Here is a 57,507-nt window from a genome sequence, read left to right as displayed (position 1 = left end):
CGTTCGTCCACGCCGATGGCTTCCAGGAATTGCAGCACGATGCGGTGGCGGTGGCGGGCCATGCTGGCCATCTGCTGGCCGGTCTCGGTCAGGAAGATCGAGCGGTAGGGACGGTTCTGCACCAGCCCCTCGCGGCGCAGGCGCTGCACCACCTTGGCGGCGGTGGCATGGGTCACGCCCATATGCTCGGCCACATCGACCAGACGCGCCTCGCCCAGATCGCCGATGAGATCCTCGATCAGTTCCACATAATCCTCGGCCACCTCGGTCTGGTGGGCGTCCCGGATCCGCTGGAACACCGCCGCCCGTCGGGCCGCACCGTTTTCGTCCGCCACCACGCCTGAATCCCGCTCTTTTCACGCCCCGCCGCACATTGGCGGAACCACCGCCCCTTGACAACTGTTTACCCAGACCCAAGAGTTTAGCCATGGCATGATTTTCGGGAGCTGGGAGCAGATGGATCGTCACCGCCGGACCGGACGCCGTCCCGTGCTGCAGGGCCTGGCCCTGCTGGCGGGGCTGTCGCTGTTGCCGCTGCGGCGGGCGGGGGCGGCGGAGCGCTTCACCGCGCTGGCCACCACGGGCATGGTGGGCGACATCGTCCGTGCCCTGGCCGGCGATGCCGCCAGGGTGGAGGTGCTGCTGGGCTCCGGCGTCGATCCCCACACCTACAAGCTGACGCGGGCCGATGTGGCCCGGCTGATGGCGGCGGATATCGTCTTCTACAACGGGCTGCTGCTCGAAGGGAAAATGACCGACGCGCTGGTGCGGGTGGCCGGCAGCGGCCGGCCAGTGCTGGCGGTGACGGAGGGGCTGGGCGACGATTACCTGCTGGCGCCGGACGCCTTCGCCGGCCAGTACGATCCCCATGTCTGGATGGATGTGGGCGGCTGGCTGCGCGCCACCGGGCAGGTGCAGGCCAGGCTGGCGGCCTACCGCCCCGATCTGGCCGATGCCGTGGCCCAGCGGGCCGCCGACTACAGCGCCGGTCTCCACACGCTCGACGCCTATGCCCGCACGGTGCTGGGGTCGGTGCCGGCGGAACGGCGGGTGCTGGTCACGGCCCACGACGCCTTCAACTATTTCGGCCGCGCCTATGGCTTCGAGGTGCAGGGCATCCAGGGCATCAGCACGGAAAGCGAGGCCGGGCTGCGCCGGGTGCAGGAACTGGTCGATCTGCTGGTCCAGCGCCGCATCCCCGCCGTCTTCGTCGAGACCACCGTGTCCGACCGCAATGTGCGGGCACTGGTGGAGGGGGCGGCGGCCCGTGGCCACAGCGTCCGCATCGGCACGCCGCTGTTTTCCGACGCCATGGGCGCCCCCGGCAGCTACGAGGGCACCTATGTCGGCATGATCGACCACAATGTCAGCGCCATTGCCCGCGCCCTGGGCGGGCAGGTGCCGGCCGGTGGCATGAACGGCCGGCTGGCCGCCGTGAAGGAGTAGCCCATGGTCATCTGGCACAGCCACGCCGCCGCCTGGGTCCAGGGCGCCACGGCCCTGACACCGCCGCACACGGTGCCCGTGACCGCCCTGGCGCCGCCGCTGGCCGTGCGCGGCCTGTCGGTGGCCTATCACCAGAAGCCGGTGCTGTGGAGCGTGGATTTCACGGCGCCGGCGCGCGGACTGGTGGCGGTGGTCGGCCCCAACGGCGCCGGTAAATCCACCTTCATCAAGGCCTGTCTGGGGCTGGTGCCGCTGCTGTCGGGGGAGGTGACGGTGTTCGGTGCGCCGCTGTCCCGCCGGCGGCGCGAGGTGGGCTATGTCCCCCAGCGCGGCAGCGTCGATTGGGATTTCCCCGTTTCCGCGCTGGAGGTGGTGGCCATGGGCCGCTATGGCCGCATCGGCCTGCTGGGGCGGATCGGCCGTGCCGACCGCGACGCCGCCCTGGCCTGCCTGGACAAGGTGGGTATGGCCGATTATGCCGGCCGCCAGATCGGCCAGCTCTCCGGCGGCCAGCAGCAGCGCGTGTTCCTGGCCCGTGCTCTGGCGCAGGAGGCCCGGCTCTATTTCATGGACGAACCCTTCGCCGGGGTGGACGCGGCCACCGAGCAGGCCATCCTCGATGTGCTGCAGGATCTCGACCGCCAGGGCCGCAGCGTCATCTGCGTCCACCATGATCTGCAGACCGTGGCCCAGCGCTTCCAGCATGTGCTGCTGCTGAATGTGGAGAAGATCGCCGACGGCCCGGTGTCCGACATGCTGACACCGTCGCTGCTGCGCCGGACCTATGGCGGTGCGGCCCTGGACGGGCCGGTGCCGGCGGATGCGGCGCTTGTCCCCCTGCGGAGCGCCGAATGAGCATGGAGGTCTGGCCGTTGGATGTCTGGCTGCGCGTGGCGGAGATCCTGACCTTCCGGGCCGGGCACAATGCCGCCGTGGTTCTGGCCGGGGCCACGCTGCTGGGCATCGCCGCCGGCGTTGTCGGCACCTTCACCTTCCTGCGCGGACGCGCCCTGGTCAGCGATGCGCTGGGCCATGCCACCCTGCCCGGGGTGGTGCTGGCCTTCCTGCTGGGGTCGGCCCTGGGCCTGACCACGCGCAATCTGCCGCTGCTGCTGGCCGGGGCGGCGCTGACCGGCAGTCTGGCCGTCTGGCTGGTGCAGCAGGTGTCGCGCCACACCCGTCTGGCCGAGGATGCCGTCATCGCCGGGGTGCTGGGCGGTTTCTTCGGTCTGGGCGTGGTGCTGCTGTCCCTGGTCCAGAGCCTGCCCACCGGCGGGCAGGCGGGCCTGGGCACCTTCATCCTGGGCCAGACCGCCGGCATGACCCGGGGCGAGGCCTGGACCATGGCGGTGCTGGCCGGGGGGGCCGCCCTGGCGGCCCTGGCCCTTTACAAGGAATTCCGGCTGGTCTGCTTCGACCCGGATTTCGCCCGCGGCCTGGGCTGGCCGGTGGCGCTGCTGGATCTGGGCATGCTGGCGCTGGCCGTGGTGGTCACCGTGGCCGGGTTGCAGACGGTGGGGCTGGTGCTGGTGGTGGCCTTCCTGGTCATCCCGCCGGTGGCCGCCCGCTTCTGGAGCGACCGGCTCGACCGCATGCTCTGGCTGGCCGCCTGCTTCGGCGGGGCCAGCGGCGCCCTGGGCACGGCCCTGTCCGGTGCCGTGCCGGACCTGCCGACCGGCGCCGTCATCGTGCTGGTGGCCGGCGTCTTCTTCCTGGTCAGCCTGCTGCTGGCGCCCGGGCGCGGCGTGCTGGCGGCGCTGGCACGCCAGCTTGGCCTGCGGCTGCGCCTGACCCGTGTCACGCTGCTGGCCGGCGCCGTGCGTGGGCGGCCGCTGCCGCCGCGCGGCGTCGTGGGCCATTGGCTGCGCCTGCGCGGCCTGTTGGACGCCTCTGGCCGCCTGACGCCGCATGGCCGGGCCGTGGCCGAGCCGCTGGAACGCAATCTCCGCCGCTGGGAACTGGCCCTGCGCCTCGACCCCCATGCCGTGCCCGATGGAACCCGCTGGGGCGTGGACCCGGCGGAGCGGGTGCTGCCGGCCGGCCTGCTGGCCCGGCTGGACGCGGTGGGGGACAGCGCGGAGGCGGCACGATGACGGCGGCCACCTTCCTGCAACTGGACTTTCCCGCCGGGCTGACGGCGGTGCTGGCGTGCAGCCTGTGCGCCATGCTGGGCAACTTCCTGGTGCTGCGGCGGCAGACCCTGGTGGGGGATGCCATCTCCCATGCCGTGCTGCCCGGCATCGTGCTGGCCTTCCTGCTGTCCGGCACGCGCGCCACCGGCCCCATGCTGCTGGGGGCCATGGCGGCCGGCGGCATCGCCGCCATCCTGATCGAGACGGTGCGCCGCCTGGGCCGGATCGAGGCCGGAGCCAGCATGGGTGTGGTTTTCACCCTGATGTTCGCCCTGGGCGTGGTGCTGCTGGAGCAGGGGGCGGCCCGTGGTGTCGATCTCGATGCCGACTGCGTGCTCTATGGCCAGCTGGAGGATGTGCTGTGGCTGGCCCCGGCGGGCTGGTCGGCGCTGCTGGACCCGGCGGCCCTGGCCGACCTGCCGCGGGAGCTGCTGACCCTGGCCGCCCTCAATCTGGGCATCGGCCTGCTGATCGCCGCCTTCTGGTCGCCGTTGAAGCTGACCTGCTTCGACCCGGCCCTGGCCACGGCCATGGGCCTGCCGGCCGGGGTGATCCAGTACGGGTTGGTCCTGGCCCTGGCCCTCGCCGCCGTGGCCTCGTTCGAGGCGGTGGGGTCGATCCTGGTGGTGGCCATGCTGGCCTGCCCGGCGGCCACGGCGCGGCTGCTGACCGACCGCTATGACCGGCAATTCTGGCTCAGCCTGGGGCTGGGGGCGGGCTGTGGCGCCCTGGGCTATGCCCTGGCCGGGCCGCTGCCGCTGCTGCTGGGACTGGGCTGGTCGCTGAACGCTGCCGGCATGATCGCCAGCCTGTCCGGGCTGATGCTGGGGCTGGCGGTGCTGCTGGCCCCGCGCTACGGCATGCTGGCACGGCGGCGCGGCCACCCGGCCTGAACCGGCTGGTCCTGAACCGCCGGCTCAGGTCAGCTTGAATTCGACCGGGACCACCCGTTCCAGCGCGCTGCCCTCGATCTCGTCGGGCACGGCGGGGAAGGGGGCGGCGCGCGCCATCAGCTCCAGTGCCTCGTCGTCCAGGATACCGCGGCCGGAGCTGTGCTCCAGCGTGGCCGACAGCACGCGGCCCTGGCGGTCGAAACGGACCCGGACCCAGGCCACGCCCTGCAGCTTGGTCTTCACCGCGGCCCGGGGATAGCGCTTGTACTGCAGCAGATGCGCCAGCAGCCGGGACTCGTAGCTGGCCGAGGCCGCGGCGGAGGATGTGGAGCCGCCGGTCGGTCCGGCTGCCGTCTGGCCTGTCGAGCCGGGGCTGGCCACGGCCGCGCTGGCGGCGGCCACGGGCGTTGACGGCGGCAGGGAGAAATGTGTCGGTGGCGGTGGCCGGTCGATGGTGACCTTGGGCACCGGCAGCAGCATGGGCGGCGGCGGCGGTGTCGTCAGATTGGGTGCCGCCACCGGCATCGGCGCCGGCATGTCGATCGGCGCCGGCGGTGCATTCAGCACCACCGTGGTCAGGGGCTCCGGCGCCTTGTCCACCACCAGGCCGCCGGCGGTCAGAACCAGGGCGAAGGCACCGAGATGGGCGCCGATGGTCAGGACCAGGGCCGGCATCCGGCCCCGCTGTCCTGTTGTGGCCAGATGCGTCCGGTGCCAGCGGGACAGGGGGCGCGGGTCCGCGTCCGGGACGACAGCGGTCGGCTCCGTTGTCACCATGGCTGACGCCGGACCCGCATGGGCCATGACGGCCCCGGCCGATGCGGTATCTTCCGACATGCCATCGGTTGGAACCAGGGTGACGGCCGGCCGGCGTGACGCCGGTTGCGTCCGCTGCTGTGCGGCCCCTGGCCGTGCCATCTGTGCGCTGAGCCCCATGGCCTCTGTCCTTCGCCCACACCGAGGTCCTTGATAGCGCGAATGAAAATGCTTCGCAATTCCCTTCGCTGCCGCACCCCCGGCCGCGGCGGCCCGGCAGCGTCTGGAAGCCGGGCCATACGCGCAGTCCGGCGGCATGGCGTTGTGGCCGATGCCGCCATCGGCATCAGGCGTCGGCCCAGCGCCGGATCAGATTGTGATAGACGCCGGTCAGGGCGATGACTTCGGCATCCTTGTGGCCGCGCTCGGCGGCCAGCCGCTGGATGCTGCTGTCCAGCTGGAACAGCAGGGTGCGCTCGCCCACATCGCGGACCATGCTCTGCATCCAGAAGAAGGAGCAGACGCGGGCGCCGCGGGTGACCGGGGTCACCTCGTGCAGGCTGGTGGACGGGTACAGTACCATGTGCCCCGCCGGCAGCTTCACCTGATGGGTGCCGTAGGTGTCCTGGATGCGCAGTTCGCCGCCGTCATACTCGTCGGGTTCGGCGAAGAACAGGGTGGCCGACAGATCGCTGCGGATGCGGAAATCGGTGCCGCGCAGCGGGCGGATGGCATTATCCACATGGATACCGAAGGACTGGCCGCCGGCATAGCGGTTGAACAGCGGCGGGAACACCTTCAGCGGCAGTGCCGCGGAAATGAACAGCGGATTGTTGGCCAGGGCGTCCAGGATCGCCGTGCCGACGCTGCGGGCGGCGGGCGACCCTTCGGGCAGCTGCATGTTGTTCTTGGCCATGGCCGACTGCACGCCGGCGGTGACGTTGCCGTCCACCCATTCGGCCGCGTCCATCATGGCCCGGCAGCGCGCGACCTCGTCCTTGGACAGGACCTCGGGAATCTCGATCAGCATGGGTGCGCCTCCTGAAACGGAAAACAGGCGGCGGACCGGCCCACCGGGACCGTCCGCCGCCTGCGGGGACTGTCGGGTGCGGTTGGGTCCGCACCCGTATCAGACCGGTACTGACTTAGAAATTGAAGCTGGCGGTCAATGTGGCGGAGCGTCCCGGTGCCACCGTGGCGAAGTGCGTGGTGTAGGGCTTGTCGTAATAGCGCTCGTTGGTCAGGTTCAGCACGTTGAGACGCAGCCCCACATTCTCCGCCACCTGATAGCTGGCCATGGCGTCGAAACGCCAGAAGGACGGCACATACAGGGTGTTGGCAGGATTGCCGTACCGCCGGGAGAAATAGGTGGCCCCGCCGCCCAGCGTGACGTCCTTGGTCACGTCATAGGTGCTCCACAGGTTGAAGCTGTGGCGGGGGGTGTTGGGGAAGCGCTTTCCGTCATTGCTGGCGGTCGGCCCGTCATCGACGATCTCGGCGTCCAGGTAGGTGTAGCCGCCGAACACGTGCCATTGTTCGGTGATGGAGCCGGAGGCGCTGAGTTCCACGCCATCCACCCGCTGCTCGCCGATCAGTTCCTGCGACAGGGTGCTGTCGGTGCTGGTGCTGACGCGGGCATTGGTCTTCTCGTTGCGGAAGATGGCCGCGGTCAGCATCAGCTTGTTCTGGAACAGCTCCCACTTGGTGCCCAGTTCGTAGGACTTGATGTCCTCGGGATCCAGGTCCTTGTTGTTCAGGGCCACGCTCTGCGTGCCCTCGCCCGCATCGGTGCCCGACGGGTTGGATGAGGTGCCGTAATTGACGTAGATGCTGCCGTTGGACACCGGCTTGTAGACGATGCCCGTCTGATAGTTCCAGAAATTGGACTTGTTGCGCAGCGGATTGTTGCCCGTGGCCTGGGTCTCGGCCTTGACGTCGTAATCGTCATAGCGCACGCCGAGATTGATCGACCATTGCGGCGTGATGGTCACCGTGTCGAAGACATAGGCCGAGGCGCTCTCCACCCGCGTGCGGGTGAAGTTCGGGGACTTGGAAATCGTGCCGTTCCACGGGTCGTCCGGGTTCGGATTGGCCAGCGTGGTGCAGTTGTAGTTCGACGCGGCGCCGGCGGTCACGTTGCAGTTGGTGGCACGCGTGATGGCCGGGGTGAAGGCATAGGGGTTGTTGTAGGTCTTCTCGCGGCTGAACTCGGCGCCGGCGGAGAAGCTGTGCGCCAGGAACCCGGTGTTGGTCGTTCCGTACAGGTCGGTCTGGTTGACCAGCGTGCGGTTGATGCTGTCGCGGGTCTTGGGCGAGCGCCAGACATAGCCCTTGGCCACGTTGCCGGCGCTGTCATCCGGGTTGGTGACGATATAGTCGTTGGTCGAACGGCTGTAGCGCGTGGTGTTGCGGACCGTCAGATTCTGCAGGATGTCGTATTCGAACTGGGCCGTGCCGGTGTCGGCCGTGGTCTCGCGGAAATCGCGGGTGGTCAGGCCATAGAAGGTGTCCCGGTCCACATCCACGGGCTTGCCGGTCGCCTGGTTGTAGGGCAGGCCGTAATCCGGCATGTCGTCGGTCGACAGATGGTAATAGCTCAAGGTGGCGCGCAGCGGCCGGCCCAGGCCGAAGGTGATGGACGGTGCCAGGCCCCAGCGGCTGACCGTCACCTCGTCGCGCCCGGCCACGTCGGCATCGTGCGCCATGGCGTTCAGGCGGACGGCGATGGTGTCCGTCACCGTCTTGTTCAGGTCGGTGGTCAGGCGCTTGGTGTCGTCGGTGCCGAAGGTGACCGAGGCGCCGCCGAAATCATTGGCCTTCGGAGTCTTGCTGACCAGGTTCAGGCTGCCGCCGGCCGAGCCGCGGCCGGTGTAGGACGAGCCCGGTCCCTTGCTGACCTCGACGGACTCCAGGTTGAACACCTCACGGGACTGGGAGCCGGTGTCGCGCACGCCGTCGACGAAGGTGTCGGTCATGGCGTCGAAGCCGCGGATGAACGGGCGGTCGCCCACCGGGTTGCCGCCCTCACCGGAGCCCAGGGTGATGCCCGGCGTGGTCCGCAGCACGTCCGTCAGCGAGGTGGCGCCGGACTGCTGGATGACGATTTCGGGGATGATGGTGACGCTGCGCGGCGTATCCAGCAGCGGCGCGGTGAACTTCGGGGAGGATGCCGTCTTCTGCTTGTAGCTGTCCTCTGCGGACTTCTCCTGCACGGACACCGGCGGCAGCACCACCGTGGCCTCCTCCGCGGCAGCCGTCGCCACCGGCGCCGACACCATCATCGTGGCCAGGGCGGAACCGGCGAAGAACGCCTCGGCGACCGAACCCCGGCCAGCACGGCGAACCAAAACCCCCATCTCTTGAAACCCTTCTGATTAGGAATGCTAATCGTTCTTAGTTGGCACTGCTGCGCCGCGCAATCGTGTTTTTGATACTTACTCTCAATTTTTTGCAGAAGAGGCGTGCCGCCTGCGTATTCCTCGGGGGCTGGCCTTACAAAGTCATATGCGCTTTAAAGGGTGGGGAACCTTGTCCTATTGAAATAAAGGCGGGGATCGTCATTGTGACGCCGGAGGAAACGTCAAGGCGGCGGTTAACGTCGGATGCGTATCACTGGCGGGATCAGCCGGGAGTGCTGGCGTGCGGCATTTTGCATCGCACAAAAATGCTTTGCGTGTGCGGAATATTATTTGACGAAAGTATTTGTCTTGCGGTTTTTTGCTCTGAATTTTCCGTTCGTTGTTCGCGGCGGCGGCGCTTTTGGACATGAAATTTTCCGGCGGCTGGGGCTGGGCGCCTGCCTTCTCGCCCTGCTGCCGCTGCCTGCGCTTGCCACCAATGGCACGGCCGGTGGCCTTGTGCGGACGGAGCCGGTGCAGCCGCTGGCGCAGTACCGGGCCTATTGCGGTGCCTATGGCGACCGCGATCCGGGCTGCGCCCCCGATCTGGGCGGCCGGGACGAACTGACGGGACCCGAGCGGATCGAGGGCAATCAGGCCGAACTGGGCATGGCCCGCCTCATCCACCGCCAGGTGGTGCAGGCCCTGGTCCGGCGGCCGGACCGCCAGGATGTCTGGTCCATTGTCGGGACCGGCGGGCAGGGGCTGGCCGGTGACTGTGATGATGTGGTGATGACCGCCATCCACCGGCTGGTCCGGCGTGGCTTTCCCCGCGGGGCCCTGCGGGCGACGGTGGTCGAACTGCCCGGCCGTGACGGCCACCACCTGCTGCTGGGGCTGCATACAAGTCAGGGCGATGTTTTCCTTGATGACCGCGTGTCCCGGCTGCTGACGGTGTCGGATGCGTTGGCACTGGGCTACCGTTTCGTCGCCCAGGAAATGCCGGGCCAGCCCATCTGGTGGCGGATCGATCCCGGTCCGCCGTCCCAGTTGGCCGAGCGGCCGTCGGATCTGCCCGGGCCGGTCGGCCGTCAGCAATAAACTGAGCCTGCTTACGTATGGCTGTTGCAGTTATTCCCTGATCGCCCGCGATTTGGGCGGTTTGTGTGCGTCGCCGCATAATTGTGCAATGCAAAGGGGCGGTGGCTGAACTGTGCGACAGCGAACGCCAGCATCCGTGCGACATCGTCGATGGCACGGAACTTGCCTATACCCCGGTCGAGGGATGGGCGGGCGCCGGCGGCTGCCGCAGCCCGGACAGGAGAAGGGGGCGGCATGGCCAAGCACGGTGTCACCGTTGTCGTGAAACGCATCGTCCGGGTGGTGGAGGTGCCGGGAGGCGCTGTCCGATCGGCCCGGACAGGCGGTGGACGGCCTGGAGCAGGCGGGTCGCCGCTGTCCCGGTCCGGTCCGACCCATCCGGTGGTGACCAGCGGCGGTCGGCCCCTGGTGACCCTGGCCCCAGAGTGCAGGGGCCTGCGGCTTCAGATGCCGCCGCGGGTGGGCTAACCCGGTCTTGGGGCCGCCCCTCAGCAGAATCCTCCACAAGCGAAAGAGAGCGGGGAGAGTGATGGTGAAAGCAATGCGTCCCGTCCTGGGCCTGATGCTGGCGGCCGTGGCCGGTCTGGCCCAGGCGGCGGAGATCAAGCGGGTGGATGTGCCTAATTTCCCGATCGCCCAGGCGGTCCTGGTGCCGGGCGGGTCGGATCTGGTCTTCCTCAGCGGCACGGTGCCGTCCGTGACCGATCCCGCCGCGCCCAAGGGCAGCGTGCAGTCCTTCGGCAACACCGAAGCGCAGACCCTGGATGTGCTGACCAAGATCCAGGCCACGCTGAAGGCCCAGGGCCTGACCATGGGCGATGTCGTGCTGATGCATGTCTATCTGGTCGGCGACCCGGACAAGGGCGGCCAGATGGATTTCGGCGGGATGATGAACAGCTACCGCAAATTCTTCGGCACAGCCGACCAGCCCAACAAGCCGGCGCGCTCCACCGTGCAGGTGGCCGCCCTGGCCAGCCCCGGCATGCTGGTGGAAATCGAGGTCGTCGCCGCCAAGGCGAAGTAATGGGACCGGGTTCGGCCGGGGGGCATCCCCGGCCCTTGGAATAAAATCGATGCGCGACAGGCGCACGGATCACCCAGGGGAAAACGTCAACCAGACGGGCGGAGAAAAATGCAAAAAATACTGAACAGGGGAAATCATGATGCAATCAACGGGGAAGCTTCATAAGAAAAATCGGCGTGTAAATACCTTCGGTTTTGGTCTTTTGTGTAGCACCTGTCTGGTGGGTCTGATCCCCTCGGCTGCACTGGCCCAGGCCGCCCTGGACGAGGTCATCGTCACCGGTACCCGTGTCGCCAACCGTACAGCCACGGAATCCCTGTCACCGATCGATGTGTTCGGCGCTGCCGATCTGGAGAAGCAGGGTTTCACCGATACCAACGATATTCTGCGCACGCTGGTGCCGTCCTTCAATGTGGGCCGCAACGCCATTTCCGACGGTTCCACCTTCGTCCGGCCGCCGACGCTCCGCGGCCTGCCGCCCGATCAGACCCTGGTGCTGGTGAACGGCAAGCGCCGGCACCGCTCGGCCCTGGTCCAGCTCGGCGGCGGTGCCCTGGCCGCGGGCGCCCAGGCCCCGGATCTGGCGCAGATCCCGGCCATCGCCATCAAGCAGGTGGAGGTGCTGCGCGATGGTGCCTCGGCTCAGTACGGCTCCGACGCCATCGCCGGGGTGATGAATTTCCAGCTGAAGGACGCGGCCGACGGGGGCAGCGCCACGGTCCAGTACGGCTCCACCTACGAGGGCGACGGCGACAGCATCCAGGCCGCCGCCAATGTCGGTCTGCCATTGGGACCCAACGGCTTCTTCAACGTGTCGGGCGAGTACAGCAAGTCCGACCCCACCAACCGCGGTGTGCAGGACCCGCGGGCGCCGGCCTCGCTGACCAAGCTGGCCATGAATTGGGGTGATCCCGATGCCGAGGCCGGGCGCCTGTTCGTCAATTCGGGCATCGACCTGGATGACAGCAAGTCGATCTACCTGTTCGGCAATTATGGCGCGTCCAAGTCGAACGGCAGCTTCTATTACCGGCCGCCTTCGGCGGATCACGCCGTCAACGGCCCGACTCTGCCGGTGGCGGGCGATCCCGACGGCTTCCGCTTCACCGAATGGTTCCCCGACGGCTTCACGCCCCGTTTCTATGGCGATGTCAAGGACGCGTCCCTGACCGGCGGCTTCAAGCATGAACTGGCCATGGGGCTGACCTATAACCTCAGCGCCTCCTTCGGCCGCAGCCAGATCGACTACGAGCTGAAGAACACGGTCAACCCGTCGCTGGGGCCGGATTCGCCCCGCTCCTTCCATGTGGGGCGGCTGGTACAGGAGGAGACGGGACTCAATGCCGACTTCGCCTATCCCATCGAGGTCGGGCTGGCCAGCCCGCTGAACTTCGCCTTCGGCACCGAATGGCGGCAGGAACTGTACGAGATCAGCCCTGGCGATACCGCCTCCTACACGGTGGGGCCGTATGCCACCTTCACCGATGTGGTGACGGGACTGCCTTCGGCCATGCCCATTGGCTCCAACGGCTATCCCGGTTTCCGGCCCGAGGATTCCGGCGAGTTCACCCGCGACAATTACGCGGTCTATGTCGATACGGAAACGGATGTGTTCGAGGGCTTCACCCTGGGCGTCGCCGCCCGCTACGAGGATTTCGAGACCTTCGGCGACACCTTCAACTGGAAGGTCAGCGGCCGCTATGAGCTGACCGACAATCTGGCCATCCGCTCCAGCGTCAATACGGGCTTCCGCACGCCGACGCCGGGCCAGTCCCAGACCTCGTCGATCCAGACCTATTTCCCGGCCGGCAGTTCCAGCCCGGTGGCGCGCGGCACCTACCCGGCCGCCAGCGTCGTCGCCCGCTATTTCGGGGCCAAGGCCTTGAAGGCGGAGGAGAGCTTCAACGTGGCCGGCGGTCTGGTCGCCACACTGCCCGCTGGCATCACCGCCACGCTGGACTATTACAACATCAAGGTGGAGGACCGCATCGCCCTGTCCGGCGACTTCACGCCGACCGCGGCCGACCGCACGGCCCTGGCGGCGCTGGGGGTGCCGGGAGCCGAAACGCTGGGCGCCGTCAACTACTTCACCAACGCCTTCGACACCCGCACCCAGGGCGTGGATCTGGTGCTGCGCACCGATTTCGACGTGGCGGACGGCACCTTGGACCTGACCCTGGCCGGCAACTACAACCGCACCAAGGTCATCAAGCGTGACGAAAGCGTGATCGGCGATGACCGCAAGGCCGATCTGGAAAAGCAGCTGCCGCGCTGGCGCGGCAACCTGACGGCCACCTACACGCTGGGGCCGGTGTCCGTCCTGGGACGTGGCAGCTATTACGGCAAGTGGACCGATACAGCCAACTACGCCAAGACATTCGGATCGGAAATCATCTTCGATCTGGAGGCGTCATACACGTTCGCTGAAATGTACACGCTGACGCTCGGTGCCCAGAATCTGTTCGATACTTACCCTGATAAGGTAAATAAGGCGACAGATGGCACGTATTCAGTTGGACAGGTTTATCCGGACACGTCCCCGTTCGGCTATAACGGCGGCATGTACTACGTAAAGCTCGGCGTGAGCTTCTGATCGTCCGCGACAGGACGCACCCTGGCGGGGCGGTCCGTGCCGCCCTGCCGACGGGTCCCCGCGGGACCCGCAGGACACGAAGGTTCAAGAGCATGGTCGAGCAATCCAATCCCATGAGCCGCCGCCGGCTGCTGTCGCTGATCGGCATGACGGCCGGGACGTCGGTGATGTATCAGGCGGCCACAAGCCTGGGCTTCGCGGCGGAGTCCACCTATTCCGGCCCGCCCAAGCTGGAAGGGACGCCCAAGGGCGCCTCCGTGCTGATCCTGGGCGCCGGCGTCGCCGGCCTGTCCGCCGCCATCGAGCTGCGCAAGGCCGGGTACAAGGTCCAGATCCTGGAGTACCGGGAAAAGGCCGGTGGCCGGTCCTGGACGCTGCGTGGCGGCGACAGCTACACCGAACTGGGCGGCTTCACCCAGACGGTTGGATTCGACGCGGGCAACTACATCAATCCCGGCCCGTGGCGCATCCCCTACCATCATTATGCCGTGCTGGATTACTGCAAGCGCCTGGGTGTGGCGCTGGAGCCCTTCGTCCAGGTCAACTACAACGCCTTCGTCCATTCGACCAAGGCCTTCGGCGGCACGCCCCAGCGCTACCGCACGGTGGAGGCGGACTTCCACGGCCAGGTGGCCGAGCTGCTGGCCAAGGCCACCAACCAGGGGGCGCTGGATCAGGCCGTCAGCAAGCAGGACCAGGAAATCCTGCTGGAGGCGCTGCGCGACTGGGGCGCTCTGGAACAGGACCTCAGCTTCAAGCCGGGGGAGATCAGCAGCACCCGCCGCGGCTTCGAGAAGGACCCCGGCGGCGGTCTGGACGGTGCGCCGGTGCCGTCCAAGCCCGTTGCCTTGTCGGAACTGCTGCGGTCCGGCCTCTGGCGCGCCATCGGCATCGGCCACGGCTACGAGTTCCAGACCACGCTGTTCCAGCCGGTGGGCGGCATGGACATGATCCCGCAGGCCATGGCCCGCGAGGTCAAGGATGTCATCCGCTACAACGCCAAGGTCACCGCCATCCGCCAGACCGGCAGCGGCGTCACCGTCAGCTATGTGGATGCCCGCACGGGCGGCACGCCGCAGACGGCCAGTGCCGACTGGTGCCTCTGCACCATTCCGGCATCGGTGCTGAGCCAGATCGACAAGGATGTCAGCCCGGCCATGAACGCCGCCATCAACGCCATCCCCTATGAGGCGTCGGTGAAGGTGGGGCTGCAATTCAAACGCCGCTTCTGGGAACAGGACGAATCCATCTATGGCGGCATCAGCTACACCGACCTGCCGATCTCGGTCATCGGCTATCCCGCCACCAACTATGGCAGCACGGGCAAGGGCGTGCTGCTGGGCGCCTATTGCTGGGGCCCCTATGCCTATAAGCTGACGGCCATGTCGCCGGAGGAGCGGGTGCGCGAGGTGGTCGGCTACGGCGCCAGGATCCACCCGCAATATACGGCGGAATTCGATACCGGCGTGGCCGTGGGCTGGCACCGCGTGCCCTGGACCCTGGGCTGCTTCGGCCATTGGACCGAGGAGACGCGGGCGGCGCATTACAAGGATCTCTGCGCCATCGACGGGCGCCTGCTGCTGGCCGGCGAGCATGTCTCCTACCTGCCGGCCTGGCAGGAGGGGGCGATCCTGTCGGCGATGGATGCCGTGACACGGCTGCACCAGCGGGTCATGGCGCTGTGATGGCCATCCGCTGCCTCCCGCCCGCAAAGGAGAAGACGATGAAGACGCGCATTGCCCTGCCGGGTGCCATGCTGACCGTGGCTTCCCTGCTGTTGGCCGGCCTGCTCCCCCTGACCGGCGCACAGGCCCAGAACACCGACGTGCAGTCGGCCAAGCCGGCCACGGCCCTGGCCAAGCCCACGCCCGACGATGGTGAAGCCATCTACACATCCATCTGCCAGGGCTGCCATATGCCCGACGCCAAGGGCGCCAAGGGGGCGGGCACCTATCCGGCCCTGGCCGCCAATCATAATCTCGAGACGGCGGGCTATCCCATCACGGTGGTGTTGCAGGGACAGAAGGCCATGCCGTCCTTCGGCCCCTATCTGTCCGATGAACAGGTGGCGGCGGTGGTCAACTATGTCCGCAGCCACTTCAGCAACAGCTATACGGATAAGGTGACGGTGGCGGACGTGAAGATCGCCCGCCCGGCTGCGCCGCACTGATGCGGCCCGGACCGTCAGGGGGAGCGGGGAGCATGCCACAGATCCGGCTGCGCAAGGCCTTGCTGGACGATGTCCCGGTGCTGGACAATCTCATCGCCGCTTCGGCCCGCGGTCTCAGCGCCGGCTTCTATGCGCCGGAGCAGGTGGAGTTGGCCCTGACCGGCGCCTTCGGCGTGGATCGGGATCTGATCCGCGACCAGACCTACCTCGTTGCCGAGCAGGACGGGCGTCCGGTCGCCTGCGGTGGCTGGAGCCGCCGCCGCGTCCTGTTCGGCAGCGATGCCGGTGGTCCCTGCCGCAGTGGCGGGGACCTTACGCCCGGACGGGACCCGGCCTATATCCGGGCCCTGTTCGTGCATCCCGACGTGGCGCGCCGGGGCATTGGCCGCGCCATCATGGCCGTCAGCGAGGCGGAGGCCCGCCTCAACGGCTTCCTGGCGCTGGAACTGATGGCCACCCTGCCGGGCGTGCCGCTCTATGACGCTCTGGGCTACAGCCCGGTGGAGCGCCACACCCACCCGTTCCCGCAGGGCGGCAGCATCGATTTCGTGCGCATGCGCAAGGACTTGGCGGGATGAGCACGGCTAGAGCCGGTCGCCCCAGGGGCGGCGGGCATTGCCGGCCATGGGGACGCTGCCCCGGCGCAGCACCGGCCGGGGCACGGTGGTGAAGGCGCGGCTGTGCGCAGGCTGCAGCAGGCGCACGCCGCGGTGGCGGAAAAAGGGGATCAGCAGGGCTCCGGCCAGGAATCCGCCCACATGGGCCCAGAAGGCGACGCCACCGCCGCTGGTGGGGGTGGAGACGCCGCTCAGCACCTGCCCCGCAAACCAGAGGCCCAGCACCAGCACCGCCGGCACATTGACGATGCGGACGATGATGATGATCCAGGCGAAGACCCGCACATTGGCCAGCGGGTGCAGCAGCATGTACGCCCCCAGCACGCCGCCGATGGCGCCGCTGGCCCCGACCATGGGCACGCTGGAGCCGGGGGCGGAGATCGCCTGGGCCAGGGCGGCGGCCACACCGCACAGCAGATAGAACAGCAGGAAGCGGCCCCGGCCCATGCTGTCCTCCACATTGTTCCCGAAGATCCACAGGAACAGCATGTTGCCGGCCAGGTGCAGCCAGCCGCCATGCAGGAACATCGAGGTGAAGATGGTGGCCAGGGCCGGTACCGCCGGCCAGTCCGGCGGCAGGCTGGCCTGCCCGAACAGCACGGCGGGAATGACCCCCAGCACATAGATTGCCGTCTGTCCGCCAGCCTCTCCCAGGGAACGCTGCCACAGATGCACCAGGATGCAGGCGACGATCAGCCCGATGGTGACAATGGGGCGGCGCAGCGTCGGATTGTCATCGGCGATGGGCAGGAACAGCATCACGCAATCCCGTAGGGAGCCTGATCGGGCATGCGCGGACCTGACCCGGGCGCAGCCGCCCATCCTTTCCGATCATGCCCACAGTCGGACACTCTTGCACAGGCCGCCCTCGCATGGCGATGCCCGGCCTGTAACCCGGGGCCGGCCCACCCGTTCCAGCCTGCTCCTTATCGGCGGTCAGGACAGGCTGTCATCCTCCACCGCCTGCGCCTGCTGGTGGGCGATGCAGCGCAGCAGGATCATCGCCCCGGCGATGGTGCCGGCCATGGCGGCCGTGGTCGCCCCGGCCTCCACAGCCAACAGCACCAGCAGCGACAGGCCGGCGGCCAGTGTCACGGCGGCCAGCATGCCGACACTGACCAGCAATTGCGCCAGCAGACGGGCGCCAAGCGTCTCGAAGTCCTCGCGCCCCGGCCCATGGCGCAGGGAGCCGCTGCGGGCCATGGGTTTCCACAGGCCGGCGAAGCTGAAGGTTTCGCAGAAGGACATCACCATGCTGTCCAGCAGCAGACGGTCTTCCTCGGATCGGGTATGGGCCATGATGCTGTCTTCCTGTTGCCAGACTGCTGCCAGAACGCGGCCGGTGTCAGGCACAAGCCTGGCACGGCCGGCTTACGCCGGGGTTCACGCCCCCGGCCTCCTCCGGCAGACGCGCACGACTGCATTTCTTTGTATGCAGGCAGGATAGCGGGGGCTACCGCATCCGGCCAATGCGGCTTTTGAGCCTCTGCTGCGAAGGAAGTGAAATCCAGGACCGGGCATGGCCGCTGGACACACGGCATTGCGGCGGGGGTGTACCGCCGCGGATGCGGACCCGGGTCTTTTCATCCGCCCGGCCATGGAAAACGGATGGTTGTCGGACGGCAGTGGGCAGATGCCTTTGCTCCATCTGCGGTCGCGGATGGGCGTGATAGCCTCGTCCTGTTGCAAAGCGGCAGAACGCATGGCGCGTGGGGGTTGCAGTGCAGGTTCACCGCATTCTTGATCGCATTCCCCGGTTCGCCCACCTGCTGCGGCGGCGCCCGACTTTGCCGCTGCTGCTGATGGGGGCCCGCATCACCGCCGTCCGCTACGGTTTGTGGCGCTATGCCGCTACGCGCGCGCCACGGCCAAAGGCCGGCCCATCGCCTCTGTTCCGGGATCTGGATGTGACGGCGGCCTGTGCCGTCCTGGATGCCCACGGCTTCTGCGGCGGGCTGGACCTTCCGCCCGCCCTGGTGCGGGAAATCCGCGATTTCGCCGAGCAGACGCCGTGTTATGGCAATTTCGACCGCGGCCTGGCCTTTCTGCCGGCGGCGCAGCCGGATTGGGAACGGCGCAGTGGCCGCCCCATCATCATCGGTCATTATTTCGAACAGATCAGCCGCTGTGGCGCCATCGGCGCACTCTGTGCCGATCCCGCCCTGCGGGGATTGGCGGCGGCCTATCTCCATGCCCGGCCACGGCTGATCCGGGCACGGCTCTGGTGGAGTTTCCCTTCGGCCGATGCCCATCTGCGCCTGATGCATCTGGCCTCGCAGAGCTATTTCCATGCCGACATCGATGACTGGCGCTCGCTGAAATTCTTCTTCTACCTCACCGATGTGGACGGGGAGGCGGGGCCGCATCGCTATATCCGTGGCAGCCATCGGCGCAAATCCCTGGCCCATCAATTGTCGCTGACGGCGGGGAAGTCGCCGCAGCAGATCGCCCGGGTCTATCGCCCGGACGATATCATCACCGTTCATGGGGCGGCGGGAACGGGGTTTGCCGAAGATCCCTTCGTCTTCCATACCGGCACCCGGGCCGGCAGCCGCCGTCGCCTGATGCTGGAAATCCATTACGGCATCAGCGCCCCGGTTTCCGACCATTTCTTCGGCGAGCCGATCCCGCGGGGCAATGCCGATCTGGCGGCGCAGATCGCCTGCCTGGATCGCGGCGTGGCCTGGCAGCCGGCCTGATGCCCGGATGAACGTGTCACGTCCGTCCGGTTGTTGCCGGTCCCGGTGCCATTTCGCATCTGCACAAGAGAGGGTAGCCGTGTGGCCAACGCGGCCGGCGGCTGTACCAATTCCGCGCTCCGGGGCGAGTGTGGCCGGTGATCCGGCCCGTCCGGGGCTAATTCCCATGCATGATTGGAGGAAGAGCGCGTCTCTGGCCAGTATATCGGCGCCGCCTTGAAGGACCATCCGCTCCAGGCGACGTGGGCCCCAAACGGCCGATATCCGCAGAGGAGGACCTGACCGTGGCGAAGGTAGCACTCATCACCGGCATTACAGGACAGGACGGTGCCTATCTTGCCGAGTTCCTGTTGCAGCGCGGCTATCAGGTCCACGGCGTCAAACGACGTTCGTCATCCTTCAATACCATGCGGATCGAGCATCTCTACCAGGACCCGCATGAGCAGGACATCAATCTCCGTCTGCATTACGGCGACCTGACCGATGCGACGAACCTGATCCGCCTGGTGCAGCAGGTGCAGCCGGACGAGATCTACAATCTGGCGGCACAGAGCCATGTGCAGGTGAGTTTCGAGACGCCGGAATACACGGCCAATGCCGACGGTCTGGGGACGCTGCGGCTGCTGGAGGCGATCCGCATCCTGGGGCTGGAGCGGCGCACCCGCTTCTACCAGGCCAGCACCTCGGAGCTGTACGGGCTGGTGCAGGAGACGCCGCAGCGCGAGACCACGCCCTTCTATCCCCGCAGCCCCTATGCCGCGGCCAAGCTCTATGCCTACTGGATCACGGTGAACTACCGCGAGGCCTATGGCATGCATGCCTCCAACGGCATCCTGTTCAACCATGAAAGCCCGATCCGCGGCGAGACCTTCGTCACCCGCAAGATCACCCGCGCCGTCGCCGCCATCGCCCTGGGCCTGCAGGACTGCCTCTATCTCGGCAATCTCGACGCCAGGCGCGACTGGGGCCATGCCCGCGACTATGTCGAGGGCATGTGGCGCATGCTGCAGCAGGATCAGCCCGGCGACTATGTGCTCGCCACCGGCGAGACGCACACCGTCCGCGACTTCGTCGAGCACGCCTTCGCCGAGGTCGGCCGGACCATCGTCTGGCAGGGCTACGGCGTCGAGGAGCAGGGGCTGGATGCCCGCTCCGGGCAGGCGCTGGTCAGGATCGACCCGGCCTATTTCCGCCCGACGGAAGTGGAACTGCTGCTGGGCGATCCCTCCAGGGCACGCACTGTGCTGGGCTGGCAGCACCGCACCAGCTTTACGGAACTGGTGCAGGACATGGTGGCGTCCGACCTGCAGGTGGTGGCGGCGGAACATGGGCTGGAGCCGCAGCCGGTGGTACAGCGGTCGGCCCCCAGCCGCCGTCTGGCCGTGGCGCTGTCCTGACCGCACGACCAGACCGGAGCGATGCCGCCATGCGTTTGTTGCCCGTGCTTCTGCTTGCCCTGTCCCTGTCCCTGGCCGGCTGCCGCAGCGGCGGACTCGACCCGCTGCCGGAGGCACCGCCCGGCGACTACCGGCTGGACAGCGGCGATGCCATCCGCCTGATCGTGCTGGAAGATCCCCAGATCAACGGCGATTACGTGGTGTCCGACCGCGGTGAGCTGGCCATTCCCCGCCTCGGCGCCGTGCCGGCCCGCGGCCTGACCCTGACCGGCCTGAAGACAGAGTTGGACGGACGGCTGCGGCGGTTGCTGACCGACCCCAGCGCCAGCCTGGAGATCAAGACTTTCCGGCCGTTCTTCGTGCTGGGGCAGGTGGCGCGGCCGGGACAGTATCCCTACCAACCCGGCATGACCGTGCTGACGGCCGTGGCCGTGGCCGGGGGCTTCACCGTCCGGGCGCGCACGGACGAGATGTCCATCGTCCGCACCCTGGACGACAAACCGATGGAGGGGCTTGCGGGGCGCAGCACCCGGGTCCTGCCCGGGGACGTGGTCTATGTCTTCGACCGGGTCTTCTAGGCCATGCCGCCGCGTTGGCAGTCCTCCCGGCCGCCGCCCTTCCGCCTGGCTCCCGACCGTCCGGGCGCGTCGGGCTGGGGACGGTGCCGGCGGATCGCCGCCGGCTGCCTGCTGCCACTCGGGATGACGGCCGGCGGCATGGTTGCCGGCGCCCGGGGGCAGACGCTGCCGGACCCCGGCCCCTACGAGGCGCTGGGGATACAGGCCGGCATGGTGCTGCTGTTCCCGTCGGTGGAGATGCAGACCCGCCACAGCGACAATGTGCGGGCCAGCGCGACGGGTGAGCAGTCCGATCTGGTGCTTGAGGCCGCGGCCGGTCTGTCCTTCCGCACGCTCTGGACCCTGCACGACCTGTCCGGCGACATCCGCGTCCGGCACCGCACCTACACGCGCGACACCGCCTCCGACGCCACCACCGTTCAGGCCCAGCTCGGCGGGGCGCTGGCGGTGACGGCGGATGACCGCATCAGCCTGGATGCCACGCTGCGCCGTCAGGCGGATGTCGCCATCGACAGCGATGTCGACCCCGGTTTGGACCCCGACGAACGGGTACGGTTCGATGATTGGTCGGTCACCGGCAGCTGGCAGCGGCAGGTCAACCGCATCGCCTTTCAGCTCAGCGCCGCCACGCATCGCCTGAACTATGCGGCGCTGACGACCCGGCGCGACCGCCAGGACTACCGCATGGGTCTGCGGCTGGCCTATGCGCTGTCACCCAGCCTGTCCGCCTATGTGGAGCCGAGCCTGTCCTGGATCGATTTCGATATCGGCAGCGCCTTCAATTCGCGCACGACCAGCGCCCTGGTCGGCGCGCGCTTCGACCTGTCCACCATCTTCCAGGGCGATGTGGGCATCGGCGGCTTCCGCCAGACCTTCAATGACGAAACCATCGAAACCCGCAGCGGGATCGCCACCAACGCGCGGGTGACATGGAATCCGACGCAGCTGACGGCCGTCACCCTGCGCGTCTCGCGCCGTCAGGCGCCCAGCACCCGCATCGATGGCGGCCGGCTGGTCAGTTCCGACATCGGCCTGCGGCTGGAGCACGCCCTGGCCGACAATCTGGACGCCAGCCTGGGCGGGGTCTACCGCATCAACGCCTACGGCGGTGAGCGCGGCACCGACCACCGCACCGATCTGGAGGCGGACCTGCGCTACCGCCTGAACCGGAATTTCGGGCTGACGCTGGGCGTCCAGCACCGCCGTCAGGACGGCAGTACCGATGCGCGCGACTTCACCCAGACGGTGATGCGCCTGGCGCTCACCGCCCGGATCTGACGGGGAGGGCGGTCATGTCCAGCACCGGCCTGCTGCTGATCCCCCTGGGCCTGCTGCTGATGCTGGCGCCGTGGCGCTGGTCGCTGCTGCTGATGCCGACCTTCTGCCTGCTGCATGCCGCCGCCGTGGTGCAGATCGGCTCCTTCGGGCTTCAGCCCGGCTATTTTCTGGGCCTGCTGATGGTGGGCCGCACCCTGGTCGAGCTGACCCTGGGCGGCCAGTCCCTCAATCGCCGGGTGCTGCTGTCCATGGTTCCGCTGTTCGTGCTGCTGGTGTCGGCGGTCGCCACCCTGTGGCTGGCGCTCTATTTCTTCCAGGGCGAGGTGGAGGTCATCGGCGGTTCCGCCGGATTCAACCTGGACCGGGCAGCCCCGTTCAGCTTCCAGCGGGAGAACATCACCCAGCTCTCCTACCTGCTGATCAATCTGCTGATCGTCTATGCCGTGGCGCACCAGCTGGCGCGGCTGCCGCGGGAGGAGATCCCCGCCCTGACGGGACAGGCCATGGCGCTGGCCCTGCTGATCGCCTCGGGCCTGTGTCTATGGCATTACGCCAGCAGCCAGACCGGGCTGCCCTGGCCCGACAGCTTCTTCCAGTCCAACACCTCCTACCGCGCCGCCCATGGCCAGCGCATGCTGGGCGAATTGCGGGTCAACGGACCCTTTTCCGAGCCGTCGGCCCTGTCCTATTTCTATTGCGGCTTCCTGCTGTTCGCCTGGTTCCGCTTCCGTGAGCGGCCGACCATGCTGTCCGCGTCCCTGATCCTGCTCTGCCTGGTCTGCCTGTTCCTGGCCAAGGCCACCACCGGCTTCTTCGCCATGGCCGCCTTCGCCGCCGTGGCCGGAGGCGACATGGCCCTGTCCCTGCTGCGGGGCCGCATCCGGCTGCCGCGGGTGTCCATCGCCAGCGTGCTCGGGGTCGTCATCATGCTGGGCGGGGTGGCGGCGGGCGCCGCCTATCTGGCCGCGCATCAGGAGTTCGTCGGCGACCTGATCGAGAAGGTGGTGGTGCAGAAGCAGGAAAGCTCCTCCTACGAGGAGCGCGCGGCCGTCAATCTCATGGCGATCTCCATCGCCATGGAGACCTATGGCATCGGCCTCGGCCTGGGCAGCCACAAGCCCAGCAGCCTGCCGCTGACGCTGCTGTGCAATGTGGGCGTGGTCGGGACCGCCGCCTATCTGCTGTTCATGCTCGATCTGCTGCGGCCGCGCCGCGGTCATGGCCCGGCGCCGGACGGGCTCAGCCTGCGTCCGCTGAAATGGCATCTGCTGGGGCTGCTGCTGATCCATGCCTTCTCCAACCCCAATCTCAGCATGGTCATGGTCTGGCTGGATTGCGGACTGCTGTGCGGGGCGCTGGCCGCCCGGTCCGGTGTCGTCCGTCCTGGGGTGGTGGAGGCCGTCGAGCCGGGGCGGGCCGGGATGCGGCCGGAGGGAGCCGGCGGCCTTCGGGGGTATGGGCTCCTGGTCCGGCGGGTGCCGTGCTCCGGTCCTGTAGACTGATGGCGGGCGTCTTTCCCGCCGGGAACAGAGGAGAGGTGCGCATGTCCCTTCTGCAGACTGAAACGGCGACGGCTCTCCTGGATGCCGGCGCCTGCCCCCGTCTGGTGCCGGTGATCCTGTCCGGCGGCTCCGGCTCCCGGCTCTGGCCGCTGTCGCGGGAACGCTATCCCAAGCAGCTGCTGCGCCTGGTGGGGGAGAACACGCTGATCCAGGATACGGCCCTGCGCGTGGCCGATCCGGCCCTGTTCGAGGCGCCGCTGGTGCTGTGCCACAGCGAACACCGCTTCACCATCGCCGAGCAGGTGCAGGCCGTCGGCATCCGGCCCCGTTCCATCATTCTTGAACCCTGCGCCCGCAATACGGCTGCCGCCGTGGCCGTGGCGGCCCTGGCCGCCGGTCAGACCGATCCCGGCGCCGTGCTGGCCGTGCTGCCGGCCGACCATGTGGTGCTCGACCGCGCCGCCTTCCACGACGCCATGCGCCGGGCGGCACGGGCGGCGTCGCTGGGCTACCTGACCATGCTCGGCATCACGCCCGCCCGGGCGGAATGCGGCTATGGCTATCTGGAGCAGGGGGAGCCGATCCCGGACGCCGGGGGCGCCTGCCAGGTCCGCCGCTTCACGGAAAAGCCGTCGCGCGCCGTGGCCGAGGACTATGTCGGCAGCGGCCGCCATTTCTGGAACAGCGGCATGGTCGTGGCCCCGGCGGCGGTGCTGCTGGAGGAGCTGCGCCGGCACGCCCCGGCCGTGCTGGCGGCGGCACAGGCGGCGCTGGAGGCGGCCTGCCGCGACCTGGATTTCACCCGTCTCGATCCCGTCACCTTCGCCACCGCCCCGCAGGTCAGCCTCGATTACGCCGTGCTGGAGAAGACCGACCGCACCGCCATGGTGCCGGCGGCCATGGGCTGGACCGATGTGGGCGCCTGGTCGGCCCTGTGGGACATCGGAGCGCAGGATGCCGACGGCAATGTGGCGCTGGGCGATGTCCAGCTTGTCGATACACGGGACAGCTATATCCGCAGCGACGACGTGCTGACGGCCGTGGTCGGGCTGGACAACATCGTGGTCGTGGTGACCGAGGACGCCGTGCTGGTGGCGGACAAGGGGCGGGTGCAGGAGGTCAAGCAGGTCACCGAACGGCTGCGGGCGCTGGGCCGCGGCGAGGCCATGGAGCACCGTCGCGTCTACCGGCCCTGGGGCTTCTACCAGTCGGTCCATCTGGGCGAGCGCTTCCAGGTCAAGCGCCTCACGGTCAAGCCGGGCTGCAAGCTGTCGCTGCAGAAGCACTATCACCGGGCGGAACATTGGATCGTCGTCAACGGCACCGCCCTGGTCACCCGCGACGGCGAACAGATCCTGGTGCGCGAGAACGAGTCCGTCTATCTGCCGCTGGGCACCGTCCACCGGCTGGAGAATCCCGGACGGCTGCCGCTGAACCTCATCGAGGTCCAGACCGGCTCCTATCTGGGCGAGGATGACATCGTCCGGCTGGAGGACAGCTACAACCGGGTCTGATGCCCGGTCCCGGGCGTGCCGGCCGGCAGGGACCGGCGGGGAAGAGGGCCCCGCCGGTGCCCCCTCAGGCCACCTGACGACCGGCCTGAAGCGGCTCCACGCGGTGCAGCGGCGGCGCCTGTCCGATGGCGGCGGCGGCGATCTCCAGCAGCCGCAGCGTGAAGCTGTCCCAGTTCAGCCGGGTCCGATAGGCATCGGCGCTGCGCCGGGCCAGGGCCAGATAATCCGGCCAGGCGGTGAAGCTGCGTTCGATGGCGTCGGCGTAATCGTCCGGCCCGCAGGCCGGGTCCAGGCAGATCCCCGTCTCCCCGTGGCGGACGATGGCGGGGATGCCGCCGGCCCGGGTGGCGACGCTGGGCACGCCATGGGCCGCCGCCTCGCAGAAGACCATGCCATAGGCCTCGGCCCGCGACGGCACGAACAGGAAATGCGCCTCGGCCAGCAACCGCTCCAGCATGGCCGCCTGCGCCGGAACCCGCTTGTTCAGCAGCCCGTGGTTCACGGCGAAGGGGGGCAGGGGCACCGGCGGTGCCGCGATCCCCACCAGATCCAGCTGCAGATCCAGGCCGCGCCGGCGCAGGATCTCGCCGGCGGCCAGAACGATGCCGCCGCCCTTGCGCACCCAGTCACGGCCGATGAACAGCAGCCGCAGGCGCTGTGGCGAGCGGCCGGCGATGCGGGCTTCGACCTGGTCCGGGTCGGGCGGCGTGATGTTGGCGCCGAAGGGCACCACATGCACCTTGGCCGGGTCGGTGCCGTAATCCTCGATGGCGCTGCGGGCGGCCCAGTCCGACGGATAGAGGGCGGCGGCGCAGGCGTCCAGGGCCGCCTTCTCCTGCCGGTAGCCCTGTTTCAGATAGCCACGGGAACAGCGGGAGAACTCGTCGTAGCAGTCCAGCATGTTCTGGAAGGTGGCATCGGCGCAGAAGATCATCGGCACGGAGGCGCGCACGGCGGTGATGGCCCGCGATCCCGGCGAGAAGATCCAGTCCGCCCCGTGCGCCCTGTGTTCGATCTGCCGGGCCCAGGCCCGCAGCAGCGCCGGCTCCCGGTCCGGCCGGTAGGTGCGGCCGCGCAGCCGGTTGGCGGCATAGTGCGCACTGTAAAGGTATTTCAGCCCGTCCTTCAGCGGAAAGGCCGGGATGACGCCGTCCGTGCGGCGCTCCAGCTGGCGCAGGATCGACAGCGGGCGTCCCGACTGCACCATGGGGTCGGCCGCATCGCTCTCATAGGCGTAGAGAACCGTCATCGCCATTCCCCTCCCCGTCCGGACCCGGCGCGGCACCCGTGTGGCCGTCCCCGTGACCGCTGCCATGACTGCCGCCAGGACCGCCTCAATTGCTGGTGCTGACGGAGTGGCCGCCCAGCTTCACGAACTGCTTGCGCACCTTGGTGACGAAATCCTCCTTGGCCCGCATCTCGCAGGCCTCGATATAGGCCCGGACCGGCGGGGACAGGTGGTAGGGGCCGCGGCCGCGGCGGCGGAAGCCATGGCGCAGGCTCATGCGCAGCGCATCCAGCACGGCCCGGACCGGGGCGATGCCAAGCCCGTTGAAGCCGCCCTTCACCATCCAGGCCAGGGCCGACAGGGCCAGCCGGGGCAGGGGCGTGCCGAATTTGAACTGGAAATACAGGCTGTTGCGGACGATGTAGTAATAGCGCCGGCCCTTCCAGGTCACGCGCATCTCCGGCGAGGATTTGTGCAGCACCACCACGTCGGGGACATAAAGGATGGTCGCCCCGGTGGCCAGCATGCGGTAGGCGAGGTCGATCTCCTCCACGCCGAAGAAGAAATCCGCGTCATAGCCGCCGACCTGCTCGTGCAGGGCGCGGCGCATGGCATAGCCGCAGGCCGAGAAGCGGGCCGCGGCGAAGCTCGTGTCCGCCTGGGCCAGCAGGGCGCGGGGATGGTCCCAGGTGGTCAGGTCGTCACGGCCGCTGGCCTTGTTGAGGATGCGGAAGGACAGGGCGCCGACACCGGGATTGCGCTCGAAATGGTCGCAGATGCGGGCCAGGGCATCGGGGTCGCGCAGTTCCGCGTCGTTGTCGATGCAGACGAGATAGGGGGCATCGCCCAGCGCCGCCGCCATGTTGCGCCCGGCCGCCGCCCCCACATTCGCGGACAGGTACTTGATGCGGATGCGCCCGTCCTGCGCGGCGCGCCGGTTCAGTTCGGCCAGCCGCGGGTCACGGCTGCCCTGGTCCAGGATACAGATGCGGACCGCCACCCGCTGCTGCCGCAGCACGCTGTCGATGGCGGCCAGCGTGTCCTCCACCCGGTTCAGCGACAGCAGCACCACATCGACACACTGTTCTGGGACACACTGTTCTGGGACACGCCGTTCTGGCCCAGGCCGCTCGGGCACGCGCCGCTCGTGGACGGGCCGCTGGGGGGCGGGGCTGCCGGCCATCTCTTCCCCCCCGGTGCCGGCGTCGCCGGTGCCCCGGCGGCCCCTGTTGCTGCTGTCGGCGGTCATGCGGGCGATCCTCATGCGGCCTGCGCCTTCATCTGGCGCATCATCTCGGCAAATCCCTGCTGCAGCCGCTCCGTGGTCCGGCGCAGGCTGGTGTCCGGGCTGAGGAAGCCCGGCATGCGCGCCGCCTGTGCCAGGGCGGCGGCCACATGATCGACGGCGCGGCGCCGGGCATCGGCCATGGCCGGGGAATCGGCCAGCGCCTGCAGCCGCGGCATCACCACATCGTCGCCGATACGCCGCGCCAGATGCTGCAGGCGTCCGCGCAGGCGCGACGGCGGCCGGGCATAGCGGTCCATGGTCCGCCGCAGCACCATCTCGGCATCGGCGGTCGCGGCGTCCCGCCCGCCAGCCGTGGCGTAGCGCTTGCCCTGAAGGCCCAGCAGGATTTCCCGGACCCGGGAGTCCAGCGCCGGATTGACGATGTGCAGGGGCCGGAAGGGGGCATCCACCGACAGCGCCCAGTCCAGCCATTTGAAGGTGTTGATCTCGCCCGAGGTGAAGACTGGCACCCAGGGCACGCGGAAGGCGTCGGCGATGATGGCGGCGTGCATGGACTCCGCCAGGACCAGCCGGGCGGTGACGATGCGGCGGATGACGGCCTTGCACGCGTCGGTCGGGCTGACATGGTCGATGCCGGCCTGGGCGCAGGCGCGCTCATAAAGGCGGGATCCGCTGGCCCAGTGCGGGACGAAGACGGTGCGGTCGCCGCGGGGCAGACGGAACTCCGGCAGGGTCTGCAACAGCAGCGCGCCATCGCCGGTGATGATGCCGCCGCCGGCTCTGGCGGCCGCATCATCGTCCAGCCCCAGGGCCCGCACGGTCAGCGGTCCCCGCAGCGCATGGATATGCCAGGCGGGCGAGCGCACATCCTCGGGCAGCGTGTCGTAGCCGGCGCCGCTGGAAAAGACGATGCGTGTCCGGCCCTGCGGCAGCCCGGCGCGCAGGATGGTGCCGACCCCCAGGAACACCACATCGGTGGCGACCAGCGGGAAGGCGGGGTCCAGCGCATCCCACAGCCATTCGTTCAGGTCGTCGCCGAAGTTCGGCAGCTTGGATTTCCAGTAATAGGCCTTCACGGGCGGCACCTTTCACCTTGGCGCGGGTCACCTTGGCGCGGGGTCAGGACCTGCGGACGCGGGGGGAGAAATAGACGGCGGCATATTTCTCGGGCTGATGGACCCGGGAATAGCGTCCGACCCGGCGCGTGTTGACCTGGGTCATCACCACGCCGGCGATCCGGGTCCGGGCTCCGGCCAGCCGGCCGACCGCGGCCTGGACCAGATGGCGCGGGGTCTTGCCCCAGCGCACCGCCAGCACGGTGCAGTCGGCCATGCCCGCCACCACCACCGGGTCGAGCACGACGCCGATGGGCGGCGTGTCCAGCAGCACCATGTCGTAGCGGCTGGCCAGATCCTGGACCAGGGCCTGCATCTGCGGTGTGCTGATCAGTTCGACCGCGTGCTGCACACGGCTGCCGGCGGTCAGGTAATGCATGCCCGAGACGCCATCCTCCTGGATGGCGGTCTCCAGCGGATGGTCGCCGCGCACCACCTCGGCGACGCCGGCCTGCTTGCCGACGCCGAGATAGCGGCGCAGGCCCGGACGGCGCAGATCGCACTCCACCAGGATCACGCGCTTGCCGGCTGCCGCGGTCAGCCGTCCCAGGCTCAGGGCCAGCGAGGTCTTGCCCTCCCCCGGCAGCGAGGAAGTCACGGCGATGATCTGGGGCTTGCGCCCGCCCGGATTCAGCAGCGCCGCCGTGCGGACCGAACTGATGGCGTCGGCGAACTGCCCGGCCGGGTCGCGCAGCGCCGTCAGCGAGGCATGTTCGCGGCCGCGGACGAAGGGCACCATGCTCAGCACCGGCAGCCCCAGCATCTGCTCCACCTGCTCGGGCGCGCGGAACCCGGTATCCATCATCTCCAGCACCGCCACCAGGGCCAGGGCGGCGGCCAGGGCGCCCAGGATGGTCAGGCCCTGCAGCACGGTGCGCTGGGGATAGGATGGTCCCAGGGGGCGCTCGGCCCGCGACAGGATGGTGGCGTCCGATCCCGGTGCGTCCAGCTGCACCGAGATGCGCCCCGCCCCTTCCAGGAAGGTCTTGTAGAGCGACCGGGCCGCATCGGCCTCGTTCATCAGCTGGCGCAGCACGATGCTGGCGCGGCTGCCCGCCGTATCGGCTTCGGCGGCCTCGTTGACCTTGGCGTTGAGGTCGCGCTCCTCGGCCCGGGCGATCTCCACCTCCTTGCTCAGCCGCAGCACCACGGCGCGCTGTTCGCGCTCGATGCTCTGGCGCAGCTGGGCCTGGCGGGCCAGGGCGTTGACCACCACGGGATGTTCGGGCCGGTGTGTCGTGCCCAGTTCCGCCAGTTCGGTGGCGACCTGCCGTTCCTGCTGGCGCAGCGACTGCAGCAGCGGCGACCCGCGCACATCGGCACCGGTATCCAGGGCCGGATCGGCGCCGGCCGCGTCGGCCCCGGCCAGGGTGGCCCCGCCATCCTGCCGGGCCTCGCGCAGGGCCGCCTCCAGCTGGGCCCGCTTGGTGCGGGCGGCGATCAGCATGCCGCTGAGCCGGGCCAGCTGCTCGTTGGTCAGGGAGTTCTGGCCCAGATTGACGATCTGGTTCTGCTCCCGGTACTCCTGCACGGCGCGGTCGGCCACGACCATGCGCTGGCGCAGTTCCTCGCTCTTGCGGTCGAACCAGGCGGAGGCCCGTTCCACCGCCTGGTATTTGTTCTCGAACTGGCTGGTCAGGTACATCTCGGCGAAGGCGTTGGCGATGCGGGCAGCCTTTTCCGCATCCTCCGAGGTGAAGGACAGCAGCACCGTGTAGGATTTGCCGTCGTTCATGGCGCTGAGCCGGGACAGCACGGCGCTGATGACGCGGGATTCCACCAGGGCCGGCGCATAGCGCGACGGATCGGGCGGGATCTCCTCCCAGCGCGCCCGCAGCGGGTCCGGCAGCAGCTGGACCAGCCCGCTGCGCGTCAGGAAGCCCGGATCGAACGGGCGCAGCAGCACGTTGAATTCGGGGTCCTGCGTCAGGGCCAGTTCCGTCACCACGCGCCGTGCCAGCGCCCGCGACCGCAGGATGTCCATCTGGCTGCGGATCAGGGCACTGTCCTTGCTGAGGCCGGTCTCATAGGCCTCGAACGCCACGACACTGTTGGTTTTCACTTCCAGCAGCAGGGCCGTCGTCGCGGTATAGCGGGGGATGATGCCGTTGATGGCCATCTGGCCCAGCCCGATCAGCAGGACGAAGGTCAGGGCCAGGATGATCCGCCGCCGCCAGAGGATGCGGCCGATCTGTCCCAGGGTGACATCGTCGCCGGCGCCGTCCTGAAGCCGGTTCACGGCGGCGACATGAACCCCCATCTTCCCCATGCTCCGTCCTTTCTCGACTGCCAGGTTCCGATGCTCACCCATCCGCGGAAATACCCATGGCGTGGCTTTGATGTGGTCTGAAGATTTCTTGCGTGTGCCTGGAAATCAAACTTGCGGATTTTTCCAATCAAAATGCGGATATACTTTAAAATATCCGCTATATTTGGCTGCATATGTTTTTCATTGCCGCCATGAAAACATTCATTGCGTCGCAACACAAAGACGAAAACGGATAATCCAAAATGTAAAATCTAACTCCTTTTCGGCTGATTGGCCGAAAGCGGGATCGGTCCTGCATTCCGTCGGGTTCTGGCGCCGGCAGCGCCAAAGGGGGACATGCAAAGGGTTGTTTCTCTTTGCCTGAATGGTCCTCAAATTGTGGTTAGAGCGATGGAATTTGCCTGCTGCCGTCGTGCTCTGACGGATCGGACGACTTCAGCCGGTCGGTTTCCAGACCTGGATCAGCCTTTATTTCACGAAATCCCGGCATGCCACCTTGGCGGGTGGGTAGGTGTTGGCTGCCGCGGGGTACGTCCATCGCGGCGAGATATGGCGCAGTCGCATTGTTGATTTTGCCGTAAACATGCCGTATTCGATATGGAGCGACCTGTGGTGCAATGCAACAAAAGAAAAACACGAAAAATAAAGCAAAAAATACAGGGAAGCGCCCGCCATAAGACTATGTGTAGCTATAAAAATATTTGTGCTTATGGATGAATTCATATCGCGTGAATTCATCATTTGCACAATGATCTTATGTTTGTCTCCGCAATCGCAGGAATGCTGTTGCGCCTGTACCTTGGCGGCTGCTCTGGCCTCTCCGGTACGGCATCGGCATCAGCGCGGGCGGGAAACCGTATCCACTGCCCGTTTGGGGCCATTGGGGGGTGATGCCATGACCGAGCCGATCAGTGCTGTCGCGGTTGACCTCGACGGATTTTCACCGGTTCGCCTGTCCGGGGCGGAGGATGAGGCGTCAGCGGATGACCGTCCCCTGCATCGCCAGCGGACGAAGCGGGTCTTCGACCTGATCGGTGCGGTGCTGCTGCTGCTGCTGTTCGCGCCGGTCATGCTGGTGGTGGCGGCGCTGGTCGGCCGTGACGGCGGACCGATCCTGTTCCGGCAGACGCGCATCGGTGCCGGTGGCCGGTCCTTCACCTGCCTGAAGTTCCGCACCATGGTGGTGGATGCCGAAGCCCGGCTGCAGGCGCTGCTGGCGGCCGATCCCGCCGCGCGTGAGGAATGGCAACGCATCCAGAAGCTGAAAAGCGACCCGCGGATCACCCCGGTCGGCCGCTTCCTGCGCCGCAGCAGCCTCGATGAGCTGCCGCAGCTGTTCAACGTGCTGCGAGGCGACATGAGCCTGGTCGGTCCACGGCCCATCGTGGCGGCGGAGGTTGTCCGCTATGCCGACTGGTTCGAGCAGTACATGGCCTGTCGTCCCGGCCTGACCGGGCTGTGGCAGATCAGCAGCCGCAACGACACCGATTACGACCGCCGGGTCGAGCTGGACAATCTCTACCGCGCCCATTGGTCGGTCTGGACCGACGTCATCATCGCCGTGCGCACAGCCAAGGTCCTGGTCGCCCCCCGCGGCGCCTATTGACCCTGGGTCGGGGCAGAGGGGCGGACGCCGCCGTGACGGAAGGAGGGGGCATGCGCATCTGCTACATTGCGGAGGCCATGAGTGCCGGTGTCGGCCGGCATGTGGTCGACCTGTCCCGCGGCATGGTCCGCCGCGGCCATCATGTGCATCTGATCTATGCTCCGAACCGGGCCGATCCCGCCCTTCTTGCCGAACTGGAGGAGGAGCCGGGCCTGCACAGCGTCAGCCTGCCGATGGAGCGTTCGCCCACCTGGCGCGACGGGCTGGTGCTGCTGAAGCTGTCGGCGCATCTGCGCCGGTATGGCCCCTTCGACATCCTGCACGGGCACAGCTCGAAGGCCGGGCTCTATTCCCGGCTGCTGGGCCTGCTCAGCACGGCCGGCAGCATCTACACGCCTCATGCCTTCATCACCATGTCGCCCGGCCTGTCGCCGGCCGCGGCCCTGGTCTACCGCATGGCCGAGCTGGGCCTCAGTCTGGCCAGCAGCCGCGTGGTCTGCACCTCCGGCCTGGAACGCACCCACGCCCACCGTCTCGGCATCTCCGCCCGCCGGCTGGCCGTCATCCACAACGGCATCCAGGATCGCGGTTTCGAGCCAAGGGAAGATCTGCGCCAGCGGCTGGGGCTGCCGTCCCGCACGCTGCTGGTCGGCTTCGTCGGCCGGCTGGAATACCAGAAGGGCATCGATGTGCTGCTGGCGGCCATGCCGCTGGTGCAGCAGCAGCGCGCCGACGTGCATCTGGTCATGATCGGGAGCGGCAGCCTCCAGGACGGGCTGCGCCGTCAGGCCACGGCCGCCGGGCTGGAGGGATGCTGCACCTGGCTGGGGGAACAGCCGGCCCGGGCCTATCTGCCCGGTTTCGATCTGCTGGTCATGCCCAGCCGCTATGAGGGTCTGTCCTACAGCCTGATGGAAGCGCTGCATTGCGGCCTGCCGGTGATCTGTACCCCCGTGGGCGGCGCCGCCGAGGCCATCCAGCATGGGGTTTCCGGCCTGATCATCCCGCGTGAGGACAGTGCCGCCCTGGCCGAGGCCATCCTGCGTCTGGCCCGCGACCCGGCGTTGCGGTCCCGCATGGGCGTGGCGGCGCGGGCCTTGTCCGACCGGTTCACCATCGATCGCATGTGCGCCGAAACCGAGGCGCTCTACTACGGGCGCCCGCTGCGCAAGGCACAGATCACGGCGGTCCGCGACCAGCCGGTGCCCGCGCCCGGCTATGCCGCCGGCGACCGCGCGATGGCCGCGGTGCCCGAGCCATGAGGGCCGCCGTCCGTATCGCCGCAGGGAAAGGGGTCGTCTTGAACCTCCGCAGCCGTCTGCCCTCCGCCCTGGCCTGGTCCGCTGTTGGGACCTGGCTGCGCGAGGGCATGAACTTCGTCGTCTTCGGCCTGCTGGCCCGCATCCTGGGGCCGGAGGCCTATGGCCTGGTCGCCATGGCCATGGTCGTGGCGGCGCTGGCCCAGATCAGCCTGGTGGACGGCATCGGCACCGTGCTGGTGCAGCGGCGCGATCTGGAGCCCGGCCATGTGGACACCGTCTTCTGGCTGCTGATCGGAACCGGCGGTGCCATCGCCCTGGCCATGTGGCTGCTGGCCGCCCCCCTGGCCCGCTTCTATGGCGAACCCGCGGTGACGCCGCTGATGCACCTGCTGTCGGCGCTGCCGCTGCTCTATGCCCTGGCCGGGGTGCAGGTGGCGCAGCTGAAGCGCGAGCTGCTGTTCGGGGCGCTGGCCCTGCGCGGCATCCTGGCTGCGCTGGTCGGCGGGGCGGTCGGCGTGGGGCTGGCCTTGCAGGGATACGGGGTCTGGAGCCTGGCCTGGATGTTCCTGGCGCAGTGGACCGTGCAGGTCCTGGTGCTGTGGACGGCGTCGCCCTGGCGGCCGGGTCTGGCCGCCAGCCGCCGCCATCTCGCCGACATCGCCGCCTACTGCACCCACACCGTCAGCACCCGCGGGGTGCAGTATGCCGAGCAGCAGATCCCGCGTCTGGTCATCGGTGCCACCCTGGGGCCGGCGGCGGTGGGGCTGTTCACCATGGGCTGGCGCCTGCTGGAGATGCTCAGCGTCCTGCTGCTGATGCCCATCAACCAGGTGGCGCTGCCGCTGTTCTCCCGCGTGCAGGACCAGCGGGAGCGGCTGGAGCGGGCCCTGGCCTCGCTGGTGCAGCTGTCGGCCCTGCTGGCCTTCCCCGCCTATCTCGGCCTCGCCGCCGTGGCGCCGGATCTGGTGCCGGTGCTGTTCGGGGCGCGCTGGGCCGCGGCCGTTCCCGTGGTCCAGATCATGGCGCTGATGGGGCTGCAATGGGCTCTGACCTACGGGCTGGGCGCGTTGATGGCGGGAACCGGGGAGACGCGCTGGCGCCTCTGGCTCAACCTCGTCAATCTGGCGGCCCTGGCGCCTGTGCTGCTGCTGTCGCTGCCCCACGGCACCACGGCGGTGGCGGCGGCCATGGTGCTGCGCGGGCTGCTGCTGCTGCCGCTGAACCTGCATGTGCTGCGCCGGCAGCTGAAGGTGCGGCTGCGCCCGCTGCTGTCCGGGGTCTGGCCCATCGCCCTGGCGTCTCTGGTGATGCTGGTGGCCGTGCTGGGCTGGCGCCATCTGACTGCGGCCGAACCCGCGCCGCTGCGGCTGGCCGGTGCCGTCCTGGTCGGCGCCCTGGCCTATGGGTTGGCCCTGCTGCTGCTGGCCCGGCCGATGCTGCTGTCCTTCGCCGGTGTCGCCCTGGCCGGCCGCCATCCCGACCGGCCCTTGCGGCGGGCCGGCCCATGACCCGCGTCCTTTCCCCCACGGACGCCGCCCCAGACCTGGAGACCGCCATGGCCCCCCGGACCCGCACGGGCACGCATGACGACACCGGCTTCGACCGGCCCGTCGTGCTGATCCTGTTCAACCGGCCGGCGGTGACGCGCCGCATCCTGGACGCCATCGCCCAGGTCCGGCCCCGGCATCTGCTGGTCATCGCCGACGGGCCGCGCCCCGGCCATCCCACTGATGCGGAGCGCTGCCACGCGGCGCGGGCCGTCATCGACCGGGTGGACTGGCCCTGCCGGGTGGAGACGAACTTCGCCGCCGCCAACATGGGCACGCGCCATCGCATCGCCTCCGGGCTGGACTGGGTGTTCGAGCGGGTGGAGGAGGCGCTGGTGCTGGAGGATGACTGCCTGCCGGACCCGACCTTCTTCCCGTTCTGTGCCGAGCTGCTGGACCGCTTCCGCGACGATGCCCGCGTCTTCGCCGTCTGCGGCCGCAGTTCCATGCCCGCCGGCCGCCGCAACCAGCCCTACAGCTATTACTACTCCACCCTGTTCGCCAGCTGGGGCTGGGCCACCTGGCGGCGGGCCTGGCGCCAGTTCGACATGGACATGCGGCTCTGGCCGCAGATGCGCCGGGAAGACCGGCTGCTGGACCTGTTCAACGACCGTGCCGCCGCCCGTTTCTGGACCTCCACCTTCGATCTGCTCCAGGCCGACCGTCTCAATTCCTGGGCCTACCGCTTCCAGCTGGCCTGCTGGGTCAACAACGGGCTGGTGGTGAAGCCGACGCGGCACCTGATCCGCAACATCGGCTTCGGGGAGGATGCGACCCTGACCAAGGACGTCATTCCCGGCGTCAACGATCAGGCGGGGCCGGTCGCCTTTCCCTTGCGGCATTTCCCGCTGATGCTCCCGGACCGGCAGAGCGATCTCGACGATCTCCGCCGCCGCTATTTCCGCCCATTGCACCGGCGGGCACTGTTCAAACTGCGGCGGCTGGCCCGCCGCCTTCCCCTGCTGCCGCAGCGTGCCCTGCAGCCGGCGGCCGAGGGCTGACGCCATGGACGCGGCAAGGACGGACAGCGCGATGCGCATCATCATGGTCAGCGATTTCGCCCACGTCACCGGCGGCGCGGCGCGGGTGGCGATCACGGCAGCTGCGGCCCTGGCCCGCAGCGGTGTGGAGGTCGATTACGTCACCGCCCTGGGGCCGCTCGATCCGGCCCTGGACCAGGCGCCGGTGCGCGTCCACCGGCTGCAGGCGGAGCATGTCTGGGACCGGCGCAATCCGGTGACCGCGGTGGCGGCCGCCATCTGGGACGGGAACACGCAGCGGCAGTTCGGCCGTCTGCTGGCCGGCTGCGATCCGGCGCGGACGATCGTCCATTTCCAGCAATGGACCAAGGCGATGACGCCCAGCGTCATCGCCGAGGCCAGCCGGCGGGGGTTCGCCCATGCCGTCACCCTGCACGATTATTTCATCGCCTGCCCCAACGGGAACTATTACAGCTTTCCCAAGGCCCGTCCCTGTCAGGCCAGACCCATGTCGCCGGGCTGCATCTTCAGCCGCTGCGACAGCCGCTCCAGCCTGCACAAGGCTGTCCGTCTGGCCCGCCATCTGGCCTTGCAGCAGGCCCTGGCCCGCAGCGGCCATCTGCCCGACTTCATCCATGTCAGTGCCGCGGCCCAGGCGGTGATCGGCCGCTTCCTGCCGCCGGCGGCGGTGCAGCATGTGGTGCCCAATCCGGTCCAGGTGGTCGATCATGGACCGGCGCCGGTGGACGACAATACCCGCTTCCTGTTCGTCGGACGGCTGACGCCGGAAAAGGGCTGCCTGCAGGTGGCGGAGGCGGCGCGCCTGGCCGGCGTCCCCGTCACCTTCGTCGGCGAGGGACCCTGCGATCCGCAGATCCGCCGGCTCAATCCCGCCGCCGAGATCATCTCCTGGATGCCGCCGGAGTCTGTTCTCGCCATGATGCGGCGTTCCCGCGCCCTGGTCTTCGCCTCGACCTGGCAGGAAACCGCGGGCCTCGTCTGTATCGAGGCGCTGGCCAACGGGCTGCCGGTCATTGTCACCGCCGGGTCGGCCGCCACCGGGCTGGTCGAGTCCGGAGAAACCGGGATCGTCATCCCGCCGGCGGATGTGCCGGCCCTGGTCACGGCCATGCGTGCCCTGGCCGGCCCGCATCAGGCGGCCCGTCTGGGGGCTGCCGCCCATTGGCGCTATTGGCGGAACCCACTCGACGAGGAACGGCATGTGCGTGAGTTGACGGGGGTCTATCGGGATATGCTGGCCCGGCGCCACAGTCCCGTCCCCGTGCCCTTCTCCGTCATGGCAACGCCGGAGGCGGTATGAGCGTCCCCAGCTTCCAGGCCTACGCATCCCTGGCCGCGCGCCGGCCGCCGGGGCCGGCCCCCCGCGTCAGCATCATCACCGTCTGCCTGGATGCGGCGGCCACGCTGGAGCGCTGCATTGCCAGCGTCCAGGCCCAGACCTTCGCCGATCTGGAGCATGTGGTGGTCGATGGTGGCAGCCGCGACGGCACGGTCGATCTGGTGCGCCGGCGGCTGCGGCCGCGCGACTACTGGATCAGCGAGCGCGATGCCGGCATCAGCGACGCCTTCAACAAGGGGCTGGCGCTGGCCCGGGGTGCCTATGTCCAGTTCCTCAATGCCGACGACTGGATGGAGCCGGACCAGGTGGCCAGGGCCGTATCCGCGCTGGAGCGGACGGGCGCCGACTACGTCTTCGGCGATCTGCTGTTCTATCAGGACGACCGCCCGACCTTCCGCCTGTGCGGGGATGGGCGGTATGCGCGCTGCATCGACCGCCGCATGCCGAACCTCAACCATCCCACGCTGCTGGCCCGCCGCGACTGTTTCGCCCGCATCGGCCTGTTCGATCCGGACTGGCGCTGCGCCATGGACTATGACTGGCTGCTGCGTCTGCACCGGGCCGGCGGGCGCGGCTGGTACGAACCCGGCCTCCTCGGGCACATGACCCATGACGGCGTGTCGAACCGCCAGTTCCGCCGCACCATCGACGAGGTCTGCCGCATCGCCATCCGGCATGGGCGGCCGCCGCTGCTGGCACGGGCCGAGGCGGGCTGCCGCCTGGTCAAGACGCTGCTGGCCCAGCCGGTCAAGTCCGCCGCCTTTCCCGTCTATCAGCGGCTGCGCGCCCTGATCAACCGCTCCTACCTGCCGATCTGACTCGCCGCCGTCAGGGTGCGGTCCCGTCATAGACCCAGATGTTCATGGCGAAGCGGCTGTCGGCGAAATGGCCGGACGGGCAGCTGACCCGTTCGACCGAATGCGGGGCCCAGGACGGGAAGGCCAGCAGCCGGTCGTGCTCCGGGCTGATGTCCAGCCCGGCGGCACCGGGGACCAGGGGATAGTACCGGAGCGCGCCGCCGCTGAAGCCGCGCGGGCGGCGGTGGAAATAATAGATCAGGCTCAGCTGGCGGTGGCCCTGGGTGATCGGCCGCGATCCCGCCGTCAGCGTGTCGATATGGCGGTTGAAATGGGCGCCGTCGCCATGGGCCGCCATCTCCACCTCGATGCGTCCCGCCGGGCAGGCCGACAGCCCGAACCGCGTGGACAGCTCCGGCACCAGCCGGCGCACGCGCTGGCGCAGGACCGGCTTCCACGGCCCCAGCTCCTTCAGAACCAGGGCCGAGCGGACGGCATTGTTCACCGTGCGCGCCATGCCCTGGACCACCAGGGCGGGCTGGAAGGCCGCTTCATGCGCAAGGGCGAAGGACAGCAGCCCCTCGCTCTCCTCGGCGCCCAGCCAGTCCGGCACGATGTGGTGGGGCAGGAAGGGAGCGGCGGCGGGCGGCCCGCCGGCTGTCGTGGCGTCCGCGAGTGTCGTCATGGCTCAGGCCCTTTCCGTCAGGCGGCTGGTGCTGTCCTCCGGGTGTCCGGCCCGCTGCGGCGGTGCCTGTTCCAGCCGCAGGACGCGGGCCAGATGCCCGTCGTCGCGGCCGGCCAGGGCGGCGAAGCTGCCGGCTTCGGTCACGCGGCCCGCCTCGATGACGACGACCTGATCGGCGAAGGCCATCATCGACAGACGGTGGGCGATGGTGACCACCGTGGTCCGCCCGCGCAGACCGCCGATGGAGCGGGCGATCGACGCCTGGCTCTGCGCGTCCAGGGCGCTGGTGGCCTCATCCAGGATCAGCAGGCCGGGGCGGCGCAGCAGCGCCCGGGCCAGGGCGATGCGCTGGCGCTCGCCGCCGGACAGACGGGTGCCGCGCTCACCCACCACCGTGTCCAGCCCGTGCGGCAGTTGGCGGACGAAGTCCCCGGCCGCGGCCAGGTCCAGCGCCTCCCACAGGGCAGCCTCGCCGGCGGCGGGCACCGCCAGATGCAGATTGGCGCGGATGCTGGCATGCAGCAGGAACGCCTCCTGCGGCACATAGGCCACCTGCCGGCGCCAGGCCGGCAACAGGGGCGGCGTCAGGGGCTTCCCGTCGATCAGGATGGCGCCGGCGGCAGGCTCGATGAAGCCCATCAGCAGGTCGGCGATGGTGGTCTTGCCGCTGCCGGACGGGCCGATGATGGCCGTGATCTGGTGCGCGGGGATGTGGACGCTGAGATCCCGCAGCACCGGCGGGGCGCCGGGATAATGGAAGCCGACGGCGTCGAAGCGGATATCGGGCCGCAGCCGCGCCGGGGCTGCCATCTGGTCCGCCACCGGGGGCGCCATCAGATCCGCAGCTACCGGCGGTTCCGCCGTTTCCGCCGCTGCCTCCAGCGCGCGCGCCATGGATTGGGCGGCGGCGAAGGAGGGCAGCTGCACCAGGAACTGCTGCACCCCCGTCTGCAACTGGGTCATCAGCGGCGACAGCCGGGCATAGAGCACGATCAGGATGGCCAGCTGGGCCCCGCCCAGGGCCAGCCAGGTGGCGCCAGCATAGAGGATGGCGCAGAGCGCCACCACGCCGGTGCACTGGAACAGCATGGCTGTGGTCTGCTGCAATGACACCACGGCCATGGTATCGGCGCGCATGCGCTCCAGCACGCGCTCGAACTCGGCGATGTAGCGGTCCTCCGCCTGGAAGCTGCGCGCCACCTTGATGCTGCCCAGGAATTCGGTCAGGGTGCGGAACAGGGCGCGCCGCCCGTCGCCCACGGCCATGCCGCTGCGCACGGCCCGCCGCCGCAGGGGGTAGAGCACGGCGAACATGCCGGCACCGATGCCCAGAACGATGGCGGTGATCTGGGGCGCCAGCAGCAGCGACACCGACAGATAGACGGCGATCATCACGCCGGCGTTCAGCCCCTGCAACAGGGCCAGAGCCACGCCTTCGATGCGCATGACGTCGGTGGTGACCATATGGTTGATGTCGGCCGGGCGGATACGGCCCAGGGCGGACCAGCGGGCCCGGCTGACGGCCCGGAACAGCCGCATGCGCACGGCATCGGTGAAGGCCAGCATCAGCCGCGTCAGATGCGCGGTCTTCAGGCGCATCAGCACGGTGCGCACCAGGATCAGGGCCAGACAGACCGCCAGCAGCCCGGCCAGGGACTGCGGCAGCGGCAACCGGTCCAGCAGGGGGCGCAGGCCGCCGGTGGGCAGGCTGCCCGTGCCCAGCCCGGCCAGTTCCAGCGCCGGGATGAACAGCAGCAGCGACAGTCCTTCCGACAGGCCGGCCAGCAGCAGCAGGGCCAGGGCCAGTCCCCCCTGCCAGCCGCACTGGCGCACGAAGACCTGCATGAAGGCCACCGACAGGGCGCCGGTGCCGCCCGCGGCCAGGGGGCCGCTCTCAGCCATGGGAGGCTCCGGCGCCGGGGCGCACGACGGTGATGACCCGGCGTGGCCGTGTCCGCGTCGCCTCCCGCCGCTCGCGCAGCCGCGCCGCCAGTTCGGTGGCCAGATAGCGGGGCCGGGGGCTGAGACAGAGCAGATACAGCAGCGACCAGGTGCGCTGGATATCGGGCCGGTCCTCCGGGGTCCGGCTTTCGCGGAACAGGTGCCGCTGCGCATGGGCGACCATGTAGCGGACCAGCGGATTGCCGCCGGCCTGCCGGCGCACAGGCTCCGGCACCGGGCTGTCCAGCAGGCCGTGCGCGATCATCATGGCCTGGAGCACGGCTGGGGCCACGCCCAGCCTGTCCGCCGTTTCGACCCAGTGCAGGGCGTCTTCCGCGGCGGCGGCGCGCAGCATGCGGTCCAGATCGCAGACCCATTGCAGCCGGCTCCAGTCGTGGCGGGTCCCATGCACGGCCAGGAAGGCGAATTCATGGGCGGGGGCCAAGGTGCGCAGCAGCGTCGGGCCGAAGCCGATATCGCTGCCCTGGGCATAGAGGGTGGCGAACGGCACCGGCATCAGGTGCGGGTTGGGTTGCAGGCGCTGGTGCAGTTCCAGCAGGACGCCCGTTTCGTCATGGCGGTAGGCGAAATGGTGGGTATGCCGGTCACGCCGGCTGCCGCTGACGCGCGGCGTGTCCGCGCGCGGGCTGAAGCCAGAACCGCGCAGGCGGCGGTCGGCGGCGGTCAGGTCGTCGGCCGCCACCAGCAGGTCCAGGTCGCCGGCATAGCGCAGCGCCACATTGCCGTACCAGCGCTGCGCCAGCGCCACCCCCTTCAGGGGGATGGAACGGATGCCGACACTGCGCAGGGCCGCCGTCGCCAGGCTCAACACCTCGACCAGCCGCAGCGCGGCACGGATATTGTCCTGGCACAGGCGGGCATAGCGCCGGCTGGGGCAGTCGGGCGCGCGTGCGGGCAATGTCCCGAACAGCGGATGCAGCAGCGGATAGACCCGCTGGCGCAGGACGAGCCGGTCGAACAGGCCCCGATCGAAGGAGGGCTGGCCGGGCACCGCTTCGCCATAGGCGCCGGCGGCGATGTGGGCGGCGTCCGGCGTTGCCCCCGCCTTGCACAGCGACAGCAGCAGGCGATGGTCGGGCCGCAACCGGTCGGCCAGATTTACCAGGGACGCGGGCATGATCGATCACCGCCGTCGCAGGGGGGGCGAAAGGGGGGCAGGTCGGCTGCCCCGCACGGAAAAATCCCCGGGGACCGGGCGTGGGCCCCGGGGGCGGCATGACGCCTGGGATCAGGACAAGGGATCGGGATTGGGGAAGGCGTTGTCCGCGCCGGGCTGCCCATCACTGTTGGGCTGGTCGGCGCCTTCGGTTCCGATCAGGTTGATCTTCTCGAAGCTGGGATCAATCCAAAGACTCTTTTGCGTGTGTTGCATTGTGTCCTCCGTTATTGAAGCAACGATTTTATTTTTCGTGAATAACGTGTACGAAATCAATCTATCAGTGTCAGCAATACATGTGGGCTTCTGGATCGAGCTTATATCGAAACTTTAGGGTAGTTTTTAGCCAATCATGCTCGTCTGTATATTCTCTGTTTTTCACTGAAAGCGTGCAATGCAGGTGAAATCCATCGGTGGCTCATAGCCGGTCACATAAAGGCGGCCGCTGCACAGCCAGGCATGGGCCTGGACCCTGGCCTCCCGCCCCCGGCGCAGGCCGAGGAACAGCACCGAGGTGATGCCGCGCCGTGCCAGCATGGTCTTGGCCGCCATGGCCTGGGGCAGGCACACGGCATTCCAGGGCACATGGCGGGCGGCGACGCTGACAGCCCAGCGCACCTGCCGCACCGTTGCCTCCTGTTCCGCCGTCAGCGGCAGCGGCCCCGTTGCCGCCGGTGTTCCAAGGCCGGGGCGGCGGCGGCGCAGATGCCCCAGCAGGATGCGCTGACGCGCGCGCAGCAACTGCCACGCCGCCTCCAGCAGCAGGCGGCGGCGGGCCGGGGGCAGATCAAGCCACCTGTTCAGCCGGCGCATGGGCAATGGGCGCATCGGCAAACGTCACCACCCGTTCCGCCCGCAGTCCTTCCAGGAAGGCGATGGTCTTCTGCTGACAGACCTCCGGGTCGACCTCATAGGTTGCCGCCAGCGCGCGGCACAGGCTGCCCACGCTCCGCGGCGTCTCCAGCAGCGACCAAATGTTCGCGCCGACGCTGTTGAGAACAAAGTAAGTCCCGGTGCCCATGCTCATCAGCGCCTTTTCCCCGCCGGCCATGTCGGCCATGACAAGATCGGCCTCGCGCCTGATCACGCTGTCCGCGCTGAGCGTCGTCATCTGGTGCCCCATTCTGGCGTTCCATTTGGCGTTGTCGGTTGGCGCTGTTGTGCCGTTGCATGCGGCGCAAACCAGGGCTTTGACAGTGCATTGCTGCTGGTTGGCAAGTCCAGGCCATAGTGGCGTTAATCCATACGGAAAATTATATGGCCTGTTGACCGTATCCGATGGCGCAGCGCAGCATGATGAAGCGATGCTGTATAGATGGAAGTCGCAATCTCTTGCCTGTCCGCTCTTTCGGCTAGGTCCGTGCTGTCCGGCATATTTCGTCTGCGCAGGTTCATCTTTGGCCTGGGCTCATTTTGGTTTGAAAACAGTCCTGTCGGAACCCCGGCGGGTTGCTGTCCTGTCGCCTGAGCGGGAGGGGTGCTCATGACCAGCATTGCCGGCGTCGTGGGATCGGGGGATGGGCCCGCCGCATCGGATATCGTCTGGTCCATGCTGGCGCTGCCCTGCGGCGGGCGCCGCGCCGGCCCGCGGCTCTGGGCGGAGGACGGGGTCTGCCTGGGCAAGAACCAGGCGCTGCTGCACCCGGGGGACAGCGCCCTGGCGCCGCCAGTCCTGGCCGGCGACGGGCGGTTCGTGCTGGTGGCCGATGCCGACCTGGCCGAGCGGCGGCCCCTGGCCCAGGCCCTGGGGATGGACCTGGGCGGGCAGGACCCGGCCGGACCGGACATCGGCGATGACCGGTTGATCGCCGCCGCCTATGCGCGCTGGGGCCACGACTGCGTCACCCGCCTGTCCGGCGCCTTCGCCTTCGCCATCTGGGACCGCCGGGACCGGACCCTGTTCTGTGCCCGCGACCATCTGGGTCTGCGTGCCCTTTATCACACGCGGCGCGGGGACGGCCTCTGCGTCGCCGGCAGCGTCCGTTCCCTGCTGGCGCTGCCCGGCGGGCCGCCGCCGCTGGACCAGACGACACTCGGCCTGTTCCTGGTCCATTGCGCCGATGCCGGGGAGCGCACCTGGTTCACCGGCATCCAGCGTCTGCCGCCGGCCCATCGGCTGGTCTGGCAGCCGGGAGGGACGCCGCACATCTCCCGCTACTGGTCCCTGGCCGACGCGCCGCGGCTGCATCTGCCGCGGGTGGAGGACTATGCCGACGCCCTGCGCGACCTGCTGCGGGAGCGGGCGGAAAGCCTGGCCGGCACCGGGGCCGGGCTGGCGGTCCAGCTCTCCGGCGGGCTGGATTCCTCGTCGTTGGCCTGTCTGCTGGCGCAGCGTCTGCGCCAGGATGGCCGCCGCCTTGTCGCCGTCTCCTCGGTGCTGCCGGCGGGGCACCAGGGGCCGGAGGCGGATGAACGCCCCTATATCGAGGCCGTGGCTGCCGCCAATCCCAATATCGATCTGTACTATGTCACGGCCGAGGACGAGACGCCCTTCGACGGGCTGGAGGTCGGGTTCGAGGCACTGTCCCAGCCCTGCCGCCATCCCTTCGACTACATGACGGCGGCGCTCTGGCGCACGGCGGCGGCGCAGGGCGCGCAGATCATGGTCGATGGCTATGTCGGCGATTCCTCCGCCTCCTTCCAGCATGGCGCCGTCTTCCTGGATCTGGCGGTGACGGGGCGCTGGGGCCGGTTCCACCGCGAACTGGCCCTGCTGGCCAGGGCCTACCGGCAACCGCGCCGCCGCATCCTGGCCCGGGCGCTGGCGCCCCTGATCCCCGACCACTGGTTCCATCCCGGCAGCCGCATCAACAATGGCGGTGCCCGGCGCTATATGGCGATCTCCGCCATCCGGCCGGATTTCGCGCAGCGGCATGGGATCAAGGAGCGGTTGCGGGCCACGCAACGCCCGCTGTCCTGGCCCCGCCGCTTCAGCCTCAGCGCCCGCCTGCAGGAGGGGCTTTCCTCCAGCACGCCGGCCTCGGTGCAGGAGGAAAGCCTGGCCCTGGCCCGCTTCGCCGGTGTCGGCATCGCCCGCCCGTTCCTGGACCGCAGGCTGTTCGAGCTATGCCGCTCGGCGCCGCTGGACGCCATCCACCGCGACGGCTTCGGCCGGCGGCTGCTGCGCGACGCCATGGCGGACATTCTGCCCGACGCCGTGCGCTGGCGGGTTAGCAAGGGGGCCTTCACCCCCGATTTCCACCACCGCATCGCCCGCCGGCGCGACTGGCTGCTGCAGGATCTGGCGCGGCTGGAGGGCAATGCCGCCGTGCGGGACTGCCTGGATCTGGGCAAGATGCGCCAGATCGTCAACGAGACGGCCCGGCGCATGTCCTACAATGGCTGGGACATCCGCACCCAGGCCGTCGTCATCACCGGCCACCGTGTCGGCCGCTTCATCGAATGGGCCGAGCGGCTGCGGGCGGACACGGCCGGCGCCGCCATGCCCCAGCGCAGGGGAGCCGATCTGTGCATCATTACCAGTTCTCCGGCCTGACGGTCCGTTCCGCCCTGCCGTTGCCCGAACTGCCGGCGGTGCCGGCCGGGCCGGCCGATGTGCAGGTCGATGTCGGGGCTGTGGCCGATCTCGATGGTGCGGGACAGACGCCCCGCTACCGCGTGGGCGAGGACGGGGTCGATGTGTCGATCCCCTGGGCGGCCAATTTCCGCATCACCGGCGGCTGCCGCATCCTGGTGGCGCCGAAGCCGGGGGCCGATGCGCGGGCCGTCCGCCTCTATCTGCTGGGGTCCGGGTTCGCCGCCATCTTCCATCAGCGCGGCCTGCTGCCCTTCCATGCCAGCGTCGTCAGCCGGGGCGGGACGGCGGACGGGCAGGGCGCCTGTGTCGGCTTCGTCGGGGAATCCGGGGCGGGCAAGTCCACCATGGCGGCCGTGCTGCTGCGGGCCGGCTACCAGCTGCTCAGTGACGATGTCTGCGTCACCCGTATCGCCGCCGACGGCACGATCCGGGCCTTTCCCAGTTGCGGCCGCATCAAGATGTGTTTCGACACGCAGCTGGCCATGGGCCAGGGGCCGGAGGCGTTGCAGGCGCTCATGCCCGGCGTCGACAAGACCGATGTGGCGCAGCCTCTGGTCCAGGCCCCCGACGGTCTGCCGCTTCGCCTGCTGTACGAACTGGTCAGCGATGACACGGCGGGCGCGCCCCGCAGCGAGGCGGTGGACACGCCAACGGCGCTGCGCATCCTGCTGGGCAACACCTTCCGCGGCTATTTCCTGACCCGGTCCCAGGCGCAGCGGCGTTTCCTCGACTGCACGCGCATGGCGGCGCTGCTGGCTGTACGCCGTCTGGTCCGGCCGCGCGGCTGGCAGCATATGGACGCCGCCGCCGCCCTCGTCGCCCGCGACCTCGCCGCGTTGTCGAAGCGGCCGCCCGCGGTGCAGGACCCCGCCGGGCCAGGGCGGGCAGGGCCGGGGCAGCCGGGGCCGGGGCAGAATGGGGGGGAAGGCCATCTTGGCCGGATCGTGGCGGGTGGTCTGCTGGCCCTGGCGCTGATGCTGGCGCCCCGTCCGGCGCCGGCCCTGGCCCTGGCGGCGGACCGGCCGGGGCAGGTCTATGCACCGGGGGAGACGGCGCGGATCACCGTCACGGCGGAGGCTGGTCCCCTGGACTGGCATCTGGAAACCGAAACGGGGGAGCGGGTGGCCGGCGGCGCCCTGGAGCGTCCCGCGGACGGGACGGTGCCGCGGCTCGATCTGCCCCTGGCCACGCCCGGCTATTACGAGCTGGCGATGCGCGAGCCGGGAACGGCCACGCCGGCGCGGCTCAGTCTGGCCGTGCTGCCGCCGCCGGCCCGGCCCTCGGCCCGCTACGGGGTCATGACCCATTTCGCCCAGGGCTGGGACACCGACATCGTCCCCCTGATCGCCCGCGCCGGCATCGGTCAGGTCCGGGACGAGATGTATTGGAACCATGTGGAGCGGGAACCCGGCCGCTATGCCGTGCCGGACCGGGTCCAGACCTATATGCAGGCGCTGTCGGCCCAGGGCATCACGCCCCTGCTGGTGCTGAGCTTCGAGAACCGCCTCCATGATGACGGCAATACCCCCCATACCGACGCCGGCCGCGCCGCCTTCGCCGCCTATGGCCGCTTCCTGGTCGAGCGCTTCGCGCGGGAGATCCCGGCGGTCGAGGTCTGGAACGAGTTCAACGGCAGCTTCTGCAAGGGGCCGTGCAGCGAGGACCGGCCGGGGAGCTATGCCGCCCTGCTGCGCACCACCACCGCCGCATTGAAGCAGGCGCGCCCGCGCCTGACCGTGGCCGGCGGTGCGGCGGTGCTGCTGCCGGAACCCTGGTTCGAGGCGCTGTTCGCCCAGGGCGCGCTGGACTCTATGGATGCCGTCGTCATCCATCCCTACCGCCCCGTGCCGGAAGGGGTGGAGCTGGACATCGCCCGCCTGCGCGAACAGATCCGCCGCCACAATGGCGGCCGCGGCAAGCCGATCTGGGCCACCGAATTCGGGCGCCAGGAGCATACGCCGGAGGGGCGGCGCTGGGCCGCGGCCTATCTGGTCCGTCACGCCACGCTGATGCTGAACACCGGGGTCGAGCGGCTCTACTGGTATCTGCTGCGGGACGACGGGAAGTTCGCCGGCATGGGGCTGCTGCGGGCCGCCGACAGCCCGCTGGGGCGCTACGCCCCGGCTCCCGCCTATGTGGCCTATGCCACCTTCATCCGCATGGTGGGGACGGCCCGGCCGCAGGGGCGGCTGTCCAGCGACCGCCGCACCCGCATCTACCGCTTCGACCGGGGCGGGACGCCGCTCCAGATCGCCTGGTCGCCGGACGGTCCGGCCGAGGTGGAGTTGGCGGCGGCGCAGGGGCTGGTGCTGACCGATCTCATGGGCCGGCAGAGCCGGCTGCCGGCGCGGGGCGGCGTGGTCCGGCTGACCCTGACGCCCACACCCGTCTATCTCGACGGTCCGGTGCAGTCGGTCAGGGATCTCGGCCGGCAGCCGCTGCTGGCCGACAGCCGGGACGAGTTCGCCGCCGCGGGCGCCGGCGTCTGGAGTTACGGCTCCGTGGTCGAACCGCAGGCGGCGGGGCGGGGCTGTTCCGGCGGCGGCTATCTGCCCGACGCCGTGCGCCCGTTGCAGTGGCGCCAGGACGAATGGGGGGGCGCCTGGCGCGGTGCCACGCCCTATCTCCAGATCAATGCCGCCGGGTCCCATCCCGGCATTTCCGGCACATCGCAGGTCTGGGCGGTGCGGCGCTGGACGGCGGCCCGGCCGGGGACCCTGACCCTGACCGGGCGGGTCCAGCCCTCCTCCGGCCGCGGCGACGGCGTCTGCGCCCTGATCCTGGCCGACGGCAGGCCGCTCTGGGCGGTATCGCTGGGGGGGGAGGCGGGATCGCAGCAGGCGTTCCGGCTGCCGGTGACGGTGCAGGCGGGGACGCGGCTCGATTTCGTGCTGACGCCGGGACCGGCGCTGGACATCAACCATGACAGCACCAGCTTCGACGTGCAGATCGAGGAGGGGGCGCGCTGAGCTCCGGCCGGGCATGAAACGGGGGGGGAATACCATGGGCACGCACATCCATGTGGTGGTCCCGGTCCACAACCGGCGCACCGTCACCGAAGGTCTGATCCTGGATCTCTGCCGTCAGAGCTGGCGGGACTTCACCCTGTTCCTGGTCGATGACGGCAGCACCGACGGCACCGCCGACATGGTGCGCACCCATCTGCCGGGAACGGTCGTGCTCCAGGGCGACGGCACGCTCTGGTGGGGCGGGGCGCTGCATCTGGCCTATCGCACGCTCTGCCGGCGCCTGCACGACGGCAGCAGCCGGGCCGACGATCTGGTGCTGATCCTCAACGACGATACCCGCATCGGCCCGGCCTTCCTGGAACAGGCGGCCACTTTATTGCGGCCCCGGTCCATGCTGCTGGCCCGGGCCTTCGACCTGCGCACCGGGCGGCCCTCGACGGCCGGAGTGCAGGTGGACTGGCGGCGCCTGCAGTTCGACTTCCAGGCGCCGCCGGAGAAGATCACCTGCTTTTCCACCCGCGGGCTGGTGCTGCGGCTGGGGGACTTCCGCGGAACCGGCGGCTTCCGGCCCCGGCTGCTGCCCCATTACCTGTCCGACTATGAATTCACCATCCGTGCCCACCGGCGCGGCCTGGCCTTCCAGCTGGCGGACGCGTTCCAGCTCCAAGTCGATCTGGGGACCACGGGGCTGCACCGCATCCAGGCCGGGTCGGCACGGGACTATCTGGCCAAGCTCTTTTCGAAGAAGGCGCCGGCCAATCCGGTCTATTTCTCGGTCTTCGTGCTGCTCTGCTGTCCCTGGCGCTTCGTGCCCCGCAACCTCGCCCGTCTGTGGCTGGGCGCGCTGCGGGGGCTGGAGCGCAGCCTGCGGTCCCGTGCCCGGCCGGGTCCCGGCCGGGTCGCGGAATGACCCGGCGGGGTCAGGCCGTCAGGAAATAGCCCTGGTCGTGCGGCACCAGCACGTCATGCTTCAGCAGATCGGTCATGCTGATCCCGTTCAGCACGATCTTGTCGCCGCCGCCCAGGTCAAGCTGCACGCCGGACCCACCCTGGGCCAGGGACAGGCGTCCGTCGCCCAGGCTGTCGATGCCGAAGCTGGTCAGGTCCAGCTTGTCGATGCCCAGTTCGAAATTGAAGATGCGGTCGCCCTGGAAACCCTTGCTGAACACGAACAGGTCGCAGGCGCCATCCAGCGGCGTGCTCAGCCGGTCGTTGCCGGCGCTGCTGAGGAAGATGTCGGCGCCCTTGGTGCCGGTGGTCAGCTCCGACGCGGCGGTTCCGGTCAGCACGGTCGCATCCGGTGCCGGTACGGGAACCGGGGTCGGGCTGGGGGCTGTGGGGGCCGGCGGCAGCGAGGCCACGGGCGGGACCGGGCGCAGCTGGTCCAGGGTGAAGGTGCCGTCGGCGAAGCTGAACTGCTCCACATTGCGGACGACGTCGCTCCCGTCGCCGCTGTGGGTGATGCGGATGCCGTCATCCAGGACGCTGACGGTGTAATGGGCGCGGATGTCGCTGTAGACCGCCTTGTCCGTGCCGCTGCCGCCGTCGATGGTGTCGTTGCCCTTGCCGCCGGTGATGGTATCGTTGCCGGCCCCGCCGCGCAGCACATTGTCCAGGGCGTTGCCGGTCAGCGTGTCGTTGCCGGCCCCGCCAGTGGCGTTCTCGATCTCGGCGCCATAGGCGATGGCGATGTTGTTCTTGGCCGCCTTGGTGCCGCACAGGCCGATGGAGCTGAAGGCCCCGTCGTTGAGGTCGATGCAGACGGTGGCGGTTTCGCCGCTGGCATCGAAGGTGTCGATGCCGCCGCCATCCCAATAGGTGGCGATCAGATCCTTGGTCCCGGCGAAGCGGTAGACCGTATCCCCCGCCTGATAGGACATGTTGGCGCCGTACAGATATTGCAGGGCGGCGATGTCGTACAGCTGCAGCGTGGCCGGCCGCACCGAACCCATGCCCGGATGCAGGTTGTAGGACATGACGGTGTATTGCTCATTGTCCTGGGCCTTGGGCAGGAACGGACCCTCCCCGTCGCCATAATCGCCGGTGTGCTTCAGCCCCAGCGCATGCCCCAGCTCGTGCAGGATGGCGAAATAGGATTTCGTGCCGACCACGGGCGCGTCATAGCCCGCCTTGGACGAGCTGATCCAGACATCGCCGCCCATCTTCACGCCCGGCCCATAGGCCCAGCCGGTGGCGCTGGTGTTCTTGGCATTGCCGAAGGTGATGTCGCCGGCGCTGGTGGCGGTCTGCGCCGTCTGCACGAAGCGGATATTGGCCACGCTGGACACCATGGACAGGATGTCCTGCGTCGCGGCCTGTTGTGCCGCGGTGAACGGGGTCATGCCCTTCCATTCGGTCCAGCCCGCGGGATAATAGCTGGGGGTCGAGGTCAGGAAGCTGTAGCTGACGGTGGTGGCGCCGGTGCTGGCGCTGGCGGCCTTCCAGAAGCGGGTGCCGCCATAGATCACAGCGTCGATTGTGCCGGGGGGGGGCGCACTCATGATCGGGGTCCTTCTCCACTGCGTGCATCGAAAGAAGTAACTCGTCTTTGCCATGCACTAGTGGGCTACCCCGAAAGCGTCCAGAGACAACGGCCCCATGTCGACGAACGGTCACAGTTCTGACAGCAATGCAGAAATTTCTCCGACCGTTTTGATTTGAAATTCGTTGAAATCGGTTCGGTTCTGATCCGTGCGGGCGGCTGTCAATGACTTGACATGCTCTGTCTTCGTCTGGTTCCGCTCCCGGCTGCGCCAGATCGGTCGGCGGCCGTCCCAGGGGATCGGCGCATCCGGTGTGGCGGCGCGAAGGGGGCGCGGCCTCCCCGGCCGTGCCGGTCGGGGTGCCGCCGGCCCGATCTCCCCGTCCGGACGAATGGCGAAACGGGCCTGGCCGCCGCCGGGTGGGGGAACCGGCTCCCGCCGATGGGGGATAGTCTTCTGCCTGCTGCGCCCGGCGGCCGCTTTGGCCGATGATCGCTGTCGCATCGCACCATGGCGTCCTGCCGCCCGTCCGGCGGTGCCCGGTGCCGCCATGGCGTCCACCCCCGGGATTGAGGGTCGCATGCTGGCCTCACAGGAACAGCTGGTGCAGCAGTTACAGGCGGCGGCGGGACAGACGGCGCGCTTCCAGCGCTTCCGCCGCAATCCGGCGGGCGTGGCCCAGTTGAAGCTGGCCCTGTCGCTGGGTGTGGTGCGCGAGGTCACGCTGCATACCTTCGCCGGTCAGACCTTGCGCGGCGTGCTGCCGGAGATCGTTTCCACCACCATCTGCCGCTTCGGCTATTTCGAGCCGGACCTGACCCGGGCGCTGATCTGCCTGCTGCGGCCCGGCGGCACCTTCCTCGATGTCGGCGCGCATATCGGCTATTTCTCGGTGCTGGCCAGCCGGCTGGTCGGGCCGCAGGGACGCGTGGTGGCCTTCGAGCCGACGCCGCGCACGGCGGCGCTGACCCGGCGCAATCTGGCGCCCTATCCCCAGGCCCGGGTGGTGGGCATGGCGGCCTGGAACCGGCGGGAGACGCTGACCTTCAACGATTTCGGCTGGGCGCATTCCGCCTATAACAGCTTCACGGCGCCGCGCCTGTCCGGTCAGGCGGTGACGGCGACGCCGCTGACGGTGCCGGCCACCGATCTCGACAGCTATATCGAGGAGAACGGCCTGATCCCCAGCCTCATCAAGATCGATGCGGAATCCGCCGAGATGCAGGTGCTGCAGGGGCTGGAGCGCACCATGGCACGCCACGGGCCCATCCTGTCCATCGAGGTCGGGGACAAGGACATCGCCGGTGTGCCCAGCAGTGCCGCCATTCTCGGCCATGCCATCGCCCGGGGCTACGCGGCGTTCGATGTCACTGCCAGCGGACTGCATCCCCATGTGCCCCGGCAGCAGTACCGCACCGGCAACATCCTGCTGGCCAGGACCGATCTGTCGGCCGTGCGCCTGGCGCCGCTGGCCGCATCCGGCCCCCGGGCGGGGACGGGCATGGACCCCGATACGGAACAACATGGAGGCAGGGCATGAGCGGCGGGTTCGATCTCGGCGGACGGCGGGTCTGGGTGGCCGGGCACAGGGGGATGGTCGGCGCGGCCGTCTGCCGTCGGCTGGCCGGGGAGGATTGCACGCTGCTGACGGTCGGGCGCGAGCGGCTGGATCTGCGCGACCAGCGGGCCGTGCTGGACTGGATGCGCGACCAGCGGCCGGACGTGGTGGTGCTGGCGGCGGCGCGCGTCGGCGGCATCCATGCCAATGACAGCCAGCCCGCCGTCTTCCTCTATGAGAACCTCATGATCGAGGCCAACATCATCGAGGCGGCCCGGCAGACGGCGGTAGAGCGTCTGCTGTTCCTCGGCTCCTCCTGTATCTATCCGCGTCTGGCCGAGCAGCCGATCCGCGAATCATCCCTGCTGACCGGACCGTTGGAGCCGACCAACCAATGGTATGCGGTGGCCAAGATCGCCGGGATCAAGCTGTGCCAGGCCTATCGGCGCCAGTATGGCTGCCGCTTCATTTCCGCCATGCCGGCCAATCTCTACGGGCCGGGTGACAATTTCGACCTGACCACCAGCCATGTGCTGCCGGCCCTGATGCGCAAGATCCACGAGGCGGCGGAACGCGGGGCGGAGACGGTGGAGGTCTGGGGAACGGGACGGCCCCGCCGTGAATTCCTGCATGTGGACGATCTGGCCGATGCCCTCCTGTTCCTGCTGCGCCACTATGATGGTGAGGAGCCGGTCAATGTCGGCACCGGGGAGGACATCGCCATCGCCGATCTGGCCCGGACCCTGGCGGATGTGGTCGGCTGGTCCGGGCGCATCGTCTATGATCCCGGCAAGCCCGACGGCACGCCGCGCAAGGTCATGGATGTGTCGCGGCTGGCGGATCTGGGCTGGACGGCCCGGATCGGGCTGACGGAGGGTCTGGCCTCCACCTACGCCTGGTTCCGCAGCAACAGCGGGACCCTGCGCCAGTCCCGGCCCGTGGTGGTTCCGGCGGCGTGAGGGCGTCGGTGTCCGCCTGATGGCCGATCTGCCGGCCCGGACCCGGCCGATGACAAGAAAGCGACTTTGCCGTCGGCGTGAAACCATCATCGCCGCGGCTTTGTTCTGCGGATGACGCGCCGCTGGCGGCGCCCGTGCCATCGTTTCGGCTCTTTTCACGGGTTCCCTTTCGGTGCAGCCTGTCCGGGCCGGATTCCAGGAGCGTTCCGTAGTGCCGCACCGACCGCTGTTCTCCCTCGCGCTGATCCTGGCCGCCTCGGCCGGGTCGGCCACCGCCACGGAGCGGGAACCCGGGGCGCTGCCGCCGGTCGGCGCGGTCGATTGGCCGCGGCCCGGGGGGCTTGCCCCCGGCCGGCCGGACTCCGGCTGGGCCGGGGGGCTGGGGCTGGAGGATGGCATGTTCGCCCCCGGGGCCGGTGCCCTGGCGGGGTTCACCACCCGCACCGGCCCGCCCGCGCGCACCGGTCTGCTGGCCTCGGCCCACCGCCATCCGCCGACGGCATTGCCCGAGGCGGAATCCGTCCGGCCCGTGCCGGCGGACCTGTTCCGGCATCCGCCTGTCCTGCCGGGGCCGCCGGAGTGGATGGGACCGGACAGCGACGCGCCGGACGATCCGCTCTCCGCCCGGCCGGCGGCCCGCTGACCTCCCGCCTCGCGGGCGTGCGCGGCTCTGCCGCAATCCCACCCGAATTCTGCCTTTCTTTATCGCCAGAGTTGCGGCACGACGACAGGCGGGAGCATCACCGCCGGCTCCTGCACATGCCGGCGTCGCGTCCTGACCTCTTGTCATGTTCGTCCAGGGCGTTAGGTTCGCCTCACCCCAGTCCTGCTGTTCAGAGAGAGTGTTCACCGATGGGCAAGGCCTTCGTCACCGTTGCCGTTCTCAGTTCCCTCCTTCTGGCCGGCTGCCGCAGCGCCGGTGATTCCGACTACTCCGCCGGTGGCGGCGGTGACGGGTTCGGCGCCAATGGCAGCGGCGGCACCTACGGTTCCGCCGGGACCGCCTCGGTCAGCAGCCAGTCCCTGGCCGGCTCGGCCGCGCCGGGATCGCAGCAGGATCTGGCCCAGTCCGTGGGGGACCGGGTCTATTTCGGCACCGACCGTACCGACCTGTCGCCGGAAGCGCAGTCGATCCTGCAGCGTCAGGCCGAATGGATGCGGCGCTATCCCAATGTCAACGTGACCATCGAGGGGCATGCCGACGAGCGTGGCACCCGCGAATACAATCTGGCCCTGGGCGACCGCCGCGCCAGCTCCGTGCGCGCCTTCCTCATCGCCCAGGGCATCCCGGCGCAGCGCGTCGCCACTGTCAGCTACGGCAAGGAGCGGCCGGAGGTGACCGGCGCCGATGAGCAGGCATGGCAGCGCAACCGCCGCGCCGTGACCGCCGTGGACTGACAGCCGCCACCCGCGCGGGCCGCTGCGGTTCCGGCGGGTGGCCCGCGCGGCCCGGGTGACCGGCTTCCGACCGGGGCGGGGGGCAATTTTCCTGCTTTTCCGCCTATGTCCGCCCAGGTCCCGTGTCACCGAAAGCGATATTGGCGCCCCCTGGTGCCGTGCCTAAGGTGCGGCGTGGGCCGGCTCGATCGAGCGGCTCTTTGCTGCGCCCCGGGGCGGGGAAGCCCGCCGGCCGGGCCGCCGACAGGGGAGACGATGTGTCAGGTCTCATGGATGCCGCCCCGGCGCGGCCGGACACGGCCCGGCCGGAACCGCTGGTCGTCGACCGCGCCCTGAGCGACCTCGACTGCCGGGCGCTGCTGCGGGCCTCTCCCAATCCCTACGTCGTTCTCGATTGCTCCTTCACCATCGTGGCGGCCAACGACGCCTATCTGCGGGTGACGGGGCATCCGGCCGACGCGATCATCGGCCGCGGCATGTTCGAGGCCTTTCCCGACCGCGAGAACGAACCCCAGCTCCGCGCCTCCTTCGAGCGGGTGCTGCGGACGCGGCGGCGCGATACCATCGCCCTGATCCCCTACGCCATCTCCCGCGACGGCGGCCCGCCCGACCTGCGCTACTGGTCGGCCACCCACACGCCCGTGCTTGCCGGCGACGGATCGGTGTCGCTGATCCTCCAGCACACGGTCGATGTGACCGAACTCCAGCAGTTGCGCGCGGCGGCGGAAAGTGGCGGGATCCGCGATCAGCCGTCCCAGCAGGCGGAAAGCGATTTGTGGCAGCGGGCCCGCATCGTCCAGGAAACCAACCTGCTTCTCGATGCCGAGCGCGACCGGCTGCAAAGCCTGTTCGCCCAGGCGCCGGGCTTCATGGCCGTGGTCCGCGGTCCGGACCATGTCTTCGAGATGGCCAATGCCGCCTACCTGTCGCTGATCGGGCGGCAGGACATCATCGGGCGCCGCGTGCGCGAGGTACTGTGGGAGCTGGAGGGGCAGGGCTTCTATGAGCTGCTGGACAAGGTCTACCGGACCGGGACCACCTATTCCGGCCGGGATATCCGTATCCTGTTGCAGCGCCACCGGGACCCGGACCCGGCCGCCCTTTACCTCGACTTCGTCTATCAGCCCCTGGTGGCCGCCGACGGCAGTGTGACCGGCGTGTTCGTCCAGGGGCACGATGTGACCGAGAAGCGCCGGGCCCAGGACGAGCTGGAACTCTACAGGACGCATCTGGAGGATCTGGTCCGGGAGCGGACGGCGGCCCTGGCCGCCAGCGAGGCCCGCCGCGCCGAGGTGCAGGCCGCCCTGCTCCAGGCCCAGAAGGCCGAGGCCATCGGCCAGCTGACCGGCGGCGTGGCGCATGATTTCAACAATCTGCTGCAGGCTCTGTCCGGTTGCCTGCAGATGCTGTCCCGCCGGATCCCCGCCGATGACGACCGCTCCCGTACCCTGTTCGCGGCGGGGCAGCAGGCCATCGACCGCGGCGCCAAGCTGACCCAGCAGCTTATGGCCTTTGCCCGCCGTCAGGCGCTGCGGCCGGAGGCGGTGGACGTGCATGACCGCATCCTGTCCATGTCCGGCCTGCTGTCGCGGGCGCTGCGCGCCGACATCCGTTTCGACATGCGCTTCGCCCCTGGATTATGGCCGGCGGAAGCCGACCCCACCCAGTTCGAGCTGGCGGTGCTCAATCTGGCGGTCAATGCCCGTGACGCCATGCCGGCAGGGGGCCAGCTGGTCATCACCGCGTCGAACCTGCCACTCGGTCCCGGTGATCCGCGGGGGCAGGAGGGCGACTATGTCCGTGTCGAGGTGGCCGATACCGGGACCGGCATGTCGGCGGCCGTGCGGGAGCGGGCCTTCGATCCCTTCTTCACCACCAAGGCGGTGGGCAAGGGCACGGGGCTGGGGCTGTCCCAGGTCTATGGCTTCGCCCGCCAGTCCGGTGGTCAGGCCTGGATCGACAGCGAGGAGGGGCGCGGCACCCGCGTGACCCTGCTGCTGCCGCGGTCGCAGCGTCAGCCGCGCCGCGGTGTGGCGCCGGTGCCGGCCGCGGTCGTGGGCGGCGGCTGGCGCGTGCTGCTGGTGGAGGATGATCCCGTGGTCGCGCCCACCGTCTGCGCCGTGCTGGAGGATCTTGGCTACAGCGTGCGGCGCACCACCACGGCCGACGAGGCGCTGATCCTGCTGCAGGCCGGGGAGCCGGTGGATCTGCTCTTCACCGACGTGGTAATGCCCGGCGCCCTCGACGGCGTGGCCCTGGCCCGGGCCGCCCGTGCGATCCGGCCCGATCTGCCGGTGGTGCTGACCACCGGCTACAGCGAGGAGGTGGCGGCGGCGGACGGGCTGACCGTG

At 69.1% G+C, this 57,507-nt stretch carries 48 protein-coding genes (2 of these 48 only partly in view); 30 read left to right on the top strand and 18 right to left on the bottom strand.

The window, feature by feature from the left end:
• On the bottom strand, window positions 1–335 hold the 5' portion of the coding sequence (mntR, locus tag DK368_RS10660; protein WP_240002438.1) for a manganese-binding transcriptional regulator MntR. It extends 106 nt beyond the left edge of the window; the window shows 335 of its 441 coding nt (coding positions 1–335); its start codon is at window positions 333–335; its stop codon lies beyond the left edge, outside the window.
• Between the two features lie 121 nt (window positions 336–456).
• Here mntR and DK368_RS10655 point away from each other — a divergent pair, with 121 nt between their 5' ends.
• The 4 genes from DK368_RS10655 to DK368_RS10640 are packed head-to-tail and all read left to right on the top strand — an operon-like array spanning window position 457 to window position 4,471.
• Window positions 457–1,446, top strand: coding sequence for a metal ABC transporter solute-binding protein, Zn/Mn family (locus DK368_RS10655; protein ID WP_114393994.1), 990 nt, complete (start codon window positions 457–459; stop codon window positions 1,444–1,446).
• A gap of 3 nt (window positions 1,447–1,449) precedes the next feature.
• On the top strand, window positions 1,450–2,301 hold the full coding sequence (locus DK368_RS10650) for a metal ABC transporter ATP-binding protein (RefSeq protein ID WP_114393926.1): 852 nt from the start codon (window positions 1,450–1,452) through the stop codon (window positions 2,299–2,301).
• Window positions 2,298–3,539, top strand: a complete 1,242-nt coding sequence (locus tag DK368_RS10645; protein WP_240002437.1) for a metal ABC transporter permease — start codon at window positions 2,298–2,300, stop codon at window positions 3,537–3,539. The genes DK368_RS10650 and DK368_RS10645 overlap by 4 nt, the downstream gene beginning before the upstream one ends.
• The gene (locus DK368_RS10640; RefSeq protein WP_114393925.1) at window positions 3,536–4,471 is read left to right on the top strand and encodes a metal ABC transporter permease; all 936 of its coding nucleotides are present in this window, start codon (window positions 3,536–3,538) and stop codon (window positions 4,469–4,471) included. Before DK368_RS10645 ends, DK368_RS10640 begins: the two co-directional genes overlap by 4 nt.
• Window positions 4,472–4,495: 24 nt before the next feature.
• Here DK368_RS10640 and DK368_RS10635 read toward each other — a convergent pair whose 3' ends face one another.
• The 4 genes from DK368_RS10635 to DK368_RS21640 form a co-directional block, all read right to left on the bottom strand.
• Window positions 4,496–5,146, bottom strand: coding sequence for an energy transducer TonB (locus DK368_RS10635; protein ID WP_114393924.1), 651 nt, complete (start codon window positions 5,144–5,146; stop codon window positions 4,496–4,498).
• Between the two features lie 427 nt (window positions 5,147–5,573).
• Entirely contained in the window at window positions 5,574–6,257 is a 684-nt protein-coding gene (locus DK368_RS10630; protein WP_114393923.1) for a Fe2+-dependent dioxygenase, read from the bottom strand.
• Window positions 6,258–6,372: 115 nt separating this feature from the next.
• Window positions 6,373–8,583: a TonB-dependent receptor gene (locus DK368_RS10625; RefSeq protein ID WP_114393922.1), complete on the bottom strand. Its 2,211-nt coding sequence runs from the start codon at window positions 8,581–8,583 to the stop codon at window positions 6,373–6,375.
• Window positions 8,584–8,784: 201 nt separating this feature from the next.
• Window positions 8,785–8,994 (bottom strand): hypothetical protein, encoded by a 210-nt coding sequence (locus tag DK368_RS21640; protein ID WP_162305986.1) that lies wholly within the window; start codon window positions 8,992–8,994, stop codon window positions 8,785–8,787.
• Between the two features lie 105 nt (window positions 8,995–9,099).
• Between DK368_RS21640 and DK368_RS10620 the strand changes: the two genes are divergently transcribed.
• The 6 genes from DK368_RS10620 to DK368_RS10595 all read left to right on the top strand — a co-directional run bounded on the left by DK368_RS10620 (window position 9,100) and on the right by DK368_RS10595 (window position 16,028).
• Window positions 9,100–9,666, top strand: a complete 567-nt coding sequence (locus DK368_RS10620) for a transglutaminase-like cysteine peptidase (RefSeq protein ID WP_162305985.1) — start codon at window positions 9,100–9,102, stop codon at window positions 9,664–9,666.
• Window positions 9,667–10,207: 541 nt separating this feature from the next.
• Window positions 10,208–10,690 carry a RidA family protein gene (locus tag DK368_RS10615; RefSeq protein ID WP_114393920.1) on the top strand — a complete coding sequence of 161 codons (483 nt, stop codon included), beginning with the start codon at window positions 10,208–10,210 and terminating at the stop codon, window positions 10,688–10,690.
• A 220-nt stretch (window positions 10,691–10,910) separates the two neighbouring features.
• Window positions 10,911–13,280, top strand: coding sequence for a TonB-dependent receptor plug domain-containing protein (locus tag DK368_RS10610; RefSeq protein ID WP_240002436.1), 2,370 nt, complete (start codon window positions 10,911–10,913; stop codon window positions 13,278–13,280).
• 92 nt (window positions 13,281–13,372) lie between these two features.
• The gene (locus DK368_RS10605; protein WP_205028139.1) at window positions 13,373–14,965 is read left to right on the top strand and encodes a flavin monoamine oxidase family protein; all 1,593 of its coding nucleotides are present in this window, start codon (window positions 13,373–13,375) and stop codon (window positions 14,963–14,965) included.
• Window positions 14,966–15,003: 38 nt separating this feature from the next.
• The gene (locus DK368_RS10600; protein WP_240002435.1) at window positions 15,004–15,450 is read left to right on the top strand and encodes a c-type cytochrome; all 447 of its coding nucleotides are present in this window, start codon (window positions 15,004–15,006) and stop codon (window positions 15,448–15,450) included.
• A gap of 32 nt (window positions 15,451–15,482) precedes the next feature.
• Window positions 15,483–16,028: a GNAT family N-acetyltransferase gene (locus tag DK368_RS10595; protein ID WP_114393918.1), complete on the top strand. Its 546-nt coding sequence runs from the start codon at window positions 15,483–15,485 to the stop codon at window positions 16,026–16,028.
• A gap of 6 nt (window positions 16,029–16,034) precedes the next feature.
• On the opposite strand, the gene DK368_RS10590 is transcribed toward DK368_RS10595, so the two are convergent.
• Window positions 16,035–16,826 carry a rhomboid family intramembrane serine protease gene (locus tag DK368_RS10590; protein WP_114393917.1) on the bottom strand — a complete coding sequence of 264 codons (792 nt, stop codon included), beginning with the start codon at window positions 16,824–16,826 and terminating at the stop codon, window positions 16,035–16,037.
• A gap of 177 nt (window positions 16,827–17,003) precedes the next feature.
• On the bottom strand, window positions 17,004–17,366 hold the full coding sequence (locus DK368_RS10585) for a hypothetical protein (protein ID WP_114393916.1): 363 nt from the start codon (window positions 17,364–17,366) through the stop codon (window positions 17,004–17,006).
• A 410-nt stretch (window positions 17,367–17,776) separates the two neighbouring features.
• On the opposite strand from DK368_RS10585, the gene DK368_RS10580 reads away from it, so the two are divergent.
• From DK368_RS10580 to DK368_RS10555, 6 genes are all read left to right on the top strand, one after another.
• A complete protein-coding gene (locus DK368_RS10580) occupies window positions 17,777–18,766 on the top strand; it encodes a phytanoyl-CoA dioxygenase family protein (protein ID WP_155524546.1) in 990 nt (329 codons plus the stop codon).
• Window positions 18,767–19,050: 284 nt separating this feature from the next.
• Window positions 19,051–20,163, top strand: a complete 1,113-nt coding sequence (gene gmd / locus DK368_RS10575; RefSeq protein WP_240002434.1) for a GDP-mannose 4,6-dehydratase — start codon at window positions 19,051–19,053, stop codon at window positions 20,161–20,163.
• A 29-nt stretch (window positions 20,164–20,192) separates the two neighbouring features.
• On the top strand, window positions 20,193–20,741 hold the full coding sequence (locus DK368_RS10570; protein WP_114393913.1) for a polysaccharide biosynthesis/export family protein: 549 nt from the start codon (window positions 20,193–20,195) through the stop codon (window positions 20,739–20,741).
• Between the two features lie 138 nt (window positions 20,742–20,879).
• On the top strand, window positions 20,880–22,019 hold the full coding sequence (locus DK368_RS10565) for an outer membrane beta-barrel protein (RefSeq protein ID WP_162305984.1): 1,140 nt from the start codon (window positions 20,880–20,882) through the stop codon (window positions 22,017–22,019).
• Between the two features lie 14 nt (window positions 22,020–22,033).
• A complete protein-coding gene (locus DK368_RS10560) occupies window positions 22,034–23,521 on the top strand; it encodes a hypothetical protein (RefSeq protein ID WP_114393911.1) in 1,488 nt (495 codons plus the stop codon).
• 41 nt (window positions 23,522–23,562) lie between these two features.
• Window positions 23,563–25,035, top strand: a complete 1,473-nt coding sequence (locus DK368_RS10555; RefSeq protein ID WP_114393910.1) for a mannose-1-phosphate guanylyltransferase/mannose-6-phosphate isomerase — start codon at window positions 23,563–23,565, stop codon at window positions 25,033–25,035.
• 64 nt (window positions 25,036–25,099) lie between these two features.
• On the opposite strand, the gene DK368_RS10550 is transcribed toward DK368_RS10555, so the two are convergent.
• The 4 genes from DK368_RS10550 to DK368_RS10540 form a co-directional block, all read right to left on the bottom strand.
• Window positions 25,100–26,290, bottom strand: coding sequence for a glycosyltransferase family 4 protein (locus DK368_RS10550; protein ID WP_162305983.1), 1,191 nt, complete (start codon window positions 26,288–26,290; stop codon window positions 25,100–25,102).
• A 79-nt stretch (window positions 26,291–26,369) separates the two neighbouring features.
• A complete protein-coding gene (locus DK368_RS10545; RefSeq protein WP_162305982.1) occupies window positions 26,370–27,512 on the bottom strand; it encodes a glycosyltransferase family 2 protein in 1,143 nt (380 codons plus the stop codon).
• 11 nt (window positions 27,513–27,523) lie between these two features.
• A complete protein-coding gene (locus DK368_RS21635) occupies window positions 27,524–28,597 on the bottom strand; it encodes a glycosyltransferase family protein (protein WP_162305981.1) in 1,074 nt (357 codons plus the stop codon).
• A 34-nt stretch (window positions 28,598–28,631) separates the two neighbouring features.
• A complete protein-coding gene (locus DK368_RS10540; protein ID WP_162305980.1) occupies window positions 28,632–30,887 on the bottom strand; it encodes a GumC family protein in 2,256 nt (751 codons plus the stop codon).
• A gap of 904 nt (window positions 30,888–31,791) precedes the next feature.
• Here DK368_RS10540 and DK368_RS10535 point away from each other — a divergent pair.
• The 6 genes from DK368_RS10535 to DK368_RS10510 are packed head-to-tail and all read left to right on the top strand — an operon-like array spanning window position 31,792 to window position 38,469.
• Window positions 31,792–32,502: a sugar transferase gene (locus DK368_RS10535; protein WP_114393906.1), complete on the top strand. Its 711-nt coding sequence runs from the start codon at window positions 31,792–31,794 to the stop codon at window positions 32,500–32,502.
• Between the two features lie 50 nt (window positions 32,503–32,552).
• Window positions 32,553–33,764 (top strand): glycosyltransferase family 4 protein, encoded by a 1,212-nt coding sequence (locus DK368_RS10530; RefSeq protein WP_114393905.1) that lies wholly within the window; start codon window positions 32,553–32,555, stop codon window positions 33,762–33,764.
• A gap of 38 nt (window positions 33,765–33,802) precedes the next feature.
• Window positions 33,803–35,272: a lipopolysaccharide biosynthesis protein gene (locus DK368_RS10525; protein ID WP_162305979.1), complete on the top strand. Its 1,470-nt coding sequence runs from the start codon at window positions 33,803–33,805 to the stop codon at window positions 35,270–35,272.
• A gap of 47 nt (window positions 35,273–35,319) precedes the next feature.
• Window positions 35,320–36,312 (top strand): glycosyltransferase family 2 protein, encoded by a 993-nt coding sequence (locus DK368_RS10520; protein ID WP_114393903.1) that lies wholly within the window; start codon window positions 35,320–35,322, stop codon window positions 36,310–36,312.
• 31 nt (window positions 36,313–36,343) lie between these two features.
• Window positions 36,344–37,612, top strand: coding sequence for a glycosyltransferase family 4 protein (locus DK368_RS10515; protein ID WP_162305978.1), 1,269 nt, complete (start codon window positions 36,344–36,346; stop codon window positions 37,610–37,612).
• On the top strand, window positions 37,609–38,469 hold the full coding sequence (locus tag DK368_RS10510; RefSeq protein ID WP_114393901.1) for a glycosyltransferase family 2 protein: 861 nt from the start codon (window positions 37,609–37,611) through the stop codon (window positions 38,467–38,469). Before DK368_RS10515 ends, DK368_RS10510 begins: the two co-directional genes overlap by 4 nt.
• Window positions 38,470–38,479: 10 nt before the next feature.
• On the opposite strand, the gene DK368_RS10505 is transcribed toward DK368_RS10510, so the two are convergent.
• From DK368_RS10505 to DK368_RS10485, 6 genes are all read right to left on the bottom strand, one after another.
• A complete protein-coding gene (locus DK368_RS10505) occupies window positions 38,480–39,133 on the bottom strand; it encodes a 2OG-Fe(II) oxygenase (protein WP_114393900.1) in 654 nt (217 codons plus the stop codon).
• Between the two features lie 3 nt (window positions 39,134–39,136).
• Window positions 39,137–41,035, bottom strand: coding sequence for an ABC transporter ATP-binding protein (locus tag DK368_RS10500; RefSeq protein ID WP_162305977.1), 1,899 nt, complete (start codon window positions 41,033–41,035; stop codon window positions 39,137–39,139).
• Window positions 41,028–42,212: a nucleotidyltransferase domain-containing protein gene (locus DK368_RS10495; RefSeq protein WP_114393898.1), complete on the bottom strand. Its 1,185-nt coding sequence runs from the start codon at window positions 42,210–42,212 to the stop codon at window positions 41,028–41,030. The genes DK368_RS10500 and DK368_RS10495 overlap by 8 nt, the downstream gene beginning before the upstream one ends.
• A 111-nt stretch (window positions 42,213–42,323) precedes the next feature.
• Window positions 42,324–42,467, bottom strand: a complete 144-nt coding sequence (locus tag DK368_RS21370) for a hypothetical protein (protein WP_155524545.1) — start codon at window positions 42,465–42,467, stop codon at window positions 42,324–42,326.
• 162 nt (window positions 42,468–42,629) lie between these two features.
• Entirely contained in the window at window positions 42,630–43,079 is a 450-nt protein-coding gene (locus DK368_RS10490; RefSeq protein WP_114393897.1) for a lasso peptide biosynthesis B2 protein, read from the bottom strand.
• Window positions 43,039–43,362, bottom strand: a complete 324-nt coding sequence (locus DK368_RS10485; RefSeq protein WP_162305976.1) for a PqqD family peptide modification chaperone — start codon at window positions 43,360–43,362, stop codon at window positions 43,039–43,041. The genes DK368_RS10490 and DK368_RS10485 overlap by 41 nt, the downstream gene beginning before the upstream one ends.
• A gap of 372 nt (window positions 43,363–43,734) precedes the next feature.
• On the opposite strand from DK368_RS10485, the gene DK368_RS10480 reads away from it, so the two are divergent.
• The 3 genes from DK368_RS10480 to DK368_RS10470 are packed head-to-tail and all read left to right on the top strand — an operon-like array spanning window position 43,735 to window position 49,668.
• Window positions 43,735–45,747, top strand: a complete 2,013-nt coding sequence (locus tag DK368_RS10480) for an asparagine synthase-related protein (RefSeq protein ID WP_114393895.1) — start codon at window positions 43,735–43,737, stop codon at window positions 45,745–45,747.
• Complete coding sequence (locus DK368_RS10475) at window positions 45,720–48,758, top strand: hypothetical protein (RefSeq protein WP_114393894.1); 3,039 nt, start codon at window positions 45,720–45,722, stop codon at window positions 48,756–48,758. The genes DK368_RS10480 and DK368_RS10475 overlap by 28 nt, the downstream gene beginning before the upstream one ends.
• Before the next feature lie 34 nt (window positions 48,759–48,792).
• A complete protein-coding gene (locus DK368_RS10470) occupies window positions 48,793–49,668 on the top strand; it encodes a glycosyltransferase family 2 protein (RefSeq protein ID WP_162305975.1) in 876 nt (291 codons plus the stop codon).
• A gap of 10 nt (window positions 49,669–49,678) precedes the next feature.
• On the opposite strand, the gene DK368_RS10465 is transcribed toward DK368_RS10470, so the two are convergent.
• On the bottom strand, window positions 49,679–51,259 hold the full coding sequence (locus tag DK368_RS10465; protein ID WP_162305974.1) for a M10 family metallopeptidase: 1,581 nt from the start codon (window positions 51,257–51,259) through the stop codon (window positions 49,679–49,681).
• A 562-nt stretch (window positions 51,260–51,821) separates the two neighbouring features.
• Here DK368_RS10465 and DK368_RS10460 point away from each other — a divergent pair.
• The 5 genes from DK368_RS10460 to DK368_RS10440 all read left to right on the top strand — a co-directional run.
• Entirely contained in the window at window positions 51,822–52,781 is a 960-nt protein-coding gene (locus DK368_RS10460; protein ID WP_114393891.1) for an FkbM family methyltransferase, read from the top strand.
• On the top strand, window positions 52,778–53,758 hold the full coding sequence (gene fcl, locus DK368_RS10455; RefSeq protein ID WP_114393890.1) for a GDP-L-fucose synthase: 981 nt from the start codon (window positions 52,778–52,780) through the stop codon (window positions 53,756–53,758). The genes DK368_RS10460 and fcl overlap by 4 nt, the downstream gene beginning before the upstream one ends.
• A gap of 211 nt (window positions 53,759–53,969) precedes the next feature.
• On the top strand, window positions 53,970–54,401 hold the full coding sequence (locus DK368_RS10450; RefSeq protein ID WP_114393889.1) for a hypothetical protein: 432 nt from the start codon (window positions 53,970–53,972) through the stop codon (window positions 54,399–54,401).
• Window positions 54,402–54,610: 209 nt separating this feature from the next.
• Entirely contained in the window at window positions 54,611–55,156 is a 546-nt protein-coding gene (pal, locus tag DK368_RS10445) for a peptidoglycan-associated lipoprotein Pal (protein WP_114393888.1), read from the top strand.
• A 257-nt stretch (window positions 55,157–55,413) separates the two neighbouring features.
• Window positions 55,414–57,507 carry the 5' portion of a PAS domain-containing protein gene (locus DK368_RS10440; protein ID WP_155524544.1) on the top strand. Its footprint extends 72 nt past the window's final position, so 2,094 of the gene's 2,166 nt are visible here — the first part of the coding sequence; the start codon lies at window positions 55,414–55,416; its stop codon lies off the right edge, out of view.

This window comes from Oleisolibacter albus, from assembly GCF_003336875.1.
GTDB lineage: Bacteria > Pseudomonadota > Alphaproteobacteria > Azospirillales > Azospirillaceae > Niveispirillum > Niveispirillum album.
The sequence above is the reverse complement of the archived record's forward strand: the minus strand, read 5'-3'. Positions and strand labels throughout refer to the sequence as shown.

Coding starts and splice junctions, on each gene's coding strand:
- fcl (WP_114393890.1), top strand. CDS start 52,778: ATGAGCGGCGGGTTCGATCTCGGCGGACGGCGGGTCTGGGTGGCCGGG.
- DK368_RS10595 (WP_114393918.1), top strand. CDS start 15,483: ATGCCACAGATCCGGCTGCGCAAGGCCTTGCTGGACGATGTCCCGGTG.
- DK368_RS10480 (WP_114393895.1), top strand. CDS start 43,735: ATGACCAGCATTGCCGGCGTCGTGGGATCGGGGGATGGGCCCGCCGCA.
- DK368_RS10585 (WP_114393916.1), bottom strand. CDS start 17,366: ATGGCCCATACCCGATCCGAGGAAGACCGTCTGCTGCTGGACAGCATG.
- DK368_RS10600 (WP_240002435.1), top strand. CDS start 15,004: ATGAAGACGCGCATTGCCCTGCCGGGTGCCATGCTGACCGTGGCTTCC.
- DK368_RS10615 (WP_114393920.1), top strand. CDS start 10,208: ATGCGTCCCGTCCTGGGCCTGATGCTGGCGGCCGTGGCCGGTCTGGCC.
- DK368_RS10560 (WP_114393911.1), top strand. CDS start 22,034: ATGTCCAGCACCGGCCTGCTGCTGATCCCCCTGGGCCTGCTGCTGATG.
- DK368_RS21370 (WP_155524545.1), bottom strand. CDS start 42,467: ATGCAACACACGCAAAAGAGTCTTTGGATTGATCCCAGCTTCGAGAAG.
- DK368_RS10545 (WP_162305982.1), bottom strand. CDS start 27,512: ATGACCGCCGACAGCAGCAACAGGGGCCGCCGGGGCACCGGCGACGCC.
- DK368_RS10500 (WP_162305977.1), bottom strand. CDS start 41,035: ATGGCTGAGAGCGGCCCCCTGGCCGCGGGCGGCACCGGCGCCCTGTCG.
- DK368_RS10605 (WP_205028139.1), top strand. CDS start 13,373: ATGGTCGAGCAATCCAATCCCATGAGCCGCCGCCGGCTGCTGTCGCTG.
- pal (WP_114393888.1), top strand. CDS start 54,611: ATGGGCAAGGCCTTCGTCACCGTTGCCGTTCTCAGTTCCCTCCTTCTG.
- DK368_RS10510 (WP_114393901.1), top strand. CDS start 37,609: ATGAGCGTCCCCAGCTTCCAGGCCTACGCATCCCTGGCCGCGCGCCGG.
- DK368_RS10490 (WP_114393897.1), bottom strand. CDS start 43,079: ATGCGCCCATTGCCCATGCGCCGGCTGAACAGGTGGCTTGATCTGCCC.
- DK368_RS10570 (WP_114393913.1), top strand. CDS start 20,193: ATGCGTTTGTTGCCCGTGCTTCTGCTTGCCCTGTCCCTGTCCCTGGCC.
- DK368_RS10640 (WP_114393925.1), top strand. CDS start 3,536: ATGACGGCGGCCACCTTCCTGCAACTGGACTTTCCCGCCGGGCTGACG.
- DK368_RS10530 (WP_114393905.1), top strand. CDS start 32,553: ATGCGCATCTGCTACATTGCGGAGGCCATGAGTGCCGGTGTCGGCCGG.
- DK368_RS10635 (WP_114393924.1), bottom strand. CDS start 5,146: ATGCCGGCCCTGGTCCTGACCATCGGCGCCCATCTCGGTGCCTTCGCC.
- DK368_RS10655 (WP_114393994.1), top strand. CDS start 457: ATGGATCGTCACCGCCGGACCGGACGCCGTCCCGTGCTGCAGGGCCTG.
- DK368_RS10645 (WP_240002437.1), top strand. CDS start 2,298: ATGAGCATGGAGGTCTGGCCGTTGGATGTCTGGCTGCGCGTGGCGGAG.
- DK368_RS10520 (WP_114393903.1), top strand. CDS start 35,320: ATGGCCCCCCGGACCCGCACGGGCACGCATGACGACACCGGCTTCGAC.
- DK368_RS10625 (WP_114393922.1), bottom strand. CDS start 8,583: ATGGGGGTTTTGGTTCGCCGTGCTGGCCGGGGTTCGGTCGCCGAGGCG.
- DK368_RS10515 (WP_162305978.1), top strand. CDS start 36,344: ATGCGCATCATCATGGTCAGCGATTTCGCCCACGTCACCGGCGGCGCG.
- DK368_RS10555 (WP_114393910.1), top strand. CDS start 23,563: ATGTCCCTTCTGCAGACTGAAACGGCGACGGCTCTCCTGGATGCCGGC.
- DK368_RS10650 (WP_114393926.1), top strand. CDS start 1,450: ATGGTCATCTGGCACAGCCACGCCGCCGCCTGGGTCCAGGGCGCCACG.
- DK368_RS10470 (WP_162305975.1), top strand. CDS start 48,793: ATGGGCACGCACATCCATGTGGTGGTCCCGGTCCACAACCGGCGCACC.
- DK368_RS10460 (WP_114393891.1), top strand. CDS start 51,822: ATGCTGGCCTCACAGGAACAGCTGGTGCAGCAGTTACAGGCGGCGGCG.
- DK368_RS10495 (WP_114393898.1), bottom strand. CDS start 42,212: ATGCCCGCGTCCCTGGTAAATCTGGCCGACCGGTTGCGGCCCGACCAT.
- DK368_RS10535 (WP_114393906.1), top strand. CDS start 31,792: ATGACCGAGCCGATCAGTGCTGTCGCGGTTGACCTCGACGGATTTTCA.
- DK368_RS10485 (WP_162305976.1), bottom strand. CDS start 43,362: ATGACGACGCTCAGCGCGGACAGCGTGATCAGGCGCGAGGCCGATCTT.
- DK368_RS10550 (WP_162305983.1), bottom strand. CDS start 26,290: ATGGCGATGACGGTTCTCTACGCCTATGAGAGCGATGCGGCCGACCCC.
- DK368_RS10630 (WP_114393923.1), bottom strand. CDS start 6,257: ATGCTGATCGAGATTCCCGAGGTCCTGTCCAAGGACGAGGTCGCGCGC.
- DK368_RS10505 (WP_114393900.1), bottom strand. CDS start 39,133: ATGACGACACTCGCGGACGCCACGACAGCCGGCGGGCCGCCCGCCGCC.
- DK368_RS21640 (WP_162305986.1), bottom strand. CDS start 8,994: ATGTCCAAAAGCGCCGCCGCCGCGAACAACGAACGGAAAATTCAGAGC.
- DK368_RS10465 (WP_162305974.1), bottom strand. CDS start 51,259: ATGAGTGCGCCCCCCCCCGGCACAATCGACGCTGTGATCTATGGCGGC.
- DK368_RS10590 (WP_114393917.1), bottom strand. CDS start 16,826: ATGCTGTTCCTGCCCATCGCCGATGACAATCCGACGCTGCGCCGCCCC.
- DK368_RS10565 (WP_162305984.1), top strand. CDS start 20,880: ATGGTTGCCGGCGCCCGGGGGCAGACGCTGCCGGACCCCGGCCCCTAC.
- DK368_RS10540 (WP_162305980.1), bottom strand. CDS start 30,887: ATGGGGGTTCATGTCGCCGCCGTGAACCGGCTTCAGGACGGCGCCGGC.